At 69.3% G+C, this 57071-nt stretch carries 50 protein-coding genes, 1 tRNA gene and 3 pseudogenes (1 of these 54 only partly in view); 31 read left to right on the top strand and 23 right to left on the bottom strand.

The features are described 5' to 3' along the window. The 3 genes from AB0F04_RS15290 to AB0F04_RS15280 all read left to right on the top strand — a co-directional run. Positions 1–121: the 3' end of a P1 family peptidase gene (locus tag AB0F04_RS15290; RefSeq protein ID WP_362041553.1), read on the top strand. Its footprint begins 908 nt before the window's first position; the window shows 121 of its 1029 coding nt (coding positions 909–1029); its start codon lies off the left edge, out of view; its stop codon occupies positions 119–121. A 165-nt stretch (positions 122–286) separates the two neighbouring features. Next, positions 287–1504, top strand: a complete 1218-nt coding sequence (locus tag AB0F04_RS15285) for an Ig-like domain-containing protein (RefSeq protein ID WP_362041552.1) — start codon at positions 287–289, stop codon at positions 1502–1504. Positions 1505–1695: 191 nt separating this feature from the next. Next, positions 1696–2442: a DUF6227 family protein gene (locus AB0F04_RS15280; RefSeq protein WP_362041550.1), complete on the top strand. Its 747-nt coding sequence runs from the start codon at positions 1696–1698 to the stop codon at positions 2440–2442. A 17-nt stretch (positions 2443–2459) separates the two neighbouring features. On the opposite strand, the gene AB0F04_RS15275 is transcribed toward AB0F04_RS15280, so the two are convergent. The 5 genes from AB0F04_RS15275 to AB0F04_RS15255 all read right to left on the bottom strand — a co-directional run bounded on the left by AB0F04_RS15275 (position 2460) and on the right by AB0F04_RS15255 (position 8469). Then, positions 2460–2618: a hypothetical protein gene (locus AB0F04_RS15275; protein WP_362041548.1), complete on the bottom strand. Its 159-nt coding sequence runs from the start codon at positions 2616–2618 to the stop codon at positions 2460–2462. A 117-nt stretch (positions 2619–2735) separates the two neighbouring features. After that, entirely contained in the window at positions 2736–4814 is a 2079-nt protein-coding gene (locus tag AB0F04_RS15270; RefSeq protein WP_362041546.1) for a fructose-specific PTS transporter subunit EIIC, read from the bottom strand. 267 nt (positions 4815–5081) lie between these two features. Next, positions 5082–6029, bottom strand: a complete 948-nt coding sequence (gene pfkB, locus AB0F04_RS15265) for a 1-phosphofructokinase (RefSeq protein WP_362041544.1) — start codon at positions 6027–6029, stop codon at positions 5082–5084. Continuing rightward, positions 6026–6787 (bottom strand): DeoR/GlpR family DNA-binding transcription regulator, encoded by a 762-nt coding sequence (locus AB0F04_RS15260; protein ID WP_362041543.1) that lies wholly within the window; start codon positions 6785–6787, stop codon positions 6026–6028. The genes pfkB and AB0F04_RS15260 overlap by 4 nt, the downstream gene beginning before the upstream one ends. A gap of 176 nt (positions 6788–6963) precedes the next feature. Beyond that, positions 6964–8469, bottom strand: coding sequence for an MFS transporter (locus tag AB0F04_RS15255; RefSeq protein ID WP_362041542.1), 1506 nt, complete (start codon positions 8467–8469; stop codon positions 6964–6966). A gap of 62 nt (positions 8470–8531) precedes the next feature. Here AB0F04_RS15255 and AB0F04_RS15250 point away from each other — a divergent pair, with 62 nt between their 5' ends. Beyond that, complete coding sequence (locus tag AB0F04_RS15250; RefSeq protein WP_362041540.1) at positions 8532–9551, top strand: YafY family protein; 1020 nt, start codon at positions 8532–8534, stop codon at positions 9549–9551. A gap of 70 nt (positions 9552–9621) precedes the next feature. Here the strand turns inward: AB0F04_RS15250 and AB0F04_RS15245 are convergent, their stop codons facing one another. Beyond that, positions 9622–10314 (bottom strand): TetR family transcriptional regulator, encoded by a 693-nt coding sequence (locus tag AB0F04_RS15245; protein WP_362041538.1) that lies wholly within the window; start codon positions 10312–10314, stop codon positions 9622–9624. Positions 10315–10884: 570 nt separating this feature from the next. Then, positions 10885–11883, bottom strand: coding sequence for a sigma-70 family RNA polymerase sigma factor (locus AB0F04_RS15240; protein ID WP_362041537.1), 999 nt, complete (start codon positions 11881–11883; stop codon positions 10885–10887). Positions 11884–12077: 194 nt separating this feature from the next. Here AB0F04_RS15240 and AB0F04_RS15235 point away from each other — a divergent pair, with 194 nt between their 5' ends. Then, positions 12078–12596: an N-acetyltransferase family protein gene (locus AB0F04_RS15235; RefSeq protein ID WP_362041535.1), complete on the top strand. Its 519-nt coding sequence runs from the start codon at positions 12078–12080 to the stop codon at positions 12594–12596. Between the two features lie 38 nt (positions 12597–12634). Here the strand turns inward: AB0F04_RS15235 and AB0F04_RS15230 are convergent, their stop codons facing one another. Beyond that, the gene (locus tag AB0F04_RS15230) at positions 12635–13420 is read right to left on the bottom strand and encodes a class III extradiol ring-cleavage dioxygenase (RefSeq protein WP_362041532.1); all 786 of its coding nucleotides are present in this window, start codon (positions 13418–13420) and stop codon (positions 12635–12637) included. A 90-nt stretch (positions 13421–13510) separates the two neighbouring features. Between AB0F04_RS15230 and AB0F04_RS15225 the strand changes: the two genes are divergently transcribed. Then, on the top strand, positions 13511–14044 hold the full coding sequence (locus tag AB0F04_RS15225) for a MarR family transcriptional regulator (RefSeq protein WP_362041530.1): 534 nt from the start codon (positions 13511–13513) through the stop codon (positions 14042–14044). Between the two features lie 97 nt (positions 14045–14141). On the opposite strand, the gene AB0F04_RS15220 is transcribed toward AB0F04_RS15225, so the two are convergent. Together AB0F04_RS15220 and AB0F04_RS15215 are read right to left on the bottom strand one after the other, a co-directional pair. Next, positions 14142–15695, bottom strand: coding sequence for an MFS transporter (locus AB0F04_RS15220; RefSeq protein WP_362041528.1), 1554 nt, complete (start codon positions 15693–15695; stop codon positions 14142–14144). A gap of 226 nt (positions 15696–15921) precedes the next feature. After that, positions 15922–16566, bottom strand: a complete 645-nt coding sequence (locus AB0F04_RS15215; protein WP_362041525.1) for a helix-turn-helix domain-containing protein — start codon at positions 16564–16566, stop codon at positions 15922–15924. A 387-nt stretch (positions 16567–16953) separates the two neighbouring features. On the opposite strand from AB0F04_RS15215, the gene AB0F04_RS15210 reads away from it, so the two are divergent. The 3 genes from AB0F04_RS15210 (at position 16954) to AB0F04_RS15200 (ending at position 20357) form a co-directional block, all read left to right on the top strand. After that, positions 16954–18219: a M6 family metalloprotease domain-containing protein gene (locus AB0F04_RS15210; RefSeq protein ID WP_362041523.1), complete on the top strand. Its 1266-nt coding sequence runs from the start codon at positions 16954–16956 to the stop codon at positions 18217–18219. Positions 18220–18384: 165 nt separating this feature from the next. Next, complete coding sequence (locus AB0F04_RS15205; RefSeq protein WP_362041521.1) at positions 18385–20091, top strand: IclR family transcriptional regulator C-terminal domain-containing protein; 1707 nt, start codon at positions 18385–18387, stop codon at positions 20089–20091. 190 nt (positions 20092–20281) lie between these two features. After that, positions 20282–20357 (top strand) — tRNA-Arg (locus AB0F04_RS15200). A 14-nt stretch (positions 20358–20371) separates the two neighbouring features. Here AB0F04_RS15200 and AB0F04_RS15195 read toward each other — a convergent pair. Both AB0F04_RS15195 and AB0F04_RS15190 read right to left on the bottom strand, forming a co-directional pair. After that, positions 20372–21002, bottom strand: a pseudogene (locus AB0F04_RS15195) (site-specific integrase); the annotation flags it as partial. A gap of 313 nt (positions 21003–21315) precedes the next feature. Beyond that, positions 21316–22082, bottom strand: a pseudogene (locus AB0F04_RS15190) (transposase). A gap of 177 nt (positions 22083–22259) precedes the next feature. On the opposite strand from AB0F04_RS15190, the gene AB0F04_RS15185 reads away from it, so the two are divergent. Next, complete coding sequence (locus AB0F04_RS15185) at positions 22260–23576, top strand: SGNH/GDSL hydrolase family protein (RefSeq protein ID WP_362041519.1); 1317 nt, start codon at positions 22260–22262, stop codon at positions 23574–23576. A gap of 283 nt (positions 23577–23859) precedes the next feature. Here the strand turns inward: AB0F04_RS15185 and AB0F04_RS15180 are convergent, their stop codons facing one another. Beyond that, positions 23860–24678, bottom strand: a complete 819-nt coding sequence (locus AB0F04_RS15180; RefSeq protein WP_362041517.1) for a hypothetical protein — start codon at positions 24676–24678, stop codon at positions 23860–23862. A 2218-nt stretch (positions 24679–26896) separates the two neighbouring features. On the opposite strand from AB0F04_RS15180, the gene AB0F04_RS15175 reads away from it, so the two are divergent. Next, the gene (locus AB0F04_RS15175) at positions 26897–27403 is read left to right on the top strand and encodes a hypothetical protein (RefSeq protein WP_362041515.1); all 507 of its coding nucleotides are present in this window, start codon (positions 26897–26899) and stop codon (positions 27401–27403) included. An 859-nt stretch (positions 27404–28262) separates the two neighbouring features. Next, on the top strand, positions 28263–28874 hold the full coding sequence (locus AB0F04_RS15170) for a hypothetical protein (RefSeq protein ID WP_362041513.1): 612 nt from the start codon (positions 28263–28265) through the stop codon (positions 28872–28874). On the opposite strand, the gene AB0F04_RS15165 is transcribed toward AB0F04_RS15170, so the two are convergent. Together AB0F04_RS15165 and AB0F04_RS15160 are read right to left on the bottom strand one after the other, a co-directional pair. Beyond that, positions 28871–29764: a replication initiator gene (locus AB0F04_RS15165; RefSeq protein ID WP_362041955.1), complete on the bottom strand. Its 894-nt coding sequence runs from the start codon at positions 29762–29764 to the stop codon at positions 28871–28873. The two genes, AB0F04_RS15170 and AB0F04_RS15165, sit on opposite strands and share 4 nt — an antisense overlap. A gap of 102 nt (positions 29765–29866) precedes the next feature. After that, a pseudogene (locus AB0F04_RS15160) lies at positions 29867–30055 on the bottom strand (IS701 family transposase); the annotation flags it as partial. A 109-nt stretch (positions 30056–30164) separates the two neighbouring features. On the opposite strand from AB0F04_RS15160, the gene AB0F04_RS15155 reads away from it, so the two are divergent. Then, on the top strand, positions 30165–30569 hold the full coding sequence (locus AB0F04_RS15155; protein WP_362041512.1) for a type II toxin-antitoxin system PemK/MazF family toxin: 405 nt from the start codon (positions 30165–30167) through the stop codon (positions 30567–30569). Positions 30570–30721: 152 nt separating this feature from the next. Here the strand turns inward: AB0F04_RS15155 and AB0F04_RS15150 are convergent, their stop codons facing one another. Then, positions 30722–31324 (bottom strand): hypothetical protein, encoded by a 603-nt coding sequence (locus tag AB0F04_RS15150; protein ID WP_362041510.1) that lies wholly within the window; start codon positions 31322–31324, stop codon positions 30722–30724. 542 nt (positions 31325–31866) lie between these two features. Between AB0F04_RS15150 and AB0F04_RS15145 the strand changes: the two genes are divergently transcribed. Continuing rightward, entirely contained in the window at positions 31867–32274 is a 408-nt protein-coding gene (locus AB0F04_RS15145) for an NUDIX domain-containing protein (RefSeq protein WP_362041508.1), read from the top strand. A gap of 149 nt (positions 32275–32423) precedes the next feature. After that, a complete protein-coding gene (locus AB0F04_RS15140; RefSeq protein WP_362041506.1) occupies positions 32424–32759 on the top strand; it encodes a deoxyxylulose-5-phosphate synthase in 336 nt (111 codons plus the stop codon). Here AB0F04_RS15140 and AB0F04_RS15135 read toward each other — a convergent pair. Further along, a complete protein-coding gene (locus AB0F04_RS15135) occupies positions 32756–32926 on the bottom strand; it encodes a hypothetical protein (protein WP_362041504.1) in 171 nt (56 codons plus the stop codon). The genes AB0F04_RS15140 and AB0F04_RS15135 overlap by 4 nt on opposite strands. 280 nt (positions 32927–33206) lie before the next feature. On the opposite strand from AB0F04_RS15135, the gene AB0F04_RS15130 reads away from it, so the two are divergent. Further along, positions 33207–34046 (top strand): PIG-L family deacetylase, encoded by an 840-nt coding sequence (locus AB0F04_RS15130; RefSeq protein ID WP_362041502.1) that lies wholly within the window; start codon positions 33207–33209, stop codon positions 34044–34046. Positions 34047–34070: 24 nt separating this feature from the next. Here the strand turns inward: AB0F04_RS15130 and AB0F04_RS15125 are convergent, their stop codons facing one another. Next, positions 34071–35489: an oxygenase MpaB family protein gene (locus AB0F04_RS15125; protein ID WP_362041952.1), complete on the bottom strand. Its 1419-nt coding sequence runs from the start codon at positions 35487–35489 to the stop codon at positions 34071–34073. Between the two features lie 98 nt (positions 35490–35587). Next, entirely contained in the window at positions 35588–36424 is an 837-nt protein-coding gene (uppS, locus tag AB0F04_RS15120) for a polyprenyl diphosphate synthase (RefSeq protein WP_362041500.1), read from the bottom strand. A 440-nt stretch (positions 36425–36864) separates the two neighbouring features. On the opposite strand from uppS, the gene AB0F04_RS15115 reads away from it, so the two are divergent. Beyond that, positions 36865–39426, top strand: a complete 2562-nt coding sequence (locus AB0F04_RS15115) for a GH32 C-terminal domain-containing protein (protein ID WP_362041498.1) — start codon at positions 36865–36867, stop codon at positions 39424–39426. 157 nt (positions 39427–39583) lie between these two features. Here AB0F04_RS15115 and AB0F04_RS15110 read toward each other — a convergent pair whose 3' ends face one another. From AB0F04_RS15110 to AB0F04_RS15100, 3 genes are all read right to left on the bottom strand, one after another. Beyond that, positions 39584–41755, bottom strand: a complete 2172-nt coding sequence (locus tag AB0F04_RS15110; protein WP_362041495.1) for a hypothetical protein — start codon at positions 41753–41755, stop codon at positions 39584–39586. A 99-nt stretch (positions 41756–41854) separates the two neighbouring features. Continuing rightward, entirely contained in the window at positions 41855–42157 is a 303-nt protein-coding gene (locus AB0F04_RS15105; protein WP_362041493.1) for a putative quinol monooxygenase, read from the bottom strand. A gap of 25 nt (positions 42158–42182) precedes the next feature. Further along, complete coding sequence (locus tag AB0F04_RS15100; RefSeq protein ID WP_362041491.1) at positions 42183–43169, bottom strand: carbohydrate kinase; 987 nt, start codon at positions 43167–43169, stop codon at positions 42183–42185. Positions 43170–43420: 251 nt separating this feature from the next. Here AB0F04_RS15100 and AB0F04_RS15095 point away from each other — a divergent pair, with 251 nt between their 5' ends. From AB0F04_RS15095 to infA, 8 genes are all read left to right on the top strand, one after another. Then, a complete protein-coding gene (locus AB0F04_RS15095) occupies positions 43421–44437 on the top strand; it encodes a sugar ABC transporter substrate-binding protein (RefSeq protein ID WP_362041488.1) in 1017 nt (338 codons plus the stop codon). A gap of 138 nt (positions 44438–44575) precedes the next feature. After that, positions 44576–45589: an ABC transporter permease gene (locus AB0F04_RS15090; RefSeq protein WP_362041485.1), complete on the top strand. Its 1014-nt coding sequence runs from the start codon at positions 44576–44578 to the stop codon at positions 45587–45589. Continuing rightward, positions 45586–46422: an ATP-binding cassette domain-containing protein gene (locus AB0F04_RS15085; RefSeq protein ID WP_362041482.1), complete on the top strand. Its 837-nt coding sequence runs from the start codon at positions 45586–45588 to the stop codon at positions 46420–46422. The genes AB0F04_RS15090 and AB0F04_RS15085 overlap by 4 nt, the downstream gene beginning before the upstream one ends. Before the next feature lie 76 nt (positions 46423–46498). Then, on the top strand, positions 46499–47527 hold the full coding sequence (locus AB0F04_RS15080) for a LacI family DNA-binding transcriptional regulator (protein ID WP_362041480.1): 1029 nt from the start codon (positions 46499–46501) through the stop codon (positions 47525–47527). Positions 47528–47654: 127 nt separating this feature from the next. Further along, on the top strand, positions 47655–48668 hold the full coding sequence (locus tag AB0F04_RS15075; protein ID WP_362041478.1) for a LacI family DNA-binding transcriptional regulator: 1014 nt from the start codon (positions 47655–47657) through the stop codon (positions 48666–48668). A gap of 183 nt (positions 48669–48851) precedes the next feature. Continuing rightward, positions 48852–50186 carry a glycoside hydrolase family 68 protein gene (locus AB0F04_RS15070; RefSeq protein WP_362041476.1) on the top strand — a complete coding sequence of 445 codons (1335 nt, stop codon included), beginning with the start codon at positions 48852–48854 and terminating at the stop codon, positions 50184–50186. A gap of 267 nt (positions 50187–50453) precedes the next feature. Continuing rightward, the gene (locus AB0F04_RS15065; RefSeq protein ID WP_362041474.1) at positions 50454–51248 is read left to right on the top strand and encodes a GNAT family N-acetyltransferase; all 795 of its coding nucleotides are present in this window, start codon (positions 50454–50456) and stop codon (positions 51246–51248) included. Next, positions 51245–51469: a translation initiation factor IF-1 gene (gene infA, locus AB0F04_RS15060; RefSeq protein WP_362041472.1), complete on the top strand. Its 225-nt coding sequence runs from the start codon at positions 51245–51247 to the stop codon at positions 51467–51469. The genes AB0F04_RS15065 and infA overlap by 4 nt, the downstream gene beginning before the upstream one ends. Before the next feature lie 176 nt (positions 51470–51645). Here the strand turns inward: infA and AB0F04_RS15055 are convergent, their stop codons facing one another. Beyond that, entirely contained in the window at positions 51646–52899 is a 1254-nt protein-coding gene (locus AB0F04_RS15055; protein ID WP_362041470.1) for a GNAT family N-acetyltransferase, read from the bottom strand. A gap of 210 nt (positions 52900–53109) precedes the next feature. Here AB0F04_RS15055 and AB0F04_RS15050 point away from each other — a divergent pair, with 210 nt between their 5' ends. The 6 genes from AB0F04_RS15050 (at position 53110) to AB0F04_RS15025 (ending at position 56961) form a co-directional block, all read left to right on the top strand. Beyond that, positions 53110–53490 carry a VOC family protein gene (locus AB0F04_RS15050; protein WP_362041468.1) on the top strand — a complete coding sequence of 127 codons (381 nt, stop codon included), beginning with the start codon at positions 53110–53112 and terminating at the stop codon, positions 53488–53490. Continuing rightward, on the top strand, positions 53490–53801 hold the full coding sequence (locus AB0F04_RS15045) for a hypothetical protein (protein ID WP_362041465.1): 312 nt from the start codon (positions 53490–53492) through the stop codon (positions 53799–53801). The genes AB0F04_RS15050 and AB0F04_RS15045 overlap by 1 nt, the downstream gene beginning before the upstream one ends. 267 nt (positions 53802–54068) lie before the next feature. Beyond that, positions 54069–54746: a glycoside hydrolase family 11 protein gene (locus tag AB0F04_RS15040; RefSeq protein ID WP_362041463.1), complete on the top strand. Its 678-nt coding sequence runs from the start codon at positions 54069–54071 to the stop codon at positions 54744–54746. 11 nt (positions 54747–54757) lie between these two features. Continuing rightward, complete coding sequence (locus AB0F04_RS15035; RefSeq protein ID WP_362041460.1) at positions 54758–55426, top strand: polysaccharide deacetylase family protein; 669 nt, start codon at positions 54758–54760, stop codon at positions 55424–55426. A 112-nt stretch (positions 55427–55538) separates the two neighbouring features. After that, entirely contained in the window at positions 55539–56024 is a 486-nt protein-coding gene (locus AB0F04_RS15030) for a hypothetical protein (RefSeq protein WP_362041457.1), read from the top strand. 127 nt (positions 56025–56151) lie between these two features. Next, complete coding sequence (locus tag AB0F04_RS15025) at positions 56152–56961, top strand: SAM-dependent methyltransferase (RefSeq protein WP_362041454.1); 810 nt, start codon at positions 56152–56154, stop codon at positions 56959–56961. Positions 56962–57071 lie beyond the last annotated feature (110 nt).

Below are 57071 nucleotides of genomic sequence, written 5' to 3'. Positions count from 1 at the left end.
CCTGGCGGCGGGCGCCGACATGGTGACGCGTGCGATCGTCCGGGCCGTGCGGGCCGCGGAGCCGGTGGACGGTCCGGGCGGGGCGTGGCCGTCGTACGGGCAGCTGTACACGGGCCGTTGAGCAGGTGCGCTGCGCACAGTGAAGGCACAGCGGACCGTCATTTGTCGCGGTTCTGTCACGTGACGGCCTTCATGAGGAACGGACGGAACCCGACCGGCCCCCGGGCCCCTCTACTCCCACGTACCGGAGCGGATCACGCAACATCACACGAACTGGGAGCAGCCCGTGACAACGCCGAACATTTCAGCGCGGCGCACTCTGGGGGCCTGTGCCGCCCTGGTGGTCGGCGCCCTGACCCTCACCGCCTGCGGTGGCAGCGCCAACGCCAAGAACGACGACAAGGGCGGCGAGGGCGGCACCAGGACGTCCGTCGCGAAGATCGCCATCTCGGCGAAGGACGGTTCGACCGGCGCGTCCATCAACACCACCGGCGTGAAGGTCAGCGACGGGAAGCTGACCGACGTGAAGATGACGGTGGCGGGCAGCGGCCAGGTCGTCGAGGGCTCGGTCTCCGGCGACGGCAAGGTGTGGAAGCCCAAGGAGCAGCTGGAGCGCGGGACCAAGTACCAGATATCCGCGACCGCCAAGGACGCGGACGGCCGGACGGCCGCGGCCAACTCCATCTTCACGACGGTGACGACGTCGAACAGCTTCATCGGCACCTACACGCCGGACAACGGCACGACGGTCGGTGTGGGGATGCCGGTGTCGTTCACCTTCGACAAGGCCATCACCGACCGCAAGGCCGTGCAGTCGCACATCACCGTGACGTCCAGCAGCGGGCAGCAGGTCGTCGGGCACTGGTTCAACGGGCAGCGGCTGGACTTCCGGCCGGAGGAGTACTGGAAGGCCGGCTCCAAGGTCACGATGAAGATCGACCTGGACGGGGTCGAGGGCGCGAACGGCGTCTACGGCGTGCAGAAGAAGACGGTCACCTTCACGGTGGGCCGTTCGCAGGTCTCCACGGTCGACGCCAGCACCCAGACCATGACGGTGGTCCGGGACGGCAGGACCATCAAGACGATCCCGATCTCGGCGGGCAGCCCGGAGCACACCACCTACAACGGGCAGATGGTGATCTCCGAGAAGTTCGTCCAGACCCGGATGAACAGCCGGACGGTCGGGCTGGGTGGCGAGTACGACATCCCGGACGTGCCGCACGCGATGCGTCTGACGACGTCGGGCACGTTCATCCACGGCAACTACTGGTACAACAAGGGCAACCCGCCCTTCGGCCGCCAGGGCACCAGCCACGGCTGCGTGGGCCTCGCCGACGTCCAGGGCGCCGGCGGCAGCACGCCCGCCAAGTGGTTCTACGACAACTCCCTCATCGGGGACGTGGTGATCGTGAAGAACTCCCCCGACAAGACGGTGGCGCCGGACAACGGGCTCAACGGCTGGAACATGGCGTGGAGCCAGTGGACCGCGGACAGCGCTTCCTGACCTCTCGGCGAACCGGCTGAAGGGCTCTCCCCACGGGGGACTTTGACGGACCGAACGGGCCGCGCGGGAACTTTTCGCGCGGCCCGCGCGTTTTCCCGGACGTACGTTTTCTCGGTTCCCGGACATGATGTCCGACCGAGGGGCTACGGTATGCACCCACAAGGTGACATGCAGCAACGCCGGGAGAAACCTTGAGCGTTCCGTACGAGACGGCAGCGTACGAACCCCACGACTCGCCCGAGACTCCGGAGGAGCACCTCGCGCGACTCCTCGGCCGCGCCCTGAACTCCTTCGAGCTACCGGACGAGGCGATACGGCGCCTGGACTGCGCCCTGGCGCACGACGGTTCGCTGCATTCCGCGCACCACAGCGCGGGCCTGCACCGGGAGACGTACCGGCACACCTGGCTGCTCGCCGACGGTTCCGCGCTCACCCTGTGGGAGCTCGTCCACAACACCGCGCCGGGCAGCGAACCGCAGCACGAGGTGTACGTCGACGAGGAGGAGTTGCGTGCCGCGACCGCGCAGCTGCCGCTGCCGCCGGACACCCCGGACTTCGAACTGCCGGTGACGGTACAGCTGTCACCGGTCCCCGCCCGGCGGCACGCGTACGCCGCGGAGAACTCGGCGGACCACGCGCGCAGGTTACTGCGCCGGGCGGAGAACGTGGACCGGCCGGGCGTGGACACGGCGGCGCTGCTGGCCACGGCGTCCGGGCACCGGATCACCCAGGCCTTCGGCCGGCCGTGCCGCGCGGGCCGGGTGGGGCTGGGTTTCTCGCTCTACGAGCACGCGTTCCTGCTGCGCGACGGCGACGAGGTCTCCCTCTGGGAGGTCGAGCACACGGCGACGCCGGACGGGCGGCACATGTGCGAGGTGTACGCCAGCGAGGACGCGGCGCGCGAGGCGATGGAGCGGCGGGCGGCGCAGCTGTCCTGAGGCGGAACCGAGGTTCCTCAGACGCCTCTGTCCCCGAGTCGGCGCACCAGCTCGGCGAAGGCGGCTCTCTCCTCGGCGGTCAGCTCCACGGACTCCGACCGGGAGCCCGTCTGCCGCTGCTGCGGGAGGGCGGGGAGGGGATGGCCGTCGGGCCGGCGGGAGGCGTGCTCGGGCATGCGCCCCAGTAGACACCACGGCCCGGGACTTCGGTCCCGGGCCGTGATTTTCGTGATCTATCTCGCAGGTGGCATGAACGGTTCACACGCCTCGAATGGGGCGAACTCGCTCCGGCTTCACACCGCGACGGGCTGCTTGGTCTCCGCCGCCCGGGCCTCGCCGCCCTCGCCGGGGGCCGGTGCCGCGCCCGGGGCCGGCTTGCGCATGCCCTTCAGGACGACGACCAGGGCCGTGGTGACGCAGACACCCGCGGCGATGGCGACCAGGTAGAGGAAGGGGTTGCCGATCAGCGGGACCACGAAGATGCCGCCGTGCGGGGCGCGCAGGGTGGCGCCGAAGGCCATCGACAGGGCGCCGGTGACCGCGCCGCCCGCCATGGAGGCCGGGATGACGCGCAGCGGGTCGGCCGCGGCGAACGGGATCGCGCCCTCGGAGATGAAGGAGGCGCCGAGCACCCAGGCCGCCTTGCCGTTCTCGCGCTCGGTCTGGGTGAAGAGCTTGCCGCGCACGGTCGTGGCCAGGGCCATGGCCAGCGGCGGGACCATACCGGCCGCCATCACCGCGGCCATGATCTTCATCGCCGAGTCGCTGGGGCTTGCCACGGCGATACCGGCCGTGGCGAAGGTGTAGGCGACCTTGTTGACGGGGCCGCCGAGGTCGAAGCACATCATCAGGCCGAGGAGGGCGCCGAGCAGGATCGCGTTGCTGCCGGACAGGCCGTTCAGCCAGTCGGTCATGCCCTTCTGGGCCTCGGCGATGGGCTTGCCGATGACGACGAACATCAGGAACCCGACGATCGCCGAGGAGATCAGCGGGATCACCACCACGGGCATGATGCCGCGCAGTGCCGCCGGGACGTTCACCTTCTGGATCGCCATCACGACGCCACCGGCGATCAGACCGGCCGCCAGGCCGCCGAGGAAGCCGGCGTTGATGTTGAACGCGATCATGCCGCCGACGAAGCCGGGCACGATGCCGGGCCGGTCGGCCATGCCGTAGGCGATGTAGCCGGCCAGGACCGGGACGAGGAAGCCGAAGGCGACGCCGCCGATCTGGAAGAGCAAGGCCGCCCAGCTGTCGGCCTGCGTCCACAGGAAGTGGTCCATCACCGGCGGGGCCTTGTCGACCTTGTAGCCGCCGATCGCGAACCCGAGGGCGATGAGCAGACCGCCCGCGGCGACGAAGGGCACCATGTAACTGACGCCGGACATCAGCCACTTGCGCAGCTTGGTGCCGTAGCCCTCGCTGGACTCGCCCGCGCGCTCCACGGGAGTGGCCGGGGCGGACCCTGAGGTGACCTCGCCACGCGCGGCCTTCTCACGGACCTCGGTGATGAGTTCGGCGGCGCGGTTGATGCCCGCCTTCACCCCGACGTCGACGGTGGGCTTGCCGGCGAACCGCTCCTTCTCCCGTACGGGCACGTCGTGGGCGAAGATCACGGCGTCGGCCGCCGCGATGACCTGCGGGTCGAGCCGGGTGAAACCGGCCGATCCCTGCGGCTCGACGGTGAGTTCGACGCCCGCCTCCCGGCCGGCGTTCTCCAGCGACTCGGCCGCCATGTAGGTGTGGGCGATGCCGGTGGGGCAGGAGGTGACGGCGACGATACGGAACGGCCGCTCCTCGCCCCCGGCTTCGGCAGGGCCGCCTGCTTCGGCCGTGTCACCGGCTTCGGTTGTGTCCGTGGCGGCGGCGGGAGAGGCCGCTCCCGCCGACGCCACGGGGTCTTCGGAACCCGCGGGTGCGGGTGCGTCCGGCTCGTCGCCGCGGATCAGCGCCGCCGCGGCCGGCGCGTCGCTCACCGCGCGCAGCGCGTCGGTGAACTCGCTGTTCATCAGCTGCCGGGCCAGCGACGACAGGATCGTCAGATGGGCGTCGTCCGCGCCGGCGGGCGCGGCGATCAGGAAGATCAGGTCGGCGGGGCCGTCCGCCGCGCCGAAGTCGATGCCCGCGGCGCTGCGGCCGAAGGCGAGCGTCGGCTCGGTGACGTGCTCGCTGCGGCAGTGCGGGATGCCGATGCCGCCGTCGAGACCGGTCGGCATCTGGGCCTCGCGGGCTGCCACGTCGGCGAGGAAGCCGTCCAGGTCGGTCACCCGGCCCAGGGCCACCATGCGCTCGGCGAGGGCTCGTGCCGCCGCTTCCTTGGTGTCGGCGGCCAGGCCGAGATCGACCAGGTCCGCCGTGATCATGTCGCTCATCGCGGGCTCCTTAGCACGCGTATCGCCCGGTGGGAGGGGTGGGCGGGGAGGGGGACGGGGGTGCGGTGGGGGGTGACGGGGGTGGAGGCGGGGCCCGGGGGTAAGGGGGAGGGGGCCCGCCGCTCGCGCGTCGGTCCGTGCTGCTCGTCGCGCGTCATGACACCGGCTCGTCGTGCGTCATGACACCGGCTTCTCGTGCTCATGACACCGGCTCGTCGTGCGTCATGACACCGGCTTCTCGTGCTCATGACACCGGCTCCTCGTGCGTCATGACACCGGCTCCTTCAGCACACGGTCCGCCGGGACCTCGGCCGTGACCGTCACCGCCGCCGGGTCCAGGTCGCGCGGCGTCGGCATCACGCTGCCGGGCAACTGGACGGCCGCCGCGCCGTGCGCGACCGCGGAGGCCAGGGCCTCGGGGCCGTTGCCGCCGGCGATCAGGAATCCGGCGAGGGAGGAGTCACCGGCACCCACGTTGCTGCGGACGGCGGCCACCCGGGCGCTGCCGAACCAGGCGCCCTGCTCGGAGACGAGCAGCTGCCCGTCGGCGCCGAGGCTGGCGAGGACGGCCCGGGCGCCCATCTCGCGCAGTTCCTCGGCGGCCTTGACGGCGTCGCCGACGGTGGCGAGGGGGCGGCCGACGGCTTCGGAGAGCTCCTCGGCGTTCGGCTTGACCACGTCCGGACGCTCGCGCAGGGCCGCGAGCAGCGCCGGCCCGGAGGTGTCCAGGGCGATCCGGGCCCCGGCGGCGTGCGCGCGGGCGACGAGGTCGGCGTACCAGGAGGGGGCGAGGCCGCGCGGGAGGCTGCCGCAGCAGGCGATCCAGGACGCGTCGCGGGACTGGCGCCGTACGGTCTCCAGGAGCAGTTCGCGTTCGGCGCCGGAGAGCTCGGGGCCGGGTGCGTTGATCTTCGTCAGGACGCCGTCGGACTCGGCGAGGGCGATGTTGGAGCGGGTGGCCCCGGCGACGGGGACGGGCGCGACCTCGATGCCCTGCTGGTCGAGCAGGTCGGCGACCAGGGCGCCCGGGGCGCCGCCCAGAGGCAGGACCGCCACCGTGCGCCGGCCGGCCGCGGCGACGGCGCGCGAGACGTTCACGCCCTTGCCGCCCGGGTCCATCCGCTCGCCGGTGGCGCGGATGACCTCGCCGCGGTCGAGGGACGGCACCTCGTACGTGCGGTCCAGGGACGGGTTGGGGGTGACGGTGAGGATCATGCGCGCACTACTTCCGTACCGCCGCGCTCGATCGCGACGGCGTCTTCGGGGCTCAGCCCGCTGTCGGTGATCAGCAGGTCCACATCGCTCAGGTCGCCGAAGCGGGCGAAGTGCTCCTGGCCGTGCTTGGAGGAGTCGGCGAGCAGCACCACCCGGCGGGCGGCGGCCACGGCCGCGCGCTTCACGGCGGCCTCGGCGAGGTCGGGGGTGGTCAGGCCGTGTTCGGCGGAGAAGCCGTTGGCGGCCACGAACAGCACGTCGGCGCGGATCTCGCCGTACGCACGCAGCGCCCAGGCGTCCACGGCGGCCCGCGTGCGGTGCCGTACGCGCCCTCCGATGAGGTGGAGCTGGATGCCGGGGTGGTCGGCGAGACGGGCCGCGATGGGGAGGCTGTGGGTGACGACGGTGAGGGAGGCCTCCAGGGGGAGGGTGTCGGCCATCCGGGCCACCGTCGTCCCGGCGTCGAGGATCACCGTGCCCTCGACGGGCAGTTCCGCGAGGGCCGCCTTGGCGATGTTGTCCTTCTCGTCGGCGGCGGTCGTCTCGCGCTCGGCGAGATCCGGCTCGAAGTCGAGGCGTCCCGCCGGGATGGCCCCGCCGTGCACCCGGCGGACCAGTCCGGCACGGTCGAGGGCCTTCAGATCCCGGCGGATCGTCTCCGCCGTCACCCGGAACTCCTCGGCCAGCGACACGACGTCCACTCGGCCGCCGTCACGGGCGAGCCGGAGGATCTCCTGCTGCCGCTCCGGTGCGTACATGTCCGTTCACCTCCGCCTCATGCCCGAACGTGTTGTTTCAGCGGGAGGCTACGCCGAGATTTCCGCAAAGTAAACAGCTTCGGACCCAATCGGGCATGGCTGGACAGCGGGAAGGGAGCCGGGAGCGGACACGCGAACGGGCCCGGCACCGAGGTGCCGGGCCCGTTGTCCCGCGGTCAGACCAGCACCGCTTCCTTCTCCCCCGCCGGCGCCTGCTCGCCCTCCACATGCTGGGCAGGCCGCTTCGGCAGCGCGAACATCAGCAGGAAGATGGCGCCCAGCACCGCGGCGACCCAGCCGAGCGCGTTCTGGAAGGCGTCCACGAAGGCCGGACCGACCTGCTCCCGCCGCAGACGGTCGGAGATCGAGCCGAAGAACACCACCGAGACCAGGCCCAGCCCCAGCGCGTTGCCCATCTGCTGCACGGTGTTGATCAGGCCCGACGCGGAACCGGCGTGCTCGCGCGGCACCTCCGAGAGGATCGCGTCAGTCAGCGGCGCGACGATCAGCCCCATGCCGACGCCCATCACGACGAGCGGGAGCGCCATCTGCCAGGGCTCTATGGCCAGGCCGTAGTGCCCGGACTCCCAGATGTAGAGCAGCACCCCGGCCGCCATCACCAGCGCGCCCGCCTGGAGCACCTTGCGGCCGAAGCGCGGGACCAGCTTCTGTACCGACATCCCGGCCGCCACCGACACGGCGATCGAGAACGGCACCCCGGTCAGTCCGGCCTTCAGCGGGGTCCAGCCCAGCCCGTACTGCATGTAGAGCGTCCAGACCAGGAAGAACACACCGAGTGCGACCCCGAAGACGGTCTGCACGGCGATCCCGGCAGCGAAGCTCTTGACCTTGAACAGCGACAGCTCGACCAGCGGGGAACCGTCCCGCGCGGTCTTGCGCCTCTCGTACGCCACCAGCGCCGCGAGGACGACTAGCGAGCCGGCCATCGAGACGTACCCCCACACCGGCCAGTCCAGCTCGCGGCCCCGGATGAGCGGGTAGAGCAGCATCAGCAGGCCCAGCGTCACCAGAGCGACACCCACCAGGTCCAGCTTGAGTGCGCGCGGCGCCTTGGACTCGGTGATGAAGCGGCTGCCGAGGATCAGTCCGGCGACTCCGACGGGCAGGTTGATCAGGAAGATCGACCGCCAGCCCCAGCCGAACAGGTTCCACTCGGTCAGCAGCGCGCCGAGCAGCGGACCGGACACGGCCCCGAGGCCGACGACCGCGCCGAACAGCCCGAACACCTTGCCGCGCTCGTGCGCCGGGAAGGTCGCGTGCACGATCGACAGCACCTGCGGCACCATCAGCGCCGCCATGCCGCCCTGGAGGAACCGCGAGGCGACCAGCATCTCCGGATTCACGGCGAGGCCGCACAGCGCGGAGGCGATGGTGAACCCGCCGATGCCGACGAGGAAGATCCGCTTGCGCCCGTGGATGTCACCCAGCCGCCCGCCGGTGATCAGGCCGGCGGCGAAGGCGAGGGCGTAACCGGCGGTGATCCACTGGATCTGGCTGAAGGACGCGCCCGCCTCCCGCTGGATCGACGGGATGGCGATGTTGACGATGGTCACGTCGACGAGGTCCATGAAGGCCGCGGTCATCACGATCGCGAGGGCGAACCAGCGCCGGCGGTCGGTCCCGCCGCCCGCCGTGCCGAGGGTGGTGTCGGTGGAGTTCATGATGCGAAGTTAGACCCTCAATAGGTCAGATAGTGTCCTAGTGGTCCGGCATCCTCGTCGGTATGACGACGGATACTCCGGCCCGGCTGCTGACGCTCCTCTCCCTCCTCCAGACGCCCCGCGAATGGCCCGGCGGCGAGCTCTCCGAGCGGCTCGGGGTGTCCCGCCGCACGGTGCGGCGGGACATCGACCGGCTGCGCGAACTCGGCTACCCCGTGCAGGCGACCAAGGGCGCCGACGGCGGCTACCGGCTGGTCGCCGGCAAGGCCATGCCCCCGCTGGTGCTCGACGACGAGGAGGCCGTCGCCATCGCGGTCGGACTGCGCGCCGGGGCGGGGCACGCGGTGGAGGGCCTGGACGAGGCCTCGGTGCGGGCCCTGGCCAAGCTGGAGCAGGTCCTGCCCGGCAGGCTGCGTCACCGCGTGACCACGCTCCAGGCCGCGACCACGCCACTGACCAGCGGTGACGGGCCGAGCATCGCGCCCGAGACGCTGACCGTCATGGCCTCGACGGTCGCCGGGCACGAACGGCTGCGGTTCGCCTACCGGGCCGCGGACGGCACCGGGTCACGGCGTCTGACGGAGCCCTACCGGCTGGTGTCCACGGGTCGCCGCTGGTACCTGGTGGCGTACGACATCGACCGGGACGACTGGCGCACGTTCCGAGTCGACCGGGTCAGTGAGCCGTTCGCCACCGGAGCCCGCTTCGCGCCGCGCGAGCTGCCGACCGGGAACGCGGCGGAGTACCTGCGGCGCTCGATGCAACGGCGGCAGCAGAGCTACGACTTCGACGTCACCTTCGCCGCACCGGCCGACTTCGTCGCCGCCCGGGTGCCCGCCTGGCTGGGCACGCCCGAGCCGTTGGACGACGGCGGCTGCAGGCTCCGGGGTCCCGTCGGCGACGCCGTGCAGTGGGTGGCGTTCCGGCTGGCGATGCTGGAGTGCGACTTCGTGGTGCACGAGCCGGAACAACTCGTCACGGCCGTCCGGGAGCTGGGGGCACGGTTGAGCAAGGCGGCCGGGGTGCCGGACGCGGACGGGGTGCCGGACGCGGACGGGGTGCCGGACGCGGACGGGGTGTGAGCCGTCGCGTCACTGTCCAGGGGGTCGCGTCACCGTCCCAACGGGCGCGTACCTCCCCCAACCGGTCGCGTCACCGTCCCCACGGGAAGTCCCGCAGTGCCGCGAGATTGCGCAGGGCGAGTTCCGCCGGACCGTCGGGCCCCTCGGCGGGTCCGTCGGCCGCGGCCCACGCCTCCAGCGCGGCCCGTACGGCGGCACCGGCGACGGCGGCGGCGAAGCGGAGGTCGGGGGTGACCGCGGGCGGCTCTCCCGGCACGGCAACGTTGACGCCGCCGCCCGCTCCCGCGGACCCGGCACGTGTCACCCGTTCCGCCAGCACCTCCCCCAGACGCCGCTCGGACGCCTGGCACACCTCCGCCCACACCCTGCCCAGGGACGGGGTCGCCTCGGCCAGGCGCAGGAGTGTGCGGACCCACTCCCACGAGGACACCGAAACGCCCACGCCCGGAGTCAGGGTGTGGTGCACCCCCTGCTCCAGTGCGCGCAGCACACCGGCGTCGGGGGGAGCGGCACGCACCGCCTCCACCCAGCGCCGGGCACCGGTCGCGTACAGGGGTGCGATGGCTTCTTCCTTGGTGGCGAAGTACCGGTAGAAGGTGCGCGGGGCGATACCGGCGGCCTGGGCGATGTCCTCCGCGCGGGTGGCGCGCAGGCCGTTCCGTACGAAGAGACCGGCCGCCACCCGGGCGATCTCCATACGTGTTTCGGCCTTCCGCCGCTCGGTCAGTGAGGAGGCAGGCGGGGTCGGGGTGGTGCTGCTCACGCCCGGCAGGCTATGCCCATGTGACACAATCTGCCACTGGCGGGCCACCCCGTGGTTCAGGTACGGGGTGGCCCGCCCTCCACAAGCGGAGAACCGGGCCCCGGCGTCCGGGGGGAAGGACGCCGAAGCCCGGTCTCGGGGAAAGTCCCGGCGCCGGGGGGAGTGCGACGGGACGTGGTCTTTGTGGTTCCGGGGGTGACCGCGGGGTCCGAACTGGTGGACCCAGAAGTCTTGTTCCCTGAGTCTGCGGATTGAAGCAGCGTTACACCGCCATGTTTGCGCGGTCTTTCGCCACCCGGCGTACGCGGTGACCCCCGGGCGCACACGGTCCGTCACCCACTGGCCGTGGGAACGCCTCGTACGCCCGGACGCTCACCGTCTTTCACCGTCCTGGCCGGTCTTTCACCGTCCTGGCCGGTCTTTCACCGTCCTGGCCGGTCTTTCACCGTCCTGGCCGGTCTTTCACCGTCCTGGCCGGTCTCGCGCCGCCCGGCGAAGGGGTGCTGCGCGGCTGCTCGGTGTTGCCCCGCCGCCCGGCGGATCGGCAGTCGCCCCGCCTCGGGGGCGGGATCACGCCGCCGCGTCGAACCCGGTGCTGCGCGCCAGCTTCTTCAGCTCCAGCAGCGCGTGCTTCTCGATCTGCCGGATGCGCTCGCGGGTCAGGCCGTGCTCCTTTCCGACCTCGGTCAGCGTGCGCTCCCGGCCGTCCTCGATGCCGTAGCGCATCTTGATGATCGACGCCGTGCGCTGGTCGAGCCGGCCGATGAGGTCGTCGAGCTCCTCGCTGCGCAGCAGGGTGAGCACCGACTGCTCGGGCGACACCGCCGAGGTGTCCTCCAGGAGGTCCCCGAACTGGGTCTCGCCCTCGTCGTCCACCGACATGTTCAGCGAGACCGGGTCACGGGCCCAGTCCAGGACGTCGGTGACGCGCTCCGGCGTCGAGCCGAGCTCGGCCGCGATCTCCGCGGGCTCCGGGTCCCGGCCGTGCTCACGGTTGAACTCGCGCTGCACACGGCGGATCCTGCCGAGCTCCTCCACGAGGTGGACGGGCAGGCGGATCGTACGGGACTGGTCGGCTATCGAGCGGGTGATGGCCTGGCGGATCCACCACGTCGCGTACGTGGAGAACTTGAAGCCCTTGCGGTAGTCGAACTTCTCGACCGCGCGCACCAGGCCGGCGTTGCCCTCCTGGATCAGGTCCAGCAGCGGCAGACCGCTGCGGGGGTAGCGGCGGGCGACGGCGACGACGAGGCGCAGGTTGGAGCGGATGAAGATGTCCTTGGCGCTCTCGCTCGCGTCGACCAGGGCCTGCAGCTCCTCGGGCGTAGCCCCGGCCTTGTTCTCCTCCAGGCCGTCGAGTATCTGCTGGGCGAACACACCCGCTTCGATGATCTGCGACAGCTCGACCTCCTTGGCGGCGTCGAGCAGCGGTGTGCGCGCGATCTCGTCGAGGTACATGCCGACCAGGTCGCGGTCGGCGATCTCGCCGCCATGGGCGCGAACACTGCTTGCCGCGTCGGCCGTCTCGCCGGTGGCGGACTGACGACGGGCGACGGCACGGGTTGCCATGCGAGCTCCCTTGCGATGGTGAGGTCAGCGGGTGGTCCTTCGGACGCTGGACTCCGTCTTCCGGGACTCTCCGGACTCTCCTCGGGTGCCCTGCATCCGATGGAAACAACGACTGGAATCAGGACAGAATTCCCAACCGGGCCTCCGATTTATCTGATCATGCAGTACCCTGTCCGGCCACACGAGGAGGCCCGATGCCGTCCCAGTCCACAGAGGTGCAGGTCAGACCGGGGGTCGAGGGTGACCTCGAAGCCCTCACGGCCCTCTACAACCACTACGTGATTGAGACGGCGATCACATTCGATACCGCGATCTTCACTCCGGAGGAGCGCCGCCCTTGGCTGCTCTCCCACCCGGAAGACGGGCCGCACCGCCTGATGGTTGCCACGGAGCCCGATACGGGGGAGGTGCTGGGCTACGCCACTTCCAGCCCTTTCCGCATGAAGCCCGCCTATGCCACCTCCGTGGAGACGACCGTGTACGTCGCCCCGGGCGCCGGGCGGCGTGGCGTCGGCACCCTCCTCTACACAGCCCTCCTCGAAGCCCTGTCCGGCGAGGACCTGCACCGCGCCTACGCGGGCATCGCACTGCCGAACGAGGCGTCGGCCCGGCTGCACGAGCGCTTCGGATTCCGGCACGTCGGCACGTACCGGGAGGTCGGCCGCAAATTCGGCCGGTACTGGGACGTGGCCTGGTACGAGAAACCGCTCTAGGAGGGCCCCCGCGGGCAGGCATGCCGCCCGGGCCCGCCTCAGCCGAACTGGACCGACCGCTTCGCCAGCCCCATCCAGAACCCGTCGATCACGGACTTCTGCGTGTCCAGCTCACCGGCCGCGTCGGCCGCGCCCATGGTCACGAACAGCGGGGCGAAGTGCTCGGTGCGCGGGTGGGCCAGCTGCCCCGCGGGCGACTTGTGGGTGAAGTCGAGCAGGGCGTCCACGTCCCGCGATTCCAGCGCCCTCCGGCCCCAGTCGTCGAATTCCGCCGACCAGGCGGGGATGCCGCCCTGCCGCAGTGCGGCCAGGTTGTGGGTGAAGAAGCCCGAGCCGACGATGAGCACGCCCTCGTCCCGCAGCGGGGCGAGCTTGCGGCCGATCTCCATCAGCCGGACCGGGTCCAGCGTCGGCATGGACACCTGCAGGACCGGCAGGTCGGCTTCGGGGTACATCTCGACCAGCGGGACGTACGCGCCGTGGTCGAGGCCGCGGTCGGGGACGTCCTGGACGGGGATACCGGGGGCGCGCAGCAGTTTGCGTACGGACTCCGCGAGCTCCGGTGCGCCGGGGGCGTCGTACGTCACCCGGTAGTAGTGCTCGGGGAAGCCCCAGAAGTCGTAGACGAGCGGGAGGGTCTCCGTGGCGCCGAGGGCGAGCGGGGCCTCCTCCCAGTGGGCGGAGACGATCAGAACGGCCTTGGGCCGAGGCAGGCCGGCGGACCAGGCGGCCAGCTCACCGGGCCAGACCGGGTCGTCCGCCAGGGGCGGCGCGCCGTGGCTGAGGTACAGAGCGGGCATGCGCTCCTGGGTGGCGGCGGACATGCTGCGGCTCCTTCCAAAACATGGTTCCCTGACAAAACTGTACGGGCCATTTGTTTAAAGTTCAAGGAGGGGCCACGTAGAGTGGAACACATGAAGGCACCCGCATCCGCACCGACAACCGGCTCGACCGCCCCACCCCAGGAACCGCGCTGGCTCACCGACGAGGAGCAGCGCGTCTGGCGCTGGTACATGGAAGGCGCCACCCTCCTCGACGACCATCTCGACCGCCAGCTCCAGCGCGACGCGGGCATGCCGCACGTCTATTACGGCCTTCTGGTCAAGCTCGCCGAGGCGCCGCGGCGCAGGCTGCGGATGACCGAGCTCGCGATGCTGGCGAAGATCACCCGCTCCCGCCTCTCGCACGCCGTCGCGCGTCTGGAGAAGAACGGCTGGGTGCGCCGGGAGGACTGCCCCGACGACAAGCGGGGCCAGTTCGCCGTCCTCACGGACGAGGGCCTCCACGTGCTGCGGCAGACCGCGCCGGGGCACGTCGAGGCCGTACGCCAGGCCGTCTTCGACCGGCTGACGCCGGAACAGCAGAAGTCCCTCGGCGAGATCATGCGGATCATCGCCGAGGGACTTCAGCCCGCCGAAGCGGGGGCGGACCTGCCCTGGCTCCGCTGAGCTGACGCGGGGCCGGGGCAGGTCCTGGATTCCGTAGGTGCGAGGCGTCCCCTTCCTCGTGCCTACGGGTGGCCCGAAGGGGTGCGGTGCGCGGGCGTCAGTGGGCGACGACCGGGATCTGCACCTCGTCCGCGTCCGCCGCGTCCCGGCCGGAGCCGCTGCCGGCGACGGGACCCGCGCCCGGGCGGCCGGCGTTGACGAACGTCAGGGCGATCGCGGCGGCCACCACGAGGATGCCGACGGCGAACCAGATGGCGCTGGTGTAGCCCTGCACCATGCCCTCCAGCTGGACCAGCTGCTGCTGGGACCGGCTGGTCGCCCCGGCGATGTGGTCGGTGACGTACGCCGTGGTCGCCGAGGCGGCGATGGTGTTCAGCAGGGCCGTACCGATCGCGCCGCCCACCTGCTGCGAGGTGTTGACCATCGCGGAGGCGACACCGGAGTCCCGCGGCTCGACGCCCTGGGTGGCCAGCGACATGGCCGGCATGAACGCCGTACCCATGCCGAGACCGAGCAGCAGCATCGCCGGCAGCAGCAGGGCCGCGTACGAGGAGCCGATCTCCAGCTGGGTCAGCAGCAGCATGCCGAGCGCGGCGACCAGGAAGCCGGGACCCATCAGCAGACGCGGCGCGACCCGGGTCATCAGGCGGGTGCCGATCTGGGTGGATCCGGTGATCATGCCCGCGATCATCGGCAGGAAGGCGAACCCGGTCTTGACCGGCGAGTAGCCCTTCACGATCTGCAGGTAGTAGGTCAGGAAGAGGAACAGGCCGAACATCGCGATGATCGCGAGACCGAGGGAGAGGTAGATCCCGCCGCGGTTGCGCTCGGTGACCACACGCAGCGGCAGCAACGGGGCCCTGACCTTCGACTCGACGAGCACGAAGGAGAGCAGCAGCACGGCCGAGGCGACGAACATGCCGACGGTGACGGAGTCGCTCCAGCCGTCCGACTCGGCGCGGGTGAAGCCGTAGACGAGGGCGACCAGGCCGAGGGTGGACAGGATCACGCCGGGGATGTCGAGCGGGGAGCGGTTGCGGCCGCCCTCCGGCTCACGGATGACGAAGTACGCGCCGGCCGCGGCGACGATGGCGAACGGGATGTTCACGAAGAACGTCCAGCGCCAGTCCAGGTACTCGGTGAGGAAGCCGCCCAGGATCAGACCGACGGCGCCGCCGCCACCGGCGATCGCGCCGTAGATGCCGAACGCCTTGGCGCGCTCCTTGGCGTCGGTGAACATCACGGCGAGCAGGGAGAGCGCGGCGGGTGCGAGCAGCGCGCCGAAGACGCCCTGGAGGGCGCGGGCGCCGAACATCATCGCCTCGTTGGTGGCCGCGCCGCCGAGCGCGGAGGCCGCGGCGAAACCGCCGAGCCCGACCACGAAGGCCTTCTTGCGACCCCACAGGTCGGCTATCCGGCCGCCGAACAGGAGCAGACCGCCGAAGGCGAGGGCGTAGGCCGTGACGACCCACTGCCGGTTGCCGTCGGAGATGCCCAGGTCCTGCTGGGCGGAGGGCAGCGCGATGTTCACGATGGTGGCGTCCAGGACGACCATCAGCTGCGCGAGGGCGATGAAGACGAGCGCTTTCCAGCGGCCCGCGTCCGGTTCTCTGGCCGGTGCGGCGAGGGTCTTCGAGGCTGTTTCAGACATGGGGGTACCCACTTCGGGACTTCGTGACGGAAAAAGGTGACGAAAGGTGACGGCTCGTCCACGGGGACGGCCGCAGGGACTGTCATTCAGGGTTCAGACGGGTGGGACGGCCTGAACTCATCGGGCTGTGCGGATCCGGTCGGTGCGGACCGGACTTGGACTGGACTGGACTGGACAGAGCTGGCTGGAAGGGTCTGGGCTGCAGGGATCTGGCTGGACGGATCGGTCAGGGCCGGCGCAGATCCTCCAGGGTCACGGCCGTACCCGGCAGGACCGAGCGAGCGGGAGCCCGCAGTCCGTCCAGGAACAGCTGCAGGTGGCGGTGGACGAAACGGTCGGCCCGGAAGCAGTCCGTACCGGCCGGGGGCCGGCTGAGCTGGGCCACGGCGATCATGACGTCTCCCACGTCCACGTCGGACCGGAGCTGCCCGGCCGACCTGGCGCGGTCCATGACCAGGGCGATCAGCCGCTCGACGCGTTCGCGCGCGGCCTCCAGATCCGGGTGGTGCTGGTCGAACGTGCTGGAGACCATCGGGCACAGCGCGCTGATCCGCTCGTCGGCGGCGGCGTGCACGAAGCGCTCCAGCGCCTCGAACGCGTCGCCGGTCTCAGTGAGCGCGGCCTCGGCGGCCGCGGCCGTGCGGTCCATGACGGAGCAGACGACCTCGCGGACGAGTGCGTCGCGGTCCGGGAAGTTGCGGTACACCGTGGCATTGCCGACGCCGGCCCGGCGGGCGATCTCGTCGAGTGGCACCTCGGGGCCGTGCTCGACGAACATCTCCCGGGCGGCGGTGACGATCCGCTCCCGGTTGCGCAGGGCGTCGGCGCGGGGCCGGGGCACCTTGCGCGCTTCGGGGCTGGCGGTCTGCACGGCGTACTCCTCGCGTGGGAAAGCGGGTGGTGCTCCGAACCGGGGAACGGGTCCCCGTTTCAGTCGGACACATGGCTAAACGGGGAGTAGGTCCCCGGTATTTCCCGCTCCCGCGGAAATCCCTTGTGACCTGCCTCACAAGGAGACTGCACGCCATCCCGGTGGCTACCGACGGGAAACCCACGATCGGTCTCTTCCAGCGCGCGTCCCCCCACCCCGCGACGCAGGGTGATCGCATGGGTGCAGCCGGAGACGGGAGGCTGCCGCGGCGCGGGAGGTCCTTTGCGGGTCCCTTGCATACAGCCGCCGCCCCGGCGTCCCCGCCCGGGCGGCACCGGCCCGCCCGGCCGCCGGACACCCCGGCGCCGGCTGGCGGCCCTGGCGTGTGTGAGCGCCCTGACCTTCACCGTCAGCACCTCGGCCGGCACGGGCCGGCTCGTCCCCGGCGGCAGTACGGCGGGAGCAGGACCGGTCGTCCTGTCCCACACCCCCGCACACGGCCCCTGCATGATCCGCGGGGCGCACGAGGTCCAGATGTCCGAGGGCATCCCCACCGCCACCGGCTACACCCGCTCCACCGGCGTCGTCCACGCCCTCACCATCATGATCGACTTCTCCGACGCCCCCGGCGAGGGCGACGCCCGCGACCGCTTCCGCGAGTTCTTCCCGCAGACCCGCGAGTGGTTCCGCACCAGCTCCTACGGCCGCCTGGACTACCGCCCCGAGACGCCGATCCCCGGCTGGCTGCGGATGCCGAAGTCGTTCCGGGAGTACGGCATAGAGCGCGGGGCCCCGTTCGAGCCCGGCTACCGCACCCTTGTCCAGGACCTCGTGGCCGTGGCCGACCCGGAGGTGGACTTCCGCGCGTACGACCTGCTGAACGTCCTGGTGAGCCCCAACGCCGGCCCCTCCGCCTTGGACACGGTCCTGTCCGTCACCTTCGCCGGCAACCCGGAGGCCCCGGTGGCCGACGGCATCCCCGTGGCCAACGCGTCCTTCGTCTACTCCCGACAGGACGACGGCTCCGGCTCCTACGACCGCACGGGTTACCGCGTCCTCCCCCACGAGAACGGCCACGTCTTCGGCCTTCCCGACCTGTACACCGCGGAGGGCGGGGGCGCGGTCGGCCACTGGGACATCATGAGCGAGGACTGGGGCGCCAACAACGACTTCCTCGGCTGGCACAAGTGGAAGCTGGGCTGGCTCGACGCCGCCCAGGTCCACTGCGCGGCGTCCCCCGGCACCACGGAGTACACCCTGACACCGCTGGCCCGGGCCGGCGGCTCCAAGCTGGTCTTCGTCCCTCTCGACGGCCGCACCGGCTACGCCGTCGAACTGCGCACCCAAGCCGGCAACGACGAGGCGGTGTGCCGCCCGGGCGTCCTGGTCTACAAGGTAGACGCGGAGGTGGACACGGGCATGGGCCCGGTCACCGTCACCGACTCCCGCCGCAACAGCGGCGGCTGCACGCGCGCACCCAACGTCCACGCGGAGCTGTCGGACGCGCCGTTCACTCCCGGGGAGACGTTCCGGGATACGGGCCGGGGCATCACGATCGAGGTGATGGGGGTGGGGGCGGGAGTGGCGGGGGCGGGGACGGGGACGGGGGCAGGGGCGGACGGGGGGTATCGGGTGCGGGTGACGAGGGAGTAGGGGACGGGGGGGGAGGGGCCGCCGGGCTGACCGGCCACCCGGCCACCTGACCACCCGGCCACCGATCTCGGAGTACTCGGAGTGCTCGGACCACTCGGATCGCTCTGACCACTCGGATTACGGTGGGCTTGCCGCGATCGTCGCGAGCGCCGTACCGGAGAGCCGATGCCAGCGAACCCCATGCCCGAGTCCCAGGAGGGTGCCGCCGCGTCGGCCGACGAGTCGGGGCAGAGGGACGTCCCCGAGGAGTCGGTCGTCTCCGAGGAGGCGGTCGTCCCCGAGGAGGCGGTCACCCCCCTCATCCGCGGCATCGCGGTCCTGCGGGAACTGACTGAGGCGGGCGGCACCCTGAGCCTGAGCGGCCTGGAACGCGCCACCGGCCTCGCCCGCTCCACGGTGGACCGCATCACGGCCACGCTCGCCCGCATGGACTACGTCCGCTTCGACGGCCGGGACGTCCACCTGTCCCCGCGTCTTATGGAACTGGGCAACGCCTACCTGTCGGCCCTGCGCCTGCCCGCTCTGCTCGCCCCGCACGCGGACGCCCTGGCCGACGAACTGGACGAGTCGGTCTCGCTCGCGGTCGCCGACCTCGACGGCATCCGCTTCATCCATCAGGCGACCCGCCGCCGCGCGATGTCCCTCAGCTTCCGCATCGGCGACCTGCTCCCCGCCGAACGCACCGCGCCCGGCCCGCTGTTCGCGACGGAGTGGACGGACACGGACTGGCAGCGCTGGCGGCACCGCAGGGCGGCGGACCCGAGAGACCTGTCCTTCACGGCCGTACCGCCGCGCCGGTACGGAGCGGACGCGCGGGACGACGAGACGTTCGCACGCCGCACGCGAGAGGCGTCGGCGAACGGCTGGTCCCTGGACGACCAGCTGATCGAGCCGGGTCTGGTGGCGATCTCGGTACCGGTCCGAGCGCCGGGAACGGACGGCAGGATCGCGTGCGTGGCGAGCGTGGTCAGCCACACGAGCCGCCACACCGCACACCACCTGCGCACGACGCTGCTCCCGAGACTGCGGTCCGCGGTGGAGACGATGGAACGGGAACTCCGGAACACCCCGCCCCCCGAGTCCGGCCCTCCCCCCTCGGACCTGGCGCGCTGGACGGGGGCGTCCAAGCAGCAACTGGGCCGTGAGTTCATCGAATCCCTGGCCCGAGGCCTGACCGTCCTCACGGCGTTCGGCGAGGGCAGGCCGGAGCTGACCCTCACGGAGGTGGCCCGGGCGACGGGCCTGGCCCGGGCGACGGCCCGCCGTGCCCTGATCACCTACGACCACCTGGGCCTGGTGGCCCCGACGGGCCGCACCTTCACCCTGACCCCGAGGGTCCTCTCCCTCGGCTTCCCGCCCCTGTCCCGCACGTCCCTCCCCGAGATCGCCCAGCCCCACCTGGCCGATCTGACGTCCCGCATCCACGAATCGACGTCACTGGCGGTGCTGTCGGACGCCGGCGAGGAGATCCAGTACACGGCCCGGGTGGCGACGGCCCGGGTGATGAGCGTGAACGTCACGGTGGGCACACGCCTGCCGGCGTACGCGACAGCACTGGGCAGGGTCCTGCTGGCGGACGCGCCCGCCGGCACGACCCCGGACACCGCTGATGAAGGGGTCCTGGCCTCGGTCCGCTCGCAGGGCTACGCCCTGGTGGACGAGGAACTGGAAGAGGGCCTCCGCTCCCTCGCGGTCCCGATCCGCGACCGGTCGGGCCGGGTGGTGGCGGCCCTCAACACGGCGATGCACGCGAGCCGCCACACCCTGAGGGAGTGCGTGACGGACCTCCTCCCGGAACTGACCACCACGGCCACCCGCATCCAGACAGACCTCCACACGGCGTCCCGCTTCACCCGGGTCCCGGTGTCCTGACCTGCCCTGCCCGCCCCACCGGCTCCGCCCCCGACGCCCACCGCCCGCCGCTCCCTCCTGCCCCGCCCCCACACCCACCCGCCGCGTCTCCCTGACGTGACCCCCACACCCGCCCGACCCGCATCCGGTACGCTGACGCCTGTGGTCCTCCCAGACCACAGGCACGTCGCTGCTTGCGTCCACTGCCACTGCCTTCGTAGCTCAGGGGATAGAGCACCGCTCTCCTAAAGCGGGTGTCGCAGGTTCGAATCCTGCCGGGGGCACCAGTCAAAAGGCCCACCTACGACTTTCGTAGGTGGGCCTTTGACATCCACTTCTGACATCCACGCGGGCGGTCACTCGCGGATGGGCGTCTCCTGAGCAGGCGGTCCATGTGGCTCATGGCTTCGCGCTGGGTGTCCTGGACGACGTGGGTGTAGACGTCCATGGTGATGCTGATCTAGGAGTGGCCGAGGATCTCCATCACGACGCGGGGCGCGACTCCGGCCGCCGTGAGGAGGGTGGCGGTGCCGTGCCGGGCATCGTGCAGCCGGATGACGCGGAGGCCGGCGGACTGGGCGACACGGGTAAAGGAGCGGTACAGGTTGCGCGGCTCGACCGGACGGCCGGTGCGGGTGGTGAAGACGTAGGCCGACTCCTGCCACCTCTCCCCCCGCCTTGGCACGGGCAGCCGCCTGCCGCATGCGGTGCCAGCGCAGGGGCGCGATGCAGAGGGCGGGCAGAGATACGGCACGACGGCGGCGGCTCTTGGGATCGTCGTCATACAGGACCCCGCGGCGCCGCTGCGTCTGCTGCCGCACGTAGAGGACGCGATCGTCGAGGTCGACGTCCGACCACCGGAGACCGACGATCTCTCCCCGTCGGAGGCCCATGGCGATGGCGAGGACGAAGGCCGCGTAGAGCGAGTCTTCGTTGCCAAGCTCGTCGAGCCGCCCCGCACCGACAACCGCGAGCTGACGCCATGGACCCTCGACGAGATCCTCGACTTCCTCGCCGCCTCACGGAACCCGTCTGCCGTCGACCCAGGCAGAGCCGAGCAGACGCGGCCCCTGGCGTCCAGGTCGTTCGTACAGTGGCGCGCTCCACCTGGACGCCAGGAACCACGCCCGCTCCACGGTGTGTGGGTCGACGGCAGACGGGATGGGAGCTAGGGAGGGTGGGTCTAAAGGCTGTCCCGTAATCTTTGAGTCGCAATGGACTCCGTCGGCGCTTGTGGCCCGCTGCCTACCGGGCGAGGACGAGGTTGTGAAGACGGGCGATACCACGCATGGCGTGGTGGACGCCGTCGCCCCTGAGGCGGCAGTCACGCAGGATCTTCCAGCCCTTCATCCTGGCGAATACAGGCTCGACTCGGGCTCGGACCTGTTTGTGGGATGTGTTGTGCGCCTCCTTCCAGCCGGGCAACTCTTCTCCGCTGCGCCGACGGTGCGGGATGACGAGTCCGGTACCGGGATAGCCGCCGTCGGCGATCGTGACCGTGTTGCCGACGGCGGCGGCTGCGCCGGATTCTCCCACGCCTTGCAGTCGTTGCGGTTGCCGGGCACGGGTCGGCCGACGACGACAACTAGCCGGGTGTCGGCGTCGATGACGACCTGATGATTGGTGGAATATCGGTAGTTCTTGGACTGCGCAGCGATGCTGCGGTCGCGAGTCGGCACGAGGGTGCCGTCCACGATCAGCACGGCGTTCTTGCAGAACCGCTTGCGGGGCTGGAGCGCGAGCCGCGGCCCGAGGTCATCGATGATGCGGTCTGCTGCGGACTTGGAGATGCCGAAGAGTGGCGCGAGTTGGCGCATCGTCAAGTTCGTCCGCCAGTAGGTCACGACAAGCAGGACTCGGTCCTGTAGCGGCAGGCCCCACGGCCTCCCTCGGCGGACCGTATCCGCTCCCTCTCGGCAGAGCGCGGTCACTAACTTGGCGAAGCCGCGCGGACTGAGCCCGGTGAACGGGAGTATCCAGGACGACTCGGACGCCTTGATCACAGCAGCCATATCAAGATCATCGCAACAGGCCGCCACCATGTGCTCCGCGTCGACCTCACCTGGCGGAGCATGCGGGTCCGGCTCTGGTAGGGCCAACCCGAAGACGGATTCGGGGGACAGCCCTGGTGATCTCGGGCTCCAGGGACGCTGAGATCTCCTCATCACCCCTTTCCGAGGAGAGCCCCGATGCATACAGCAAAGCCGCACCCATGGAAGAAGACGGGACGACGAGGCACGTTCGCCGCCACCACAGCGGTCCTCACGGCGCTCGTTGTCTCGGCGGCAGCCGTGGCACACCAGGACGCGCGGCAGCAGCCGCGCGCCGCCGAAGAGGCGGTGTGGACCGGGGCATGGGGTACAGCCATGCAGCAGCCCGTCGAGGGCAGCGAGGACTGGGGCCCAAACTGGTCACGTCAGGGATTCGCCGACCAGTCCATACGCCAAGTGGTCCGTATCGCAACCGGCGGTTCCACGTTAAGAATCCGGCTGTCCAACTCCTACGGCACCACGCCGCTGCGGGTCACTGCCGCGACCGTCGGCCGGTCCGGCGGCGACGCGCAAGTCTGGCCCGGCACAGCACGCGCCCTGACATTCGGCGGTAGCCGGGGCACCACCATTGCTCCCGGGCGGGACATCGTGAGCGATGCCGAAGCCCTGAGTACCTCCCCGCTGGAGAAACTGACCGTCACCCTGTACCTTGCCGACCGCACTGGCCCGGCCACCTTCCACCGGTTCACCACCGCCACCTCGTACCGCGCCAACGGACGCCATCTGACCGACTCCGACGGCGCCGCCTTCAAGGAGTCCACGAACGCCTGGTACTTCCTAAGCGGAGTGGAGGTTGCCGGCCCCGCTTCCCCGCGCGGCACAGTAGTCACCTTCGGTGACTCGCTCATCGACGGCACAGGGGCCATGCCCGGCGCCGACAACCGCTTCACGGACAAGCTCGCCGAACGCCTCGTGGCCGCCCGCCGTCCGCTAAACATCGTCAACGCCGGCATCGCCGGAAACCGGATCCTCAACGACTCTCCCTGCTACGGGGACAAGGCCACGGCCCGCTTCCGGCGCGACGTACTCGACCGCCCCGGCGTGCGCGCGGTGATCATCCACCTGGGCGCCAACGACATCGGTGCCCCCGAGATGGGCGACCCCTGCATGGACCCCGCACCCCACGTGACCGCACACCAGATCATCCAAGCCCACAAAGAGCTGATCCGCGCCGCCCACGCCCGCGGTGTCAAGGCCATCGGCGCGACCATCCTGCCCATGAAGGGCGCCCTCTTCCCCGTTTACAGCAAGCAGGGCGAAAAGGTCCGGACCGCTGTCAACCACTGGATTCGCACCGGTGGCGCATACGACGCTGTCCTCGACGTCGATCGTGCCCTCGCGGGGCCCGCCGATCCCGCCCGGCCCCGCCCCGGCTACGTTTTCCAGGACGGCCTGCACCCTAATGAAGCCGGATTCCACGCCATCGCCTCCGCCGCCGACCTCAACACGCTCTGAACATCACTGCGCCGCAGCGTCCGGACTGCATGACACAACAAGTCGACTCGGCGGGCCGTGCCGACAATCCACACCGCAGCATCGACAGTTACGGGACAGCCTTTAGCTGCGCTTTTGCCTGCGCCTCTCATGATGTGAGTAACGGCGAATCGCGGCGGCAGGGGGAGGGTTGTTCCGTAAGCGCTGGTCAGTGCCGTGATCTTGCCGTCTGGTGTGATCACGGCGTTGAAGCGCTCGCTTGGCATCACGGTCGTAGGGCGGGACGGTGGAAGGGGCTTGACCCTTACCAGAGGGTGTCGATACGCACTAGCGAGATCGGGATGCGCAAAACCTGCGACTTGTCGAAATCATAAAGGTAATAGATCCCTTGATTTACGCCAAGGTAGATCAGGGAGCAATACTTTTCTTCCGCATCTGAGCATTCCGATTTTTTGAACTCCGCTTTTAGAGCCTCGAAACGCTGAACATACCTGGTCTCCACGCCCAAGAAACCGCCGTATCCTGTCACCTCTTCAAGGAGCTCCCCATTCTGCACGATCTCGGCAGCCCTAATCCCACTCCAAACCGCATAGGCAATCACCAAAGGGGGCAGCAGGATAACGGTAGTCAGTAGTGCCATTCTCTGCTTCCGTACACTTTGCATCACCCTCCGGGCACGAATCTCGCCACAGCGGATTACGAACCCTGCAACGGAGAGCGCAGCAAGCGCTATTACTGCATATCTGAACCAATCCTTAAAGTCCCATTCGGTGAAGAAGGTCAGGAAGAAGGATCCAGAGTATGCCAAGACCAGAGCTCCCAGGAGCGCTGGGAGGGTCCCCCTTGAGAAGAGCCAGGTAGCCCATACGCACAACGCCAATCCTGCACCAAATCCAACAAAAGCGCAAATGGCTCTCGCGATGGTCGTGGCGAACGTCATGCCTACATCTTCAGGGGTCATCCCCAAGGCAGAGTAGAAGGAGAGTTGGCCGAACCGGACCGCGCCATAGAGGGTAAAACCCATCAATGTGAGGGCCGTGTTAATCGAAATCCTATCGCGGTTTATGAGTTGATTCTTGTTCGCGCCACTCTCTTTTTCTTCACCATTGGAGATGCCGCCCACATTCCCTCCAGTCACCTTTATCTGAAGGTAATCGAGTTTATCTGAAGGTAATCGAGCTCGTCTTATTCGGCAACTTGGTAAGCCTGGATGGGTGACGGAACCAGCAGCCTGTAGCCGCCATATGAGATAGAGTTGTGCAATCCGCCATGGGCGGCGCGCCTCTTGTTGATCTTATTTAGGCAGCAGTAAAATCCGCCCTTGCGAATGAAGCTACGGGACCTCTCCGGATTCGGGTTTATTCGCTGACTCTGATTAGCGCTCCGGCTCAGGATGGTGGCGCCGGGTTGTAGGGTCTTTGAGGGGACTAGGACCTTCTAGAGAAGATCAGTCAAGCAGTACCTCGGAGCCGCGCCGTACAGCAGTGCAGTACAGCAACCCCAGGAACCGCCAGCACCCTGCCCCGGCTCTCATGGTCCTCGCGGAAGCCTGTATGACCTTCGCTGACCGATCCCTCTAGAGCTACGGATCAGATGCTGAGCCTCTGTAGCAGGCATCATGAGCCCGTGGGGATAGACGTGGAGCTGCACTCAGCACGGCCAACGCGTAACTGGCGCAAGTCGCGAGCGACGCTGCTACAGAGTTCGTACGGGCACGGGGACGCGTTGGCCGATGCGATCGTCTCGCTCCAGCTGCTCGGAGTGCCTGGGCGGCTGACCGCCGTAGATCTGTACGGGGACGCTCTGATGAACGAGCAGGAGGCTGCCGTTGCCCTCGGTGAGATCCCCGCTCTACGGCAACGGTGCACCGATGAGCGTCAGCTCGCTGCCTTGGACGACCTTGCAAGGGTGCTGGAGCCGTGCGCGAGCACTCCAGGCAGCTATCTGTGGTTCCAGGGCGACTGAAGCCGTGCCCCATCCGTGCCCGATAGACCGGTAACTCACGGGGAACCACGGTCGCCAGCAGGTACCGCACATGGGGAAGGCCCCCGACCGATGTTCCTGGCCAGGGGCCGTTCACGCTGCTCTCAGCGCGGAGGCGGTGGGATTTGAACCCACGGTGACATCGCTGCCACGACGGTTTTCAAGATCGCTCGTCTGAGCGTTCAGTGCGCGGATCAGCGCAGTTCAGAGCGCTTCCCTATTCTCTTTCTGCGCCTCGCCCGAACTGATGCACTGGAGGCAACACGCTCCACGACAAGTCCCAGCCTGCGCTGCCGCAGACGGGACTCCGCCCTGAGCGTTAGTTCCTCCGGCGACGTCCCTGCGCATAGGGACCGTGGCGATCATGTTCCCGCCATTCCTCGTCATGGGGGTCGCGGTCTTCGCCGCCCGCGTTGTCTTCAGGAGTCGAAATGTGTTCCCCCCTGTTGACCTTGGCCAGCAGCGAGGCGAGGGGATCAGGGGGGCCATCGCTGAAACGATCGGAGCCGCACTCGGGCGGCGACCCCGACTCTGTCCCGTCGTGACGCGACCGTGATGTACCGCTCATGAGCAGCCCCCTCCGACTCACTGAGATGCACTCGAGATCTTTCCCTGGCAGGTCGTGGGTAACCGACTTCGACCTTGCCAGTGCTGTGCAATCTTGCCGGAAGCCGACCGCCATTGGACACACTCCGAACCTCAACGTCCGTCCGTACGCTGCGCGTTGACTTCGCCGCAGCGGCCGGGAATGTGCGCCGTCAACGCCGGAAGACCTCGCGTCTCCGGTTGATCTTCTTCGTCGGACAGTCGATCCCGTGCCAGATCGTGCGGGGAACCGCGGGGACCGGCGGGACCAGGCCGCCGGCCAATCAGGCCCCGCGCCCACTCCGCCGCAGTCCAGCCACGCAGCCCCCACTGAGAACCCAAGCTTCCCAAGCTGAGGGCGCAAGTAACCGATCTACCGACAGTCGGCCCTATGAGACGCCGGCCCAGAGGGGCTCCGCTTCAGAGGCCGAGGAGACCAACCCGTAGCCCGATGGAGCGCTCAGCTTCCACATCACTCGGTTTGACGTGACGTCTCTTCAGTACAAGCAGCCGAGTGCCGACAACCGCAACAATCGGCACAGCCTGAAAGCGCCCGAAGAGGACATCAAGAGGCGCCGTGCGACCACTACTGATCAATCCGCGTAGAGGTACGGATCTGAAAGTGGCGTGGGCTACTCGGGAGCAGTGAGTGTCTACAGCAGAGAAGTGAAGAAAGGTATCACTGTTTCGAACGTTCGTTTTCATTTCCATTCCCCTAGACCAGTGGAATAATAAGTGATCCAGCTACAAGGGGGATGGGGGCAGCGGTCGACATGGCACAGCAATCCGCCAGGGGTCGCCTTTCGGGAACGTGGACACACACGTTCGACGGAAAAGGGGCCGTCAAGGGGATTGGCGTCTGGGAATTGTCGCGCAATGGCTCTTTCGCTTTCCGGTGGAGGGAGGCCAATGCATTGATGAAAATGAATTTCTCATCATGGAGCGGAGAGTGGGATGTCACTGACGCCGACCCGCTACGACTCCACCTCAATGCAAAGAAGGTTCGTGCGCCACTCCAATACGCGATCGATGCAGCGTACCTTGTAAATCCAGGTACGGCCCTTATCGCGGGGTTTCGTGCCGCTATGGTGGCGGTGAATCACGCTGGAGGAAACAAAATGAAAGGCGCAGCGATGCGCCTTCAGGTAGATCTACAGGAAATCGGGGATGGCCCTGACGAGCTGAGGCTCGTACTCGATGACCTCAGCTTCGCGAAGCTGAGCTATTGGCGGATTCTGTTGAAAGACGAAACTTCGAGCATCAATTGGCATCGCTTCTGAAAGCCCAGTACAGCAACCACAGCAACCGATCCCGTCCGGTAGCGCCTCCCCGGGACCGCCAACCGACCGGAATGACCGGCGCTGACCGATCCCGATTGGAGCTACGGATCAGCAGGTCTCTGAAATCCATAACTGACATCAACGGCGCCGGACGGAGGCGTACCCCAGCGGCCTTGTCCGGCCGTCGTGTCAGTGAGCGGTGGCAGCCGAAGCGGGCCCGGATCAAACTCCTAAAGCGGGTGTCGCAGGTTCGAATCCTGCCGGGGGCACAGCCAGAAGGGCCAGCTCAGGAAGGGTTTCCTCCCAGGCTGGCCCTTCGTCGTTATCGGGGGCGTGCCACACGCGTGCCGCTAATGCCGCGTAGCTGCCACCTCTCCTAGCCGGAGACCCCTCCCCCACCGTCGGGAAGCATGACCTCGAGTCGATCGACGATGGCCCGGTCCCGGTCGCCGGTCATGGGGAGGTGGATCAGCACGGTCCGAGAGCTGCGGTGCCCGATCCGCGTCATGAGCCCCAGCGCGCTGGCCCCAGCTGTGGAGGCCAGCGTTTGCCCGTGTGCCGCATATCGTTGAAGTCCGTGACGCCCAGAGTCTTCCGGGCCTTGAACAGTCGTCCCGTCAGTTGCTCCGCCGCTGTTGTCCACCTTGTGTCCTGACGAGAACCGCCCGTCGCGGCCGGGAGCGGCGAAGTGCTCCAGGTAACGCGTGACATCATCTAGACAAAAAGATGACAGTGGGTTTAGTAGTGTGTCAGCTTCGGCCCGTTGAGTATCCAGTAAGGGGGAGGGATGTCATCTCAGTCGGTCAGTGAACGAGTGAGCACATCTGTTGTAATGCTCGTTTTAGGCACGATCGCAGACGTGACTGCTGCCGTGCTGTTTTTGGTCTCGTCGGATACGAGGAGCTGGCTGCGTGAACACTACATGAGCCTTGCCATTGCGGGCCTAGCATTAGTGGCTATCGTACTGACCCTCTCGAACATTCTAGTATCCCAGAAATCGAAAATTTCTGATCTCGAAGCACGCTTGGCCGAGCCATCCACTCATGATGCGGACATGTTCCAAGCTATTAATCAGCGCGCATCCCCTCAGAGTGATCTACTCGTCTGGCTACGGAATGGTTTCCTGGTGACTTCCTATGAAGGTAGCCAGCTCAGCCTACTGGACCAGTTCATCGAATTCTGCGACAGAGATCCGAGGGGATTCGATGACGCCGAACTAAATACGATGTATAAGGACTTGATCCAGAGATTTGGGACTCTTCGCGATCGAATCGGCCCGAATATCTTCCCTGTCCCTCACAGTAGCCGGTACACGATTCCGCCAGAGTGGCGGGATGAGCGTCCTGAGGTGCACCACAAGGCGGTTCAGCAGATTTCCACTGCACATGACGAACTTTTGAAGGCATACGACGCCTTCATCGTTTCGGCTCAACGCAAGCGCTTCAGGAGTCACCTGGAGGCTACCAACTAGGGTGGCGCCGGGAGCCGGGCGGCAACACCAGCACGTTCTCCGTACCGAGACAGCCGATCGCGCACCGTTCTCAGGCGCCGGACGAGCCTCACTGCTGGCCAGCGGAACCGCCGAATGATCTCTTGAAGCGCGTCGCAGGGGCAAATCCTGCTGCGAGCACGAAGAAAGCGCCAGCCTGGAAGAATTTTCCTCCCGGCTGGCCCTCGCCGTGTGCAGGTCGTGTCACTAAAGTCCGCGCGGAATCCACATCTCCGCCGCGGAAGCCAAGCATGTGGGCCCATCTCCCGCAGGCGGAGGTGTTCGAGGTCCTTGCGTGCGCCGAGGGTCCAGGCGGTGCGGATGAGTCGGCGGGCGTGGTCGCTGATGTCGAGTTCGGCGAGTTCGGCGAGTTCGGCGAGTTCGGCGAGTTCGGCGAGTTCGGCGAGTTCGGCGAGTTCGGCGAGTTCGGCGAGTTCGGCGAGTTCGGCGAGGAACCTTAGCGGCCTGTCCAGAGCTCCCGTCGCGGTCTCAGCGCCTTTGGTGGCGTACTTCGCGATGTACGCGGCGACGGCTCGTTCGGTCAGTTCCTGGCGCCGTCGAAGTCGGCCGAGCGGATGGTGCGCACGTCGAGCTGACGGCCGAAGGTGAAGGCATGCGCCCGCCCGTCGATGACCGGGCCGTCCACGCGAGCGGCGGCGGTGGCCGGCCTGGATGGCGTCGGTCAGCAGCTCGGCCGTGGCCCAGGCAGGTGGCGGGGTGTCGCCGCCCTCGGGACCGTCGATGCGGATGACGGCATGGGAGTGGACGGCTTCGCGCTTCTGGTTCTCGGCGACCTTGGCAAAGGGCACCCGGGCGTACTCACGGAAGGCCCGCTGAGGGAGCCCGGCGCGCTTGGCGACCTCCCGGCGCAGGTAGGTCGAGAAGCGCCGCCACAGCGGACCGGCGTGCGCGAACAGAGCACGGCCGCTTCGTAGTCGTAGTTGTCCGGGTCGAGCGGGGTGCCGAATGCGGGTCGTCCTATCCCCGGCCCACTCGGCGATGGTCCAGCAGTTCTTGCGCCGCAGGTCGGACAGCAGGCCGAGTACCAACTTTCGTTCCATGCGCCGGGATTTGATGCGCGTGAACCGTCCCGCTATCCGGCTCATCAAGCCTTCGAACGCTTCCTGCCAGCGGGCAGGGTCTACGCTGTGACCTGCGGCCACCTTATGATCGTTTGTTTTCACACGCCGATGATCAACAGTGGCCGCACCCGTCTCCACAGCGCGTCAGGGTCGCGCAGCGTCTGTCTGCCGTCCTGGATCTGGAGGACTTGTGCAACGTGGCGAAGTCTGGTGGGTTCAGTTCGACGAGCGGAGGCTGGTCGTAGTTCTGTCGGGAGAGGGCACGTCGGGGATCCGGGTGATGCAGGTTGTCGCTCCGGCAAGCGTCGACATGAGCGGTCTGGGCATCGAAGTGACGGTGGGCGCCCGTGAAGGACCTCCCTTCGAAGGCGTGCTGCGGCTCGCGTTGCCGCGTCCCGGCTTCACCCCGTGCACGTGGCTGACCACCGTGTCCCGAGACGACCTGATAGAGCGGGAGACCGTCCTGTCCTCGGCGAAGCTCAGCGAAATTGACGAAGCCCTTCAACTCGCTGAACAAGCGCAGGAGTGGACCCCGGCAACCACCGCGAAGCTCAGCGAGATAGGGGACGCCCTCCGTCTCGGTGAACCCGGGTAGACGAAGAAGAAGCCGACGCCCGCGACGGCGTGGGCGGTCTCGGGCGAGATAATCCATGCTGGCCCCCTGCCGCCTCCGCGCGCTTCACCACCGAGATAACGATCTACGGCTGGAGTATGAGGGCACAACCGCAGGTCACCAGCATGCCCGGGTTAGAGAAGATCCCGCCAGAAGGGGGCCGTCGCTCGCGGGCTCCAGTCATCGTCGACCTCGCTCCGCGCCTCGTCGAACTCCTGATGCATGTAGTCGGCCAGGTCCCGGCCGTAGTAGATGATGTCGGTCTGCCACATCGAGAGCACCGGATGCCCGAAGCCTCCCCGGCCGGCAGGCAGGTATCGGTGGGCATACACGGGCACCAGCACCGGCGCCTCCGCCAGATGATGCCGGGCCGTAGCCAGTGCCGCCGTTCCGTCAGCTGGGCGCTCGCCCCAGCCCTCGTACCAGAACCCGTTGTGCTCGACGTCGAGCAGAACGCCCTCGACCGGCCAGTCGAGCTGTCGACGCAAGCTGTCCACATCGCCGCCGCGCCACTCCGGCCAGGGCCTGGACCAGGTCTGCCCGTCCTCGGGAGGGACGTTGACCGGGAGGCCGGCCGCAAGGAATGCTCGGTGATCGTCCGCGAACTCGAAGCCGTAGTCGCGCTCGATACGCGTGAACTCGGCGTCCGTCAGCCCCGGCTCGAACTCATAGAGGCCTGTGTGTGCCAGGCGGCGTGCGGCCTCCGCACCCAGGCGTACTCCCTCATTGCTGATCACCGCCGCACGTTAGCGCCGGCCGCAGCCGATCGTCACCCGAGTTATGAGTGTCCGTCTCCTTCCGTAACGGGCACGCTCGTTCATTGTGTGCGGGGCGTTCACCTGGGTTCATGGGCGACTGACTGCCAGGACGTGTGCGCAAAAGGGTGTTGGTCTCGCGCGGCCGAGCAGTGCGGCGTTGCGACCCGCGTGATCGACGAAGCCCCGCACGACTGCCGCACCAGAACGAGCGGAGAAACAGCGGGGAACCACGGCGAAGCGGCCCACCCCGGAGATCAGTAACCCAACGTTCGCCAAGGTGCCATAGCCGGTGCGCTTGCCGGCATCGTCGCAACGTTTCGTCGTGGACCGAGACCGCTGGAAGCGCGCCCAACAGGCCGCCGCGCAGACGGTTCTGCGCGAAACCTTCGTGCCCCACTACGTACGCGTCTCATTCCGGCCGTCGCACAGTCGTTGAGGGCAGCTGGAGCGGAACTTGATCGAACTCCCCGTAGCGCTTGTGGCAGGTTCGGGTACCGCCGGGGCACCGATACGGTCCCGTCATGGCCAATGGCAGCGGTGTGCCGGAGAAGGTGGCGTGGGTCCTGGTCCGGGACGGTCTGGTGCTCGTGGCGCGTAGTCACGGCAGGGATCGGTTCTACCTGCCAGGGGGTCACCGTGAGCCGGGCGAGTCCGACGGCGAGACCCTGGTGCGGGAGATCGACGAGGAACTGCGGGCGGCGATCGACCCCCGGTCCATGGTGCACTTCGGCACCTTCGAGATCGGCGAGGGCCATCCGGAGCACGGTCCGTTCCGGATGGTCTGCTACACCGCCGATCACCGCGGCGAGCTGACCCCGGCACGGGAGATCGCCGAGAAGGCGTGGTTCCGCTACGCCGAGCGGGACCGCGTCTCCGTCATCGACGCGCTGGTCTTCGACGCGTTGTACGAGGACGGTCGGCTGGTCTGACCTCGTGGCCGCCGTGCGGGATCGGGGCGGAGGCCTTCCGGGCCGGAGCCGCGCCGGGTGCGGGTGTCAGTCACGTCCTACGCCCCTGCGTGGCGGGTGCGGCCGAAACTCCGTCGAGTCCGATCCTGCGACGGCTCTATCCTGGCCGCATGGCCCACGGAAAGACCTCGTATGTCTGCCTGCCCTGCCGGGCCTCGTACAAGCAGCCCTACCCCGGCCTCCACGACCACGACCGGGTCTGTCCACGCTGCGCCGAACCTCTGATCCATGTCGGCTCCGCCTTCGCGGCACCCAAGAGGCGGGACACCGCTGCCTGGCGTGCCCTTTCCGTGTTGCTGCACGCCGGTGTGCGCTTCCACAAGAGCTGTTGCGGCGGCCCCGGATACCGCCCACGCACCCTCAGCGAAGTGCGCGAGCGGATGGCCTTCGCCCGGGCCACCGGAGAACCCTTCGCTCAGGCGTTGGTCCGCCGAGACCTGCCCTAGCGGCCCGGAAGCGGGGGGCGCGCGGGTTGTCGGGCGGTCACTGGCGGCGCCCGCCCGGCCGTGAACCCCTCGCCGTCCTGGAACTCGATCACCACCCCGCTGTCGGCCAGGGAGATCCAGCACTCATACCCGCACTCCAGGATCGCGTCGGCCTGTGCCTCCACCATGCCCGCGAGCGCTGGGGACCTCCCCTGCGTCAAGTGCCCACGCACCAGTGCATACGCAGCAGGCTCCGCCTTTCTGCCCGGGGCGTGCCGAGAGGACCAAGCGGCCCCGTCGGGAACACCCGGCCCTGCCGGCGCGGTTGGATCGGTCGAGGGACCGGTGGCGCGCGGGCGGCCGGCTCGGGGGCCCGGTGGTCGTCCGGTTCACCAGGGTGGGCCCCAGGAACGCGGTAGGCCCGCCACGCACTCGGACCGAGACGTATCTCTCCAGGAGGACTGCTGCATGACTGACCGGCCCTTGACGCTCATGGCCGTACACGCCCATCCCGATGACGAGGCCACCGGAACCGGAGGGGTCCTGGCGCGGTATGCGGCGGAGGGCGTCCGCACGGTTCTCGTGACGTGTACCGACGGCGGTTGCGGTGACGGACCGGGGGGTGTCAAACCCGGCGATCCCGGGCACGATCCGACGGCGGTCGCCTCGATGCGCCGTCGGGAACTCGAGGCGAGCTGTGACGTCCTGGGAGTCAGCGATCTGGTGACGCTGGATTACTCCGACTCCGGGATGATGGGCTGGCCGAGCAACGACGCCCCCGGGTCCTTCTGGCAGACCCCCGTGGAGGAGGGCGCGGCCCGGCTCGCGGAACTCATGCGGCAGTACCGGCCCGACGTGGTCGTCACCTACGACGAGAACGGCTTCTACGGTCACCCCGACCACATCCAGGCCCACCGGATCACGATGGCGGCGCTGGAGATGACCGCGACCGCTCCGGCACCGAAGGTGTACTGGACCACGATGCCCCGCTCGATGATGCGGCGGTTCGGTGAGATCATGCGCGAGTTTCATCCGGACATGCCGGAGCCGGATCCCGCCGAGGCCGCCGCGATGGCCGAGATCGGCCTCCCCGACGATGAGATCACCACGTGGGTGGACACCACCCCGTTCAGCGGCCAGAAGTTCGACGCCCTGGCCGCGCACGCGAGTCAGGGCGAGAACATCTTCTTCCTCAAGATGGGCAAGGAGAAGTTCGGCGAGTTGATGGGCATGGAGACCTTCGTACGGGTCAAGGACGCCACCGGCGCGGCCGTACCCGAGAACGATCTCTTCGCCGGACTGCGTTGATCCGCTCCTCCGGCCGGCCGGCCGTCATGCCTGTGCGAGGAGCGGGTCGTAGGGGGTGGTGCGTCGGCGGCCGGTCATGAAGGACAGGAAGTCCTTGATGAACGCGCTGCGCGTGTACTGCGTCTCGGTGCCGGCGCATCCGGCTGTGTCGCGCCGGAACGCCGTGCGGAACAGGGCGCGGTATTCGTCCGCGTCGATGAGCTGGTCGCCGTCCTTGTCGGTGGCGTCGAAGAGGACTTCGGCGACTCTGATCAGTGCGGGTCCGGCCAGGGAGGGCACGGCCGCGGCGTACTCCTGGGCGCTGACGCGGCCGTCGCCGTCGGTGTCGAGGGCCGCCTGCAGTTCGCGCCACCAGCCGGCGAAGGCGTCGTAGAGCCGGGTCTCCTCGGGTTCGTCCAGGTCGAGGCGGCTGGACAGCTCGCGGGCCATGGCGGCGAGGTCGGGCCAGTCCAGGTAGCCGTTGCCGGTCTGGTCCAGCACCTCGGTGAAGAACTGCTCGGCACTGCGCCGGGTCGTGCCTTCCTGGGCGGGCTCCGGTTCGGGAGGGAGAGGGGTGATGAGCCGGATGAGGGCTGCGGCCCGGTTCATCTTGTCGCGCAGGGCGGTGATCGTGCGTGATCGGGGGTCGTCGCCGTCGTGGGAGAGGGACAGCAGGTCGATGATGTTGCCTGCCTGGAGCCAGCCGTCCGGCAGCAGGCGGGCCAGGTTGGCGGCCAGGTAGGCGCCTTGCATCAGGGTCTGGGTGCCGGGCAGTTCCGGCAGTCCTGCCCGGCGGCGGAACGGCTCGGGCAGGGACGCCACGGTGATGGCCCCGATGAGGGGACCGGCGACGGTGCGGCCGGCCGCCCACAGGGTGGGCAGGCCGTGCAGCAGCGGTGGGGCCGGGAGGTGGTCGAAGAGCTTGTAGAGGACGATGCGCATCGCCTCCGTGTTCTCCAGCTCCTCCTCCACCACCCGGTCGTAGTAGCTCCAGAACTCGTGCAAGGAGGGCGGCAGATGGCCCTCTTCGTCGCCCATGGCCGCGAGGAACGCCTGGAACTCCGCGTACAGCCGCTCCATGGCCTGCTGGTCGAGGGGCTGGCCGCTGAGCCGGCACATGGTGACGGCGCTCTCGAATATCGTCGCGACCACCCAGGCCCGTACCTCGGGGTCGAGCGCGTCGTAGGGGCGGCCTTGCTGGTCGGCGCCGTTCAGCCGGGCGTGCAGGCGGTTGAGCCGGGCCGCCTCCCGTTGCCGGACCTGGTCGTCGGCGCCGAACATGCGCTGCATGCTCAGGAGGGTGTTGCGCAGCCGTCGCCAGGGATGGGCGACGAACGTGGAGTTGTCGAACAGGGCGCCCCCGATCTGCGGGTGGGCCGCCTCCAGGACGGTCGCCCGGACCATGGCCAGTGCCCAGCGGGGGTCGTTGAAGAACTCGTGGAACTGTGATCCGGGCCCGAACACCGACGCTGTCCCGCCTGCGGTGTCCGGCTGCTGGAAGCCGTCGTCGCTCTCCGTCCCGCCGGCACCGGTGCTGCCGAGGGGGGCACTGTCTGGGTGGGTCACGGTCGGGGTTCTCCGTCCTGATGGTTTAGATGGTTTCGGTGGTCCTGAGGGTTCTGATGGTTCCGATGGTTCTGATGCGGTAGCACGCCACCGAAGCGGCGTTCCCGTTGCCGATAGGTGTGCAGGCACTCGAGGAAGTGCGGTGCGCGGAAGTCGGGCCACAGAACCGGTGGGAACACCCACTCGGCGTAGGCGACCTGCCAGAGCATGAAGTTGGAGATGCGCTGCTCCCCGGACGTCCGGATGACCAGGTCGACGTCGGGGGTGTCGGGGAAGGGCAGGTGCGCGGCGAAACTCTTCTCGTCCACCGCCTCGGCCGGCACTCCGCTGCGGATCAGTGAGCGCGCGGCCTCCACGATGTCCCTGCGCCCGCCGTGATCGAAGGCGACGGTCAGCGTCATGGCGCGGTTGTCGCCGGTCAGGGTCGTCAGGTCGGCGAAATCCCGGGCCAGTGCCGGGGGGACCCGCGCGTCGGTCACGCCGAGGAAGCGGCAGCGGATGCCGCGCGCGTGCAGCAGCGGGGCGTGTTTGCGCACCACGCGGCGCACCAGATGCATGAGGAAGTCGACCTCGGCGCTCGGGCGGCGCCAGTTCTCGGTGGAGAACGCGTACAGGCTCAGCCAGCCGACACCGGCCGAGCGTGCCGCCTCGATGACGTCGATCACCGCCGTCTCCGCGGCACGGTGGCCCGACGTCCGCGGCAGTGACCGCTGCGCGGCCCACCGCCCGTTGCCGTCCATGACGCACGCGACGTGACGGGGAGGGCTGCGCGGCGGCTCCTCTCCGCCCGGACCGGATGAGGTGGATGTTCCGACAGTCTGCCGCTGTGTCACATGCGCCCCCCGCATAGGCCGTGACGTCTCCCCGAGGTGGTCGAAGACCGGGCCGGGGTCGTTCAACACCGTTCATGAGAGTGCCAGTTCACGTCCTCGCCGACAGCGTCACGTGTGACTTTTCACCCTTGGTACGTCTGTCCGAGCCGGGTCCGGTGGGGTGGTGCGGCAGGGCGTGATCCGGTCGGGCGGTGACCAAGTGCCCCGCCGGCGGCGGGCCGAGAGCAATTCCCGCCCGGACCGTTGACGCGGCCACCCGGCTGCGTCTCATAATCGGGCAGCCACTGTCATCGATGACACCTGTCAACGATGACAGATGTCAACGATGACATCGGTCGACGGCAGGGGAACCCTCCATCGACCGGGGTGCACTTCACGGTCTGTCACGCAGGGGGGCCTCGGTCGCCGCTACGTGGACGGCCGCGGGACAAGGAGTCACCATGAGCTCTGCACGCGTATCCCGGCAGGCCCGCCTACGGATGGCGACGGTGGTGACCGTCTGCGCCCTGTCGGCAGCCACGCTCGCCCCCTGGGCCTGTGCTGCCGACGACGCCCCGGCGTACACCGAGACCTACCGGCCCCAGTTCCACTTCACCCCGCAGAAGAACTGGATGAACGACCCCAACGGCCTCGTGTACTACCAGGGCGAATACCACCTCTTCTACCAGTACAACCCCAACGGCAACTCCTGGGGCGACATGTCCTGGGGGCACGCGGTGAGCAAGGACCTGGTGCACTGGGAGGAGTTGCCGCTCGCCCTCGCGCACGACGACGAGGAGATGGTCTTCTCCGGCGGCGCGGTCGTCGACCGGGACAACACCACCGGGTTCGGCACGAAGGAGAACCCGGCCATGGTGGCGATCTACACCAGCGCCTACAAAGACGGCGGCAAGCAGGCCCAGTCGCTGGCCTACAGCACCGACCGGGGCCGTACCTGGACCAAGTACCAGGGCAATCCCGTGATCGACATCGGGTCCAGGGACTTCCGCGACCCCAAGGTGCAGTGGTACGCGCCGACCAAGAGCTGGCTGATGACGGTGTCGCTGTCCGCCGAGCACAAGGTGCTGTTCTACTCGTCGAAGAACCTCAAGGACTGGGAGCTGCAGAGCGAGTTCGGGCCGGCCGGCGCGGCGGGTGGCGTGTGGGAGTGCCCCGACCTGTTCCCCCTCGCGGTCGACGGGGACAGCAGGAGAATCAAGTGGGTCCTGGTGGTCAACCTCAACCCCGGGGGCATCGCGGGTGGTTCGGCCGCCCAGTACTTCGTCGGGGACTTCGACGGCAAGACGTTCACCCCCGAGGACAAGGGCAGCTACACGCCGCCCGCCGGCGACGTCGTGCAGGACTTCGAAGGCACCGGCTTCGGCGACTGGACGGCGACCGGGAGCGCGTTCGGCCAGGGGCCGGCCACGGGTGCGGTGGACGGTCAGGGAACCGTGTCGGGCTTCGACGGCAAGGGGCTCGCCAACAGCTTCCACGGCGGTGACGGCGCGACCGGCGTCCTCACCTCTGCCCCCTTCACCGTGAAGAGCCCGTATCTGAACTTCAAGATCGGTGGCGGGCGGCATCCGCACGAGGCCGGTACCGTCCTGGACAGCACCCCGCCCGAGGGCACGGTCCTCGCCGACTTCGAGGGCGGAACGTACGGCGACTGGACGGCGACCGGGGACGCCTTCGGCACGGCACCGGCCACCGGCACCCTCCCCGGCCAGCAACAGGTGTCCGGATACCTCGGCAGCGGCCTGGTCAACACCTTCCGCAACGGCGACTCCACCACCGGCACCCTCACCTCGCCCGAGTTCACCGTCGACAAGAAGTACATCGGCTTCCTCGTCGGCGGCGGCAACCACCCGGCCGGCTCCGGCCACCCCACCGTGATCGAACTCCTCGTGGACGGCCGGGTCGTGCGCAGCGCCACCGGAAAGGACGCCGAGGCGCTCAACTGGGCCTCCTGGGACGTCGGCGACCTCGCCGGCAAGAAGGCGCGGATCCGGATCGTCGACGACAACACCGGAGGCTGGGGCCACCTCAACGTCGACCACATCGTCCTCTCCGACAACCCGGCCCAGCGCGTCTCCCAGGAGACGTCGGTCAACCTGATCGTCGACGGCAAGGTCGTCCGCAGCGCGACCGGCACCGACAGCGAGGCCCTGGACTGGGCGTCCTTCGACATGCGCCCGTTCGCCGGCCGGCAGGCGCGGATCCAGATCCGCGACATGAACACCGGCGGCTGGGGCCACGTCCTGGCCGACCGGTTCACCGCCGCCGACCGGCCCGCCGAGTCCGTCGTACGGCGCGCCGACTGGGCCGACTACGGCAGGGACTACTACGCGGCCGTGTCCTGGGAGGACGCGCCGGGCGGCAAGCGCTACATGATCGGCTGGATGAACAACTGGGACTACGGCCAGTCCGTCCCGACCTCACCGTGGCGCGGCGCGCAGAGCGTTCCGAGGGAGATGGCCCTGCGCACGATCGACGGCCGGATCCGGCTGACCAGCAAGCCGGTGAGCAGCCTGGAGTCACTCCGCCTGGCGGGCCCGGCGACGGCGTCCGGACTGTCCGTCAAGAGCACCTCGAAGTCCCTGACCGGCCTCGGGGCCCAGGGCAAGGCGCTCGACATCGAGGCGACCTTCTCCCTCGGGGACGCGGACCGCTTCGGCCTGAAGGTGCGTACCGGAGCGGGCGGCGAGGAGACCGTGATCGGCTACGACGCCACGACGCAGCAGCTGTACGTCGACCGCTCCCGCTCCGGGGCCGGGGACTTCCACAGCCTCTTCTCCACGGGCGTCGAGACCGCGCCCCTGAAGGCCGAGAAGGGCAAGGTCAAGCTGCGGATCCTCGTCGACTGGTCGTCCGTGGAGGTCTTCGGCGGCAGCGGCCAGGCCGTGATCACCGACCAGATCTTCCCCGACCCCTCCAGCACCGGCGTCGAGGTCTTCGCCGAAGGCGGCACCGCCACCCTCGACGGCCTCAGGGCGTGGCAGCTGAAGTCCGCCCGGCAGTGACGAGCCCTCGGGCCGTCGGCGCATACGACAACGGAGAGGCGCCGCGCGGGCGCCTCTCCGTCGAAGCCGAGGGCGAGGAGAGCGAAGGAACTCGATATCAATTGGAGTGAATGAGAAGGAAGCCCCTTCATGGCCTCGCCGTCGGCAACGCTAGCACTCAGGCCGGGATCAGGTCGCGCAGATTTCCGGGGGTGATGATCCGGGAGTCCGGGTGCAGCCCCTCGGGACGTTCGAGACCGATGTACGTCACGGGCTCCTCCGGGACCGGCCCGCCGTCCCACAGGTCAACGGCCTTGGTGTCACGGGACATCAGGTCGATCAGGTAACCGACCGTCAGCTGCTCGCGCTCCACGAGGGCGCGCACCACCTTGGACACCGACACCTGGTTCTCCTCGACCCGGTTCGCCTCCGAGATGCCCCTCAGATACAGGTGGAGCCACTTCGCGCGCCATGTGCCGTCGTCTCCGCGCCGGAAGACCAGCGGCAGTGCCACCCGGCCGACTCCGCGCAGTTCCGACTTCATCCGGACCGTGCGCGGCTCGAACGGACGGCCCTTCTGCTCGCCGTCGCGCAGCATGAACCCGAAGAACGACTCCTCGGCCTCGTCGAAGCCTTCGCCCGCGTAGATGTTGACCTGCGGAACGATGGAGGTGCTGCGCACCCGGTCCAGGGACAGGTCGATGAACTCCGAGGCCCCGTCGGGCGCCTCGGTGACATCGCCCGAGTGCCGGCCTCCTACGGCTTTGAGGGACGTGTAGGAGAGCCAGGAGTCGGTGCTGTAGTCGTGGTGCAGAAGCAGGGCCGACAGGTCGTAGTCGGTGCGGTCCTCGGTCTGCTTCCAGTACACGAAGAAGCGCAGCCGCTCGCCCTCGACCCGCGAGAGCGAACCCCGCGGCAGCACGCCGAATCCGGCCGTGGTCGCCCTGCCGCTGAGCGGGAGCGCGACGTCGAGGATTTCGGGGTCGAGCAGCAGCCGGCCCGGTGCCGGGAGCCGGCGGCGCATCTCGGCGTCGAGGGCGGCGATCAGGCGGTCGCGGTCCGCGGCGGGTACCGGCGGCCGGTCGTCGGGGGTCACCCAGGCGCGGCCCCGGCGGTTGACGAAGATGCGGGGTTCGTCGGTCTCCCGCTCCCGGTTGTGGAAGTGCTCACGGACCGAGAGGACGACCCGGCCGGAGACCTCGGGGGCTGCCTCGACCGCGGCGGCCACCACCGTCTCCCGCTCCTCCTGGTCGGCGGCGATGCGCAGCAGGAGGTCCAGGGCGCGGAACAGCTTGCCGGGAGCGGACTTCAGCAGCCGCACCGCACCGGTGACGTCGTGCGCGTCGAGCAGCTTCTCGACGCGGCTGTCGAAGGTCGGTGCCTCTTTCTCGCCCCGCGCGACGGCGAACACGTCGGCGGCGTGCGGCCAGCGTGGGTACTCGTGCGGGTGGAGACGCTCGCCGAGGCGCTTGAAGGGCTCCCGGTGCGCGTGCACGTCGGCGAGTTTCGCCGGGTTGGCCGCGACCACCGCGTCGAGGCCCGCGAGCAGCCCCCGGCGGACCGGCCGCGGCAGCGTGCGGAACCGGGTCGGCTCCTGGAGCGTGACATCGCCGCCCGACAGGGCGCAGGCCAGACGCAGCACGTCGGTGACGGTGTCCAGCAGGAGGCCGGCGCCGACGCCGAGGCGGGCCTCGTTGACGACCGCCCGGTTCTCCCGGACGGGGATCGACTCCGGCTGGGGGCCGAGGGCGCATCGTCCGGCGAGGGTCTTGAGGTCGTGCAGGTGCTCCTCGCCCAGGGGCGTCGTGCTGCCCGCCAAGGCCAGGTAGAGGTCGGTGAGTTCGTCGTCCAGGTCCCGGCCGAGGTGCAGGACGGTCACCCGGTCGCCCGCCGAGGCGATCAGCTCGTCCTGTGCCGCGAGCATCTCCTCGTAGGTGTGCTGGTAGCGGCCGTACGTGGGGAGGCTGAGCAGGTTGAGGGCGCCGTGCGCCAGCTGCGCCAGGACGCTCTCGCGCGAGGTGTCGTCGGCGAGCGCCTTCGTCACGCACCGCGTCCAGAACTCCTCGGTGTCCGGCACGTTCGCCGGGAAGTCGATGAAGTAGGAGTTGTGCCGGACGTGGTCGCCCACCATCTCGCTCACGGTGGCCAGCGTTCGCCGGGCGGTGTGCACGACCGCGGCCTCGGACAGCCCTGACAGCCGCTCCAGCAGCTCGGCGGAGAGCTTGAAGCCCACAGAGGTCAGGGCCGCGTCGAACTGCCGGGCGGCGGTGGCCCCGTCCCCCGCGGATCCCTTCGGGGAGGGCAGGCGATGGGTGTGCCGGATGACCAGCGATTCGAAACTGTGCGCCATTCGGGGATGATCGCAGAGGTGCGCGAGGCGGCGCACAGGGGTTTTTCGCGCGATGCCGTGCCCCGGGGCCTCCGGCGCGCGGGCACCGGCCGAGGCCCGTCAGGGGCGCGCGGCCAGTGGGTCGAGGAAGGTCAGGACGGAGGCGTCCTCCTCGATCAGCGGAGTGAGGGCGGCGTTGAACGGGCCGCCGTAGGGGGCGTTCAGGTGTGCCTGGAAGGCGTCCTCGTCCCGGTACACCTCGAAGATCCAGTAGGCGCGGGGGTGGGCCGCCTTGGTGTAGACGTCGAAGGCCAGGTTGCCTTCCTCCTCGCGCACCTTCAGGGCGTACTCCTGGATGAGGCGGCTGACCTCGTCCTCCGCTCCCTGGCGGGCGGTGAACTCGGCGAGCAGGGTTTTCGTCATGGTCTTTCCGTCCTTGTCCGGGGGTTCAGTGGGTGGAGTCGAGGTGCCGGACCGCGGGGGCGTCCGTCGTGAGCGGCCCCAGCTGGTCCTGCCAGGGCGGGTTCGGGCCGGCGACCGAGCAGGTCAGGGCGGCCACCTGCACGGCGAACAGGCAGGCGGCTTCGACGTCGGCGAGGCGCAGGTCCGTCAGTCTGCCGCCGAGGAGCCCATGGGTGCCGAGGTGATGCAGCAGGCCTGCGGTGAAGGAGTCCCCCGCACCGACCGTGTCGACGACCGGCGTCGCCACCGCCGGCACCCGCACGTGCTCCCCGTCGAGTGAGGCGAGGGCTCCGCCGGCCCCGCGCGTGATCACCACGAGCCGTGTCCCCGCCGCGTGCCAGGTGTCGCCCGCCTGCTCGGGCGGCGTCCCCGGCAGCAGGAGGTCCAGGTCGTCCTCGCTCAGCCGCAGCACGTCGGCGAGGCCGCACCAGTGCGCCAGCCGGGCGCGGTAGACCTCGGGACGCACCAGGAGCGGGCGGACGTTGGGGTCGATGCTGATCGTGGTCCGCGGTGCGGCCGCTGCCAGGAAGTCCTCCACCACCGCCGCCCCCGGGTCCCTGACGAGGGCCAGGGATCCGGTGTGCACACAGGCGGTGCCGGTCAGGTCCACCCCGGCCAGCTCCGCGCTCGTCCACTGCCAGTCGGCCGTGGCCTGGGCGTGGAAGGAGAACGCGGCCTGGCCCCGGTCGTCCAGTTCGGCGACGGCGAGCGTGCTGGGCTCGGCTGCCTGCACGGCGTGTGAGAGGTCGACGCCGGATGCCGCGAGGTGGGACCGGAAGAGGCGGCCGAAGACGTCGCCGGACAGCCGCGCGAGGAAGCGGGCCGGAGTGCCGAGCCTGGCCAGGGCCACCGCCGTGTTGGCCGGTCCGCCGCCCGGCAGGACGCGCAGGGCGAGTTCACCCCCGGCGGGCGCGGGTGCGGTGAAGGCGTCGGCGACGCACTCTCCGAGGACGGTGATCTGGGGCGGGCTCATGGGCTGCTCTTCTCTGGGGACGCGCGGAGCGGAAACGGGCATGACCCGGGCATGCCGAGGGGCGGCTTCGGGGCGGGAGGCCGCCGTGGGGCGTTGCCGATTTGTGACGAGTGCAAGGCATTGACGTTGCCGGTGAGCGGAGTCCATCATCCTCGCCAAGCAGTGTCAACGATGACATCAGTCATCGTTGACATCGCGGGACGGCAGGCCCCGCTGCCGACCACCCGCCCGACATCCCGCAGGAGTCGTTCATGTCACGCACCTCTCGTCTGCCCTCCTCCCTGCTCCGAGCCGCCGCGTGCACGGGCATCGCCGCCCTCACCCTGACCGCCTGTGGATCCGGATCGGGATCGGGCAGTACGGACACCGGCTCGGGCGAGGTCAAGGTCGGCCTGATCACCAAGACGGACACCAACCCGTTCTTCGTCAAGATGAAGGAGGGCGCGGAGAAGTCCGCGGAGGCCGAGGGCGTCAAGCTCCTGACCGCGGCCGGCAAGTTCGACGGCGACAACGCCGGGCAGGTCACCGCGATCGAGAACATGGTCGCCGCCGGTGTGAAGGGCATCCTGATCACCCCGAGCGACTCCAAGGCGATCGTGCCCGCCATCGAGAAGGCCAAGGCCAAGGGCGTCCTGGTCATCGCCCTGGACACCCCGACCGAGCCGCAGAGCGCGGTCGACGCCCTCTTCGCCACCGACAACCTCAAGGCCGGTGAGCTGATCGGCGAGTACGCCAAGGCCGCGATGAAGGGCAAGACCGCGAAGATAGCCGCCCTCGACCTCGCGCCGGGTGTGTCCGTCGGCGTCCAGCGGCACAACGGTTTCCTCAAGGGCTTCGGCGCCACCGACAAGGACGTCGCCTGTGCCCAGGACACCGGCGGCGACCAGTCCAAGGGCCAGACGGCGATGGAGAACTGCCTCCAGAAGGAACCCGGCATCAACGTCGTCTACACCATCAACGAGCCCGCCGCGCTGGGCGCGTACACCGCGCTCAAGGCCAAGGGCCGGGAGAAGGACGTCCTGATCGTCTCCGTCGACGGCGGCTGCACCGGCACCAAGGCCGTCAAGGACGGCAAGATCGCCGCGACGTCGCAGCAGTACCCGCTGAAGATGGCCGCCGAGGGCGTCAAGGCCGTCGTGACCTACGCCAAGGACGGCAAGAAGGCGTCGGGTTACACCGACACCGGGGTCACGCTGATCACCGACAAGGCCCAGGACGGGGTCGCTTCCAAGGACACCGCCTACGGCCTGGACAACTGCTGGGGCTGAGCCGGCTCCGCGCTGCCACCGTTCGACACCCCTGCGGGGCGGCCGGCCCCTCCTCCCCGAACCGGGACGGCCGCCTCCTCGTCCTCCTGCCTCCCGCAAGGGACGGACAAGGACTTCTGTCTTCGACAAGGACCTCGCATGACTGCCACGTCCACGCCACCCTCCACGTCCACGCCGTACTCCGATCTCAAAGCGCCGACCACGGTCCGCAGGGTGCTCACCCAGCCGACCACCGGCCCGCTGATCGCGCTCCTGCTGGCCTGTGTCTTCTTCTCCGTCTCGACCGACCAGTTCCTCACCGGCGGGAACTTCTCGCTGATCGTCCAGCAGGTCATGGTCGTCGGCACGCTGGCCATCGGCCAGACGCTCATCATCCTCACCGCGGGCATCGACCTGTCCTGCGGAGCGGTGATGGCGTTCGGCAGCATCGTGATCGCAAAGATGGCCGCCGAGGGGTCCCTGCCACCGCTCGCCGCGATCGCGCTGGGCCTGGTCGTCTGCGGCGGCTTCGGCATGCTCAACGGGGCACTCGTGCAGAAGATCCCGCTGCCGCCGTTCATCGTCACCCTCGGCATGCTGAACGTGGCGTTCGCGCTGACGCACATCTACTCCGAGGAGCAGACGGTCAGCAACCTGCCCGGCCCGCTGACGGCCCTCGGGCAGACCTTCCCGCTCGGCAAGACCGACATCACCTACGGCTCGCTGGTCACCATCGCCCTGTTCCTCCTCCTCGCCTACGCGCTGAGCAGCACCGGCTGGGGCCGGCACGTCTACGCGCTGGGCAACAGCCCGGAAGCGGCGCGGCTGAACGGCATCCGCACCTCCCGCCTCACCATCGGCGTCTACACCGCGGCAGGTGTGCTGTACGGCATCGCCGCCCTGCTGCTCATCTCCCGCACCGGAGTCGGCGATCCGCAGGCCGGGCAGACCGACAACCTGGACAGCATCACCGCCGTGGTGCTCGGCGGCACCAGCCTCTTCGGCGGGCGCGGCTCGGTGCTGGGCACGTTCATCGGCGTCCTCATCGTCGGCGTCTTCCGCAACGGGCTCCAGCTGATGGGCGTCGCCTCGATCTACCAGACGCTGATCACCGGCGTGCTGGTGATCCTCGCGGTGACCGTCGACCAGATCTCCCGGAGGAAGGCCCGATGACCACGACCACCACCGAGACCCCCGTGCTGCAGGCCCGCGGTCTCGTCAAGCGCTACGGCCAGGTCACCGCCATCGACGGCGCCGACTTCGACCTGCTGCCCGGCGAGGTCCTCGCCGTCATCGGCGACAACGGCGCCGGCAAGACCAGCCTCATCAAGGCCCTCACCGGAGCGCTGGTGCCGGACGAGGGCGAGATACGCCTGAACGGCGAGCCGATCCAGTTCTCCGGCCCGCAGAGCGCACGCGCCCACGGCATCGAGACGGTGTACCAGGACCTGGCCGTGGCGGCGTCCATGGACATCGCCTCGAACATGTTCCTCGGCCGCGAGCTGCGTCGCCCGGGTGTCCTCGGCAGCGCCTTCCGCATGCTCGACAAGAAGCGCATGCGCCAGGAGGCCGCCGAGCACATGGCGGACCTGAAGATCGGCCTGCGCTCGCTGACCCAGGCCGTCGAGACCCTCTCCGGCGGACAGCGGCAGGCCGTCGCGGTGGCCCGCGCGGTCGCCTGGGCCCGCAGCGTCGTCGTCATGGACGAACCCACCGCCGCCCTCGGCGTCAAGGAGTCCGGCCAGGTCCTCGACCTGATCCGCCGGGTCCGCGACAGGGGCATGCCGGTCGTCCTGATCAGCCACAACATGCCGCACGTCTTCGAGATCGCCGACCGGATCCACGTCCACCGGCTGGGCCGGCGCGCCGCCGTGATCAAGCCGTCCGACTACTCCATGGCGGAGGTCGTGGCCATCATGACGGGTGCGCTCACCGTCGACGAGGCCGGAGATACTGTCGTAGCGGATTCCGAGGCCGCGAAGGCCGCCGGAGTACAGGCCACCTGACAGCGCAACCCGCTCCCGCTTGTTCCGGCCGAGGCCGCGGCCCGGAACCGGGAGCATCCAGGAGACGGTTTACTCCATGGCAGCGAGCCGCAGACCCACCTTGGCCGATGTCGCCAGAGAAGTGGGTGTCAGCGCCAAGACGGTCTCCCGGGTCCTCAACGAGGACGGGCCCGTCTCGGCCCGGACGCGGGAGCAGGTACTGGCCGCGGTAGCCGAGTTGGGCTTCCAGCCCAACCTCATGGCCCGCAACATCCGTGTCGGCGGTCCTGACACGACCATAGGGCTGGTCATCCCCGACCTGGGCAACCCCTTCTTCGGCGCGGTGGCCCGCGGCATCGAGGACACGGTCCGGGACCGCGGACTGACACTGCTCATGGGCTCGTCCGCGGACGACCCCGAGCGCGAACGCGCCCTGACGGCTCAGTTCCTCGCCCGGCGCGTCAGCATCCTGATCGTCGTGCCGTCCGTCGGCGCCGACCACTCCGACCTCAAGTCGCACCGTACGGCGGGACTGCCGGTGGTCTTCCTCGACCGGCCGGGGGTCGGCCTGTCCACGGACAGCGTCGTCAGCTCCAACCGTGCGGGGGCCCAGGAGGGCGTCGCGCACCTGATCGCCCACGGGCACCGCCGCATCGGGTTCGTCGGCGACCTGCCGGTCAAGCTGTACACCCGCCGCGAACGGCACGCTGGATACCGGGCCGCCCTGCAGGAAGCCGACATCCCCTACGACCGCGCGCTGGTCGTCAGCGCGCACGACCAGCAGGGGGCGGAGGCGGTGACGGCGCAACTCCTCGACCTGCCTGATCCCCCCACGGCCCTGTTCGCCGGGAACAACATCATGGCGCTCGGCATCGTCGCCGAGCTCGCTCGCAGCAAACGCAAGCACGTGGCCGTCGTGGCCTTCGACGACGTGGCCCTCGCCGAAGCGCTGGAACCGGCCCTCACCGTCGTCGCCCAGTCCCCCGAGGACATCGGCCGCAGCGCCGCGACCACCGCGCTGGCCCGGCTCGACGGCGACCGCTCCCGGGCCCGTACGATCACCGTGCCCACCCGGCTGGTCGTCCGTGGCTCGGGGGAGCAACGCATCCGGGACGGCGGTCGCTGACGGGCCGAAGCGCCTCCCACGAGCGGTGCGGACCCGGACGGAAGAGCAGTTGAGGGGCCGGCCGGCACCGGGCACCCAAAAATGTGTGCAGGGCAGCTAATTCCGCGGGTTCGGGTACTGTACGGCCGTGGGAGAACGGGCGACCATCGGCGATGTCGCGGCCCGGGCCGGGGTGGGCGTCGGCACGGTGTCGCGCGTCCTGAACGACAGCCGGAACGTCAGCGAGGACACCCGCGAGCGGGTGCTGCGGGTGATCCGGGACCTGGACTACCGGCCCAACCGGCGCGCTCGCGCGCTGTCCACGGGACGCACCCAGAGCATCGCCGTCATCGCGCCCTTCGCCACCGAACCGTCCGTCGTCGAGCGGCTGCGCGGCATCTCGCACGCGCTGCACGGCAGCGACCACGACCTCACCCTGCTCGACGTGGCCTCACCGGACCAGCGTGATCAGCAGTACCGGGCGGTGGCGGCCGGGGACCGCTTCGACGGGCTGCTGGCGATCTCGCTCGCTCCCACCGACGACGAAGCGGAGCAGCTGGCACGGGCCGGTCTTCCCACGGTGCTGCTGGACTGTGAGCACCCGGACCTGCCGCGCGTGGTGATCGACGACGTGCGCGGCGGCATGCTGGCGACCCGTCATCTGCTGCAACTCGGCCATCGCCGCATCGCGTTCATGGGCGATGTCGCCGACGACCGTTTCCGTTTCAGTGCGAGCGCCCGGCGGCGCGAGGGCTGCGAGCTGGCACTCAAGGCGTACGGCCTCGCGCTGGAGGAGCGGTACGTCCGCGTCGGGCCGCACGGCCGCGCGGTGGCGCACCGCCTCACCGACGAGTTGCTGGCCCTTGCGGAGCCTCCGACCGCGATCGTCACCGCCTCCGACACCCGGGCGCTCGGGGTGATCGAAGCGGCGAGCTCGGCGGGCGTGCGGGTCCCGCGGGAACTGTCCGTGGTCGGCTTCGACGACCTCGACGTGGCCGCCTACGTCGGGCTGACCACGGTGCGCCAGCCCCTGCGCACCAGCGGCGGGATCGCCGCGCGTCTGCTGCTGGAACGCATCGGCCGGCCCCTCGGCGAGCCCGTCCGGCAGATGCTGGAACTGGAGCTCGTGCCCCGGCACACGACGGCCGCCGCCGGAGCCTGATCCACGCTGCGCGACGAGCACTGGATCGGCTTCCATCAACTTCCATGGCGCGAAACGGATCACTGCTCGTATGTAAATCTTCACCTCACAAGTTCACCCTTTTCCCGCAAATCTGAGGTAGCGTCAGCCGTGGAACCGGCTCCACAGCTTCCATTCGTTCCCTCTTCCCCCCAAGGGTGACGTATGTACAGAGCAAGACGAGCGGTGCTCCGGCTGGCGACGGGCCTGGCAGCCTTCGCGACGCTGAGCGGCATCATCACTCCCGCTTCCGCCTCCCCCCACGAGGTGTCCAGGACGGACACACGGCAGTACACCGCCGACGACGACCACACAGCCGTCTGGTCCCGCGCGGACGCCCTGAAACTCAAGCAGGACAGGACCAACACCGCCCCTCGCGTGTCACCCGACTTCCCGGTGATGAGCGACAAGGTGTGGGTGTGGGACACCTGGCCGCTCACCAAGCTCAACACCCGGACCGCCACCTACAAGGGCTGGCACGTCATCTTCTCGCTGACGGCCCCGCGCTCGGTGCCGTTCGGCGACCGGCACTGGTACGCGAAGATCGGCTACTTCTACTCGCGTGACGCCAAGAGCTGGAAGTACGGCGGCGACCTGTTCCCGGCCGGCACCTCGTTCGGCTCACGTGAGTGGGCCGGCTCGACGGCGCTCGTCGGCGACAAGGTGCAGTCCTTCTACACCGCCTCCGGGCACGACAACGGCGGGGTCGACCCCAGCGACGCGCTGCAGCGTCTGGCGCAGGCGACCGGAAAGATCCACGCGGACAAGAACCGCGTGTGGTTCTCCGGCTTCCGGGACCACCGCATCATCGCCGAGGCCGACGGCAAGATGTACCAGACCCTCGAACAGTCGCAACAAGGCCCGATCATCTACGCCTTCCGCGACCCGTTCGTCTTCCGCGACCCGAAGGACCGCAAGGTCCACCTGCTGTTCGAGGGCAACACGGGCGGTACCGCGGGCTCGTACCAGTGCACCAAGCGCGACCTGGGTGACCTCCCGGCCGGCCACGACGTGCCGGCGGACTCGAGGTACTACACGGGCAACATCGGGCTGGCCACGGCCGACGGCGACAGCATGGACAACTGGAAGCTCCAGCCCCCGCTGCTCTCGGCCAACTGCGTGAACCAGCAGACCGAACGACCGCACCTGATCATCCGCGGCGGCCAGTACTACCTGTTCACGATCAGCCACAAGTTCACGTTCGCGCCCGGGCTGAGCGGCTGGGACGGCCTCTACGGGTTCGTCGGCCCGGGGCTGCGCAGCGACTACCGGCCGCTCAACGGCAGCGCGCTGGTCCTGGGCAACCCCGAGGACGCCCCGACACAGCAGTACTCGCACTACGTGATGCCCAACGGGCTGGTGGAGAGCTTCATCGACACGGTCCCGACGGCTGACGGCGGGAACCGCTTCGGCGGCACCCTCGCCCGCACGCTCGTGCTGTCCCTGAAGGACGACAGGACGAGGCTGGCCGGCCAGTTGGACTACGGCTACATTCCGTAAGCCCGCCCGAGCGGGGTCAGGGGGCGGCTGGTTCGATCAGCCGCCCCCTTTCCACGACCGCCCGGGCAGGCGCCGCGGGAAAAGGCTTTGAGCGCGGCGGCGGCCCGCTGCTACGGTCGCGGTCGGACCGTGAAGTCGCCGTAGGGAGGTGAGCCCCGTGAACGCAGTTACCCGTGGGTGCTCCCTCAACCCGTCACGGTCCGGCGGCTGACGTTCGGTGTCGCCAGGAGCGCCTGAGATCGAGGCACTCCTGGAAGGGAGACTCCGATGGACACAAAGCCTTTTGCATCCGGCCTGAGCGAGAACGCGGTGACGATCACGCGCGTCGCGGACCGGCAATGGCATGCACTGGACGACGACCTGGTGGTCGGTCGCGGGCATGCGCTCCGCCGGCCCGACGGACGCCTGTTCGTCAGCATCGACGCCTGGCACGACGTCGCCTTCGACCGGCTCGCCGAGATGATGGTGGCGCACCTGCCGGCGCCGCTGTACACGGTGGTCGACGAAGCGGACGCCGAGCTGACGGCCGGCTGGCGGCGGGCCGGTTTCACGGTCCGGCGCCGCGAGTGGGAGTACGCCGTACCGACCGACCCGCGGGTCACCGGGCTCGAAGGGGTCCTGCCGCCTCCGGGCGTGACGATCGTGCCCGCCGGTCAGGCGGACGAGGGTCGGCTGAGGGAGGTGGACCGCGCGATCCGGGACGAGGTCGAGGCGACCGCCGGGTGGTGGCAGTCGATGCCCGCGGAGGTGATGCCCCGCACGGAGGGCGACACCGTCGTCGACCCGTCGAAGTACGCGGTGGCCGCGGCGCCGGACCGCTACCTGGGGCTGATCCGGGTGGTGACGGCGATCCGGCCGCGCATCGGGCTGGTCGCGGTCCGGGCGGGCGAGCGGCGCCGCGGCATCGCGCGGGCCCTGCTGGCCCATGCGCTGGTCACGGCGCACCGCTGCGGCTACACCACCGCCTGGACCGAGGTCCACGAATCCAACCACGCGGCCACGGCACTGTTCGACGGCGCCGGTGCCCGGCCGGTGAGCAGCAATCTGGAGCTGGTGCGATGATGAAGGACAAGAACGTCATCGAGGTCGAGGGCAGGGTCGTGGAGTGCCTGCGCAGCGCCATGTTCACCGTGGAGCTGGAGAACGGCCACCAGGTGCTGGCGCACGTCAGCGGGAAGATCCGCAAGAACTTCATCAAGATCATGCTGGAGGACCGGGTACTGGTGGAGCTCCCGCCGTATGACCTGACGCGCGGGCGGATCGTGTTCCGGTACCGGAACTAGCGGCGGGCGGAGGCTTCCGTCGTCGCGGTAGCGGTAGTTGTCTCCGTAGCCGTAGCCGTAGCCGTGGCCGTGGCCGTGGCGCCATCGGCGGCGGTGGCTGAGGTCGGGTTCCCGGTCGCGGTTTTCGCGCGGCCGGGAACCCGGTGGCGGCCCCTGTGCGGTCTGCGTGGCGCGGGTCAGAACCAGTGCAGGCAGTGCGGGGAGCGCTCGGCCCGGAAGAGCGTGTCGGCGAGGGTGGCCGCGTCCGGGCGGTGGGCCAGGACGTGTCCGGCGCGCACGAGCGTGCTCGGGGCGGTGCCGCCGAGGTAGACCGAGCCCAGATCGCGGATGTCGAGCGAGAGGTCGGGCTTCCGGTCGGTCGGGGCGCAGTCGGCCTTGCCGTGGCGGACGGTCAGCAGGTAGCGGTCGCGTTCGCCGAGGAACGGGTCATGGACGTCGAGGACGAGCTCGCCGTCCGTAGACCAGCCGCGCGCGGTCAGCGCACCGGGGACGTCCAGCAGCCGTACCCAGAGCCAGTCCATGTCGCCGCTCACCCGGCCGGCGCGGAAGTCCGCGAGCCTCCGGCGCAAGGGGTGTTCGGGTGGGACGTGCTTGAACACGACCTGGGAGACCAGGTCGTGTGCGAGTACGAACCGGGCCAGGGCCGTGAAGACGGCGTCGTCGGGGGTGATGGTCTCGTCGACCGTGAGGGTGCCGGACTCGATCGAGTAGCTCGCGTACCCGTCCGGAGTTCCGTCGGCGTCCCGGTGGACGGCGATGTAGCGCGGCTGCGGCGAGATCGGGGGCTGTCCCGCGCGCAGGGCCCACCAGCGGTGCGGCCGGGACAGCGCGCCGGGCTGGGCACGGCGGTACCGGTCGTAGACCTCTTCCAGGATCTCGCCGCAGTCGGCCCCGCGCAGCACCTCGACCGAGCCGCTGTCCGGGCCGCCGTCCAGGCCGTCGCCCGGGCCGGCTGCCGGCACGTCGGCCAGTTCGCGGGCCCGGGGCGCGGAGAGGGCGGCCTCGTGGCGCGGCACCGTCAGCTGCGCCGTGTAGGTCGCCGGTCCGTAACCGAACCTGCCGTAGATCGAGGCCTCGGAGGCCAGCAGCACGGACAGCAGCTTCCCGCCGTTCCGCAGTTCGGCCAGCTGATGCCGCATCATCGCGGTGAGCACGCCCTGGCGCCGGTGCGAGGGCAGGACGCCGACGGCGGTCACCCCGGGTGCCGGGACGAGGGTCCCGCCGGGCAGGGTGAGCTCGAAGGAGTGCGTGGCGGCGGTGCCCACGGGCCGGCCGTCCGCCGTCAGGGCGAGCAGGCAGCGCTCCGTCTCGAGCGCCGACCACCAGAGGCCACCGCCCTCGACCGGGGTTTCCGGGAAGCGCCCGAACGCGGCATGAACGGTCTCGACGAAGACGTCGAGATCCTCGTCGGTCGTGGAACGGATCTCCATCGCTGCCGCCGCCTCCTCGGGACACCCGCACCACGACTTGTGGTGTCCGGCCACAGTGCAGCGCCGACTCGTGACCCGGGCAAGCGAATTACTGCCTTCGCACCGGGCCTGCCCGCCCGGTACGGTCACGAGCGCGTCGCGCCCGCGGGCCGCTCGACAGCCCCACGCGTGATGAACCGGCCGTTCCGACACCGAGAGTGGGTTTCGTCCATGGCATGTCGAATCAGTGAGCTCGTGCTCAGCTGCCGCGACCCGGAGCTGCTGGCGCGATTCTGGTGCGAGGTCCTGGACTTCGTCGTACTCGACCGCGAGGACGACGGCTCCCTCGAGATCGGCCCGCGCGAAGGGTTCGGCGGCCCGCAGCCGACGATCGTCCTCAACCCCGGTCACGGGCCGGAGCCCGGGAAGTCCCGGCTGCACATCGACGTCAACGCCACCGACCGCGACCAGGACGCCGAGCTCGAACGCCTCCTGGGGCTCGGGGCGCGCCCGGCCGACATCGGCCAGACCGGCGAGGAGCCGTGGCACGTTCTCATGGACCCCGAGGGCAATGAGTTCTGCCTCCTCAAAGCCCGCCTCCGCCCGCTCTGATGGCACCTCCCCCTGGGCAACGGCCCGGCACGGCACCAGAGCATCAGGAAGCGCCTTCGGAAGCGCCCCACGCCGTCTGGTTCCTGGAGGGTTTCAGCAAGGCGGACGACACCTTGCAGGTCGAGCACCCCATCAGCCGTGAGCAGCTCCTGCTGTTGCGGGACGTGGTCACGCCGGATGCCGACGATCCCTGGATGATCCACTGCTATCCCGTACCCGTCGAGGTGTGGCCGGCGGTGGACGCGATTCTCCGGTGCGGGCCGCCCAGTCCGGAGCTGGATTACCTGACCGGGGCCTACGCGGCTGAGTGAGACAGCCCGGGCAGCCTTCGAAACATTCGGCGAGATGGCTTCAAGCTTCGGCACGGCCTCCATGACATGCCCTACGCAGATCACCTCTCCGTGGCTCGATCACCCTGTGAGCAGCGGTAATTCAGGCCGCATTACACACGCCGGGGTATCGAACATTTCGCAACCACCGCCGAAACCATTGACAGTTGATACCGCCCGGCCAACACTCCCCGATGACAGAGCTCCCCCGTCGACCCACCCCCACTCGGACGAGGAGGAAGCACCCCCATGAAGAAGTCACCAGGCCGCTTCCGGCTGCTCATCAGCAGTACCTGCACCATGCTGCTGGTCGCGGCCGCGGCGCTCACCATGCCGGGCACCGCGCACGCCGACACCGTCGTCACAAGCAACCAGACGGGCACCAACAACGGCTACTACTACTCGTTCTGGACGGACGCGCCGGGCACGGTCTCCATGACCCTGTCCTCCGGCGGCAGTTACAGCACCTCATGGCGCAACACCGGGAACTTCGTCGCCGGGAAGGGCTGGAGCAACGGCGCCCGCCGCACCGTGACCTACTCGGGCTCGTTCAACCCGTCCGGCAACGCCTACCTGACCCTGTACGGCTGGACGGCGAACCCGCTCGTCGAGTACTACATCGTCGACAACTGGGGCACCTACCGGCCCACCGGTACCTACAAGGGCACCGTCACCAGCGACGGCGGCACGTACGACATCTACAAGACGACGCGGTACAACGCCCCGTCCGTCGAGGGCGTACGCACCTTCGACCAGTACTGGAGCGTGCGGCAGTCGAGGCGCACGGGCGGCACCATCACGACCGGCAACCACTTCGACGCGTGGGCCCGGGCCGGGATGCCCCTGGGCAACTTCAAGTACTACATGATCATGGCGACCGAGGGATACCGGAGCAGCGGCAACTCCAGCATCAGGGTGGGCCCGTGAGGACGAGGCCCGTGCCGGCCGTAGCGGTCGTGACGGCGGTGGCCGCGGCCCTCACCCTCACGACCGTCACGGCCTCCGCCGCCGAACCGGTGCGGGCCGCCGTATGCACCGGCTACGTCGGGCTCACCTTCGACGACGGCCCGGCCGGCAACACGACGAAGCTGCTCGACGCGCTCCGCCGGAACGGGCTGCGGGCCACGATGTTCAACGTGGGCCAGTCCGCGGCGGCCAACCCGTCCCTGGTCCGGGCCCAGGTGGCCGCCGGAATGTGGGTCGGCAACCACAGCTACACCCACCCGCACCTGACCCGGCTGAGCCAGGCACAGATCGACTCGGAGATCTCCCGCACCCAGCAGGCCGTCGCCAACGCCGGAGGCGGTACGCCCAAGCTGTTCCGCCCTCCGTTCGGCGAGACCAACGCGACGGTGAAGTCGGTCGCGGCGCGCTACGGCCTGACCGAGATCATCTGGCACGTCGACTCACAGGACTGGAACGGCGCGAGCACCGACGCGATCGTCCAGTCCGCCGCCCGCCTCACCAACGGCCAGATCATCCTGATGCACGACGGTCCCGCCAACACCGTGGCCGCCATCCCCCGCATCGCCCAGGCTCTGGCGTCCCGGGGCCTGTGCGCGGGAACGATCTCCCCGCAGACGGGCCGTGCGGTGGCCCCGACGTGAGCCCACGGCGCGACGGCGGCGGCCGCGTCGTCGCGCCACGCGCCCAGGTGTGCGACGTACTTGAGTACGCGTGCTCATGACGGGTCCCGCGGCGTCCGGCCATCCTGGCTGTATGAGGAAACGGGGAATCGTGGCGGCCGGAGCCGCTCTTGTCGGTGGTGTGCCTGTGGCCGCCTGGGGACTGATGGGGCAGCAGAACCACGACGGGCTGCCGGCCGGTGAGCTCGACTACGCGTTCCAGCCGTGGGACATCGGGGACGGCGTCGCCGCGGTCGCCGGCGGGCTCGCGCTGGTGCTGGCGGTGGCCGGTGCGGCGGTGCTCGTGCGGGCCTCGCTGCGCGGGGCGATGGACCAGCGGTGGTGGGGCGTGCTCGGGCCGCTGGTGGCACTCGGGCTCATGGCCGGTGTGGGCTGGCGGATCCTGACCGCGGGGGGCATCGGGGCGAACATCGGGGCCGGGCTGCTGATCATGTTCGGTACGCCGATCGCCGCCGGGCTGCTGATGTGGTCCCTGGCGTGGTCGTTCTGGCTGGTCACCCAGCGCCACGGGCACGAGGGCGGCGGGGAGTTGGGCGGTTTCGCCTCCCGCGGGATCTAGCACTGCCGGCCGTGGCCGAAACCCCACGGCGGGCAGGAGCCGGGCGGGGCAACAACCCTGCCCTGCGGGGAAGTTCCCCTAGGTTGGTGGGCCGGTCCCCCTTCCCCACCCCCCAGGAGGCCCCGCCGTGTCCGACGACAGCCTGCGCGACCGCATCGACACCTCCAAGCCGCACTCGGCCCGCTTCTGGAACTACTTCGTCGGTGGCAAGGACAACTACGAGGTCGACCGCGAGATCGGCGACCAGATCAAGTCGATCTTCCCGGGGCTCGTCGACGTGGCGGTCACGAGCCGGCGGTTCCTGGGGCGGGCCGTCGCGTACCTGGCCCGTGAGCAGGGCGTACGGCAGTTTCTGGACGTCGGCACGGGGCTGCCCACCGCCGACAACACGCACGAGGTGGCCCAGCGCGTCGCCCCGGACGCCCGGATCGTCTACGTCGACAACGACCCCATCGTGCTGGCCCACGCCAACGCGCTGCTCACCAGCACGCCCGAGGGCAGGACCGCGTACCTGGACGCCGACCTGTACGACCCGGAAGCCGTCCTGAAAGCCGCCTCCAGCACGCTCGATCTGTCCCGGCCGGTCGGCCTGATGATCCTCAACACCCTCGGTCACGTCGCCGAGTACGAGCGGGCGCGTGCGTTGGTGCGGCAGCTCATGGCCGGGCTGCCGGCCGGCAGCCACCTGGTGATCAGCGACAGCACGGCGACCAGTGAGGGCATGATCGCCGCGTCGGAGGCGTACAACGCGAGTGGGGCGGTGCCGTATTACGTGCGGCGGGTTGATGAGATCGCCGGGTTCTTCGACGGGCTGGAGCTGGTGGAGCCGGGGGTGGTGAGGGTTTCCGAGTGGCGGCCGGAGGGTGACGCTGGGGATGCCGGTGGGGGTTCCGGTGCGGCCGTCGATGCTTATTGCGGGGTGGGGCGTAAGCCGTAGGTTCCCGCCGTCGTTGGCTGCCGCGCCGCGGGGGCTTGTCGCGCAGTTCTCCGCGCCCCTGGGGTGGGAGCGGTGCCGGCCGTTACCCGTCCGGGGCGGTCAGGTGGGCG

The organism is Streptomyces sp. NPDC029041 (assembly GCF_040637515.1).
In the GTDB taxonomy this organism is placed as follows: Bacteria; Actinomycetota; Actinomycetes; order Streptomycetales; family Streptomycetaceae; genus Streptomyces.
This window is presented reverse-complemented; position numbering and strand designations above follow the sequence as displayed.

What these genes read in the sequence shown, in the direction of transcription:
- AB0F04_RS15275 (WP_362041548.1), bottom strand. Translation starts at nt 2,618, where the DNA reads ATGCCCGAGCACGCCTCCCGCCGGCCCGACGGCCATCCCCTCCCCGCC.
- AB0F04_RS15270 (WP_362041546.1), bottom strand. Translation starts at nt 4,814, where the DNA reads ATGAGCGACATGATCACGGCGGACCTGGTCGATCTCGGCCTGGCCGCC.
- pfkB (WP_362041544.1), bottom strand. Translation starts at nt 6,029, where the DNA reads ATGATCCTCACCGTCACCCCCAACCCGTCCCTGGACCGCACGTACGAG.
- AB0F04_RS15260 (WP_362041543.1), bottom strand. Translation starts at nt 6,787, where the DNA reads ATGTACGCACCGGAGCGGCAGCAGGAGATCCTCCGGCTCGCCCGTGAC.
- AB0F04_RS15255 (WP_362041542.1), bottom strand. Translation starts at nt 8,469, where the DNA reads ATGAACTCCACCGACACCACCCTCGGCACGGCGGGCGGCGGGACCGAC.
- AB0F04_RS15250 (WP_362041540.1), top strand. Translation starts at nt 8,532, where the DNA reads ATGACGACGGATACTCCGGCCCGGCTGCTGACGCTCCTCTCCCTCCTC.
- AB0F04_RS15240 (WP_362041537.1), bottom strand. Translation starts at nt 11,883, where the DNA reads ATGGCAACCCGTGCCGTCGCCCGTCGTCAGTCCGCCACCGGCGAGACG.
- AB0F04_RS15235 (WP_362041535.1), top strand. Translation starts at nt 12,078, where the DNA reads ATGCCGTCCCAGTCCACAGAGGTGCAGGTCAGACCGGGGGTCGAGGGT.
- AB0F04_RS15230 (WP_362041532.1), bottom strand. Translation starts at nt 13,420, where the DNA reads ATGTCCGCCGCCACCCAGGAGCGCATGCCCGCTCTGTACCTCAGCCAC.
- AB0F04_RS15225 (WP_362041530.1), top strand. Translation starts at nt 13,511, where the DNA reads ATGAAGGCACCCGCATCCGCACCGACAACCGGCTCGACCGCCCCACCC.
- AB0F04_RS15220 (WP_362041528.1), bottom strand. Translation starts at nt 15,695, where the DNA reads ATGTCTGAAACAGCCTCGAAGACCCTCGCCGCACCGGCCAGAGAACCG.
- AB0F04_RS15205 (WP_362041521.1), top strand. Translation starts at nt 18,385, where the DNA reads ATGCCAGCGAACCCCATGCCCGAGTCCCAGGAGGGTGCCGCCGCGTCG.
- AB0F04_RS15185 (WP_362041519.1), top strand. Translation starts at nt 22,260, where the DNA reads ATGCATACAGCAAAGCCGCACCCATGGAAGAAGACGGGACGACGAGGC.
- AB0F04_RS15175 (WP_362041515.1), top strand. Translation starts at nt 26,897, where the DNA reads ATGGCACAGCAATCCGCCAGGGGTCGCCTTTCGGGAACGTGGACACAC.
- AB0F04_RS15145 (WP_362041508.1), top strand. Translation starts at nt 31,867, where the DNA reads ATGGCCAATGGCAGCGGTGTGCCGGAGAAGGTGGCGTGGGTCCTGGTC.
- AB0F04_RS15140 (WP_362041506.1), top strand. Translation starts at nt 32,424, where the DNA reads ATGGCCCACGGAAAGACCTCGTATGTCTGCCTGCCCTGCCGGGCCTCG.
- AB0F04_RS15135 (WP_362041504.1), bottom strand. Translation starts at nt 32,926, where the DNA reads ATGGTGGAGGCACAGGCCGACGCGATCCTGGAGTGCGGGTATGAGTGC.
- AB0F04_RS15130 (WP_362041502.1), top strand. Translation starts at nt 33,207, where the DNA reads ATGACTGACCGGCCCTTGACGCTCATGGCCGTACACGCCCATCCCGAT.
- AB0F04_RS15115 (WP_362041498.1), top strand. Translation starts at nt 36,865, where the DNA reads ATGAGCTCTGCACGCGTATCCCGGCAGGCCCGCCTACGGATGGCGACG.
- AB0F04_RS15110 (WP_362041495.1), bottom strand. Translation starts at nt 41,755, where the DNA reads ATGGCGCACAGTTTCGAATCGCTGGTCATCCGGCACACCCATCGCCTG.
- AB0F04_RS15105 (WP_362041493.1), bottom strand. Translation starts at nt 42,157, where the DNA reads ATGACGAAAACCCTGCTCGCCGAGTTCACCGCCCGCCAGGGAGCGGAG.
- AB0F04_RS15100 (WP_362041491.1), bottom strand. Translation starts at nt 43,169, where the DNA reads ATGAGCCCGCCCCAGATCACCGTCCTCGGAGAGTGCGTCGCCGACGCC.
- AB0F04_RS15095 (WP_362041488.1), top strand. Translation starts at nt 43,421, where the DNA reads ATGTCACGCACCTCTCGTCTGCCCTCCTCCCTGCTCCGAGCCGCCGCG.
- AB0F04_RS15090 (WP_362041485.1), top strand. Translation starts at nt 44,576, where the DNA reads ATGACTGCCACGTCCACGCCACCCTCCACGTCCACGCCGTACTCCGAT.
- AB0F04_RS15085 (WP_362041482.1), top strand. Translation starts at nt 45,586, where the DNA reads ATGACCACGACCACCACCGAGACCCCCGTGCTGCAGGCCCGCGGTCTC.
- AB0F04_RS15080 (WP_362041480.1), top strand. Translation starts at nt 46,499, where the DNA reads ATGGCAGCGAGCCGCAGACCCACCTTGGCCGATGTCGCCAGAGAAGTG.
- AB0F04_RS15070 (WP_362041476.1), top strand. Translation starts at nt 48,852, where the DNA reads ATGTACAGAGCAAGACGAGCGGTGCTCCGGCTGGCGACGGGCCTGGCA.
- AB0F04_RS15065 (WP_362041474.1), top strand. Translation starts at nt 50,454, where the DNA reads ATGGACACAAAGCCTTTTGCATCCGGCCTGAGCGAGAACGCGGTGACG.
- infA (WP_362041472.1), top strand. Translation starts at nt 51,245, where the DNA reads ATGATGAAGGACAAGAACGTCATCGAGGTCGAGGGCAGGGTCGTGGAG.
- AB0F04_RS15055 (WP_362041470.1), bottom strand. Translation starts at nt 52,899, where the DNA reads ATGGAGATCCGTTCCACGACCGACGAGGATCTCGACGTCTTCGTCGAG.
- AB0F04_RS15050 (WP_362041468.1), top strand. Translation starts at nt 53,110, where the DNA reads ATGGCATGTCGAATCAGTGAGCTCGTGCTCAGCTGCCGCGACCCGGAG.
- AB0F04_RS15045 (WP_362041465.1), top strand. Translation starts at nt 53,490, where the DNA reads ATGGCACCTCCCCCTGGGCAACGGCCCGGCACGGCACCAGAGCATCAG.
- AB0F04_RS15040 (WP_362041463.1), top strand. Translation starts at nt 54,069, where the DNA reads ATGAAGAAGTCACCAGGCCGCTTCCGGCTGCTCATCAGCAGTACCTGC.
- AB0F04_RS15030 (WP_362041457.1), top strand. Translation starts at nt 55,539, where the DNA reads ATGAGGAAACGGGGAATCGTGGCGGCCGGAGCCGCTCTTGTCGGTGGT.